Raw genomic sequence first — 53,535 nt, 5'->3', positions numbered from 1 at the left:
TTGCGGGCCTTGACGCTGCGCCCCTCGCAGCCGATCCACCAGACGCCGTCCGCGTAGACGAACCACACCGGCGTGACGTGCGGGGAGCCGTCACGGCGCAGCGTGCAGAGCCAGACGTTGCGCTCGCGGGCGAGCCGGTCCTCGACGGCCGGCGGGAGCGGTGTGGCGGGAGATGAGGCCATGCGACAAGTGGATCAGGTGTCACGCGGCGGCACGCGACCGGCTCACTCGCAGATCCGCCACTCGCCGTCTTCCTTGACCATCGGGAACGACTGGGTCACGTTCGTGCCGACCGAAGGCGTGAAGCGGATGGTCGTCGACCCGCTCACCCGCCCGTTGTTGTTCGACACGTTCAGCCCGGTGATCTCGTAGCCGGTGAACTCCGGCTGGGAGGACTGCTGCCGGGTGAAGTCCGCCTCGCTGACCCGGTCGCGCACCGAGGAGCAGAACTGCCGGTACGCGGCGGGATAGTCGCGGTCGACGATCGCCTCGGCATAGGTCTCCGCTGTGGACCGGGCCGGGCCGGTGGCTTCCTGCACGGCCCGGAAGAGGAAGAAGCCGGCGAGCACACCGCCGGAGCAACAGATCGCCAGCACCACGCCGAGCACGATGAACAAGGTTCGCTTGGACTTCTTCGGCGGCACCATGGCCGGCTGGTATGCCATACCCCGCAGGGTAGGAAACACCGGCAACCGTAAACCGGATGCCGCGGCTCCGCTTCTCGGCGACCATCGATCGATGCCCGCACACCGCCCGGCCGAACCGGACATCAGTCGCTACTACACCGAGGTCTACGCCGAGGCCGACCGGCTGGAAGGGTCACCGCAGGGCCGGCTGGAGGCACGGCGTACCCGCGATCTGCTCGCCCGGCTGCTGCCCGCCGCACCCGCGGACGTGCTGGACGTCGGCGGCGGTCCCGGTGCCTACGCGGGTCCGCTCGCCGCGGCCGGTTACCGGGTGCACCTGGTCGACCTGGTGCCCGCGCACGTGGCGGCCGCGCGGTCCGCGTACCCGCTGGTGACCGCGTCGGTGGGGGACGCCCGCGCGTTGCCGTCGCCCGACGCGGCGGCGGACGCGACGCTGCTGCTCGGCCCGCTCTACCACCTGCCGCGGCAGGCCGACCGGGTGGCGGCGCTGCGCGAGGCGGCGCGGGTGACCCGGCCGGGCGGGACGGTCGTGGCGGCGGCGATCAGCCGCCACGCCGCGCTGATCGACCTGAGCGCGCAGGGCCGCGTCGACGAGCACAACCGTCGGTTGCTGCGCGCCGAGTACGAGACCGGCGTGAACGATCCCCGCACGGGCTTCACCACCGCGTTCTTCCACCGGCCGGAGGAACTGGCCGCCGACTTCGTCGCGGCCGGGCTGCCCGACCCCCAGGTGTACGGGGTGGAGGGTCCGCTGTGGCCGCTGCTGAACGCGCTCGGCACCGGGTCGCACGAGCGGTTGTTCGCCGACGCGCTGGCCTGCGCCGAGACGTTCGAGCGGGACGCGGCGATCCTCGGCGCCAGCGCCCACCTGCTCGCCGCCGCGCGCCGCTGACCGCCGGGCCGGAGTGCGGTCTGCTTTACGCCGGAGCGAAACTCGTCAAGCACCAAGGGTGACCAGTTGCGACAAACCATGTTATTCTCCAGCGTCAATCTATGCCGCGCGGACCCGGCCGGGTCGCTGCCGGAAGGACATCCCCCCGATGCCGGTCGCTGCCGCCATGCCCCTGTCACGGGCCCCGCTGGCACGTCCGGCGGGTGACGCGTTCAGCCGGATCTTCACCACCCTGCCGGCGCTGCTGCGGCTCACCTGCGGCCTGGTCGGCGCGGTGGTCGCGCTGTCGGTGCGTACGCCACCGGTGCGGGTGGCGCTGCTGGTCCCCGCGGTAGTCGTGCTGACCGCCTGGTCGGTCTGGTACGCGTTCCGCGCGTTCCGGCACGGCATCGGCGGCGCGCTGATCGCCGGGGACGTGGCGCTGACCACCGCCGCCGCGCTCGCCGTCCCGTGGCTCGTCGCGCCGGAGGTGCTGCCGGGCGAGGCCAGCTGGGTCGCGGTGCTGGCCAGCTCGACAGTCATCAACGCGCAGGCCACCGCCCCGGCCCGCTGGTCCGTGCCGGCCGGCCTGCTGGTCACCGCCGCGTACGTCACCGGCACCACGCTGGCCGGCAACCCGGTCGAGGCGCGGGCGCACGCCGGGACGCTGCTGGTGCAGACCGGCAGCGCGGCGGTGATGACAGCGGTGATGCGCCGCCGGATCGCCCGCGCCGACGCCGCGTTCGCCGACTACCAGCGGCTGTCCCACGAGGCGGTGGTGGCACGCGCCGCCCGCGAGGACGAACGGCGGCAGAACCGCGACCTGCACGACACCGTCCTGGGCACGCTCACCATGGTCGGCCTCGGCGCCGTACCCGACTCGGCGACGTTGCGCGAGCGGTGCGCGGACGATCTGCGTACCCTCACCGCCCTGGCGGGCGCGCGGACCGCGACCGCGCCCGGCGAGACCGACCTGGACGAACGGCTGCGCGAGGTGCTGGCCGGGACGCCCGGGCTCGCGGTGACCGCGACGCTCGCGCCGTGCCGGCTGCCGGCGGAGGTCGCCACGGCGCTCGCCGACAGCGCCGCCGCCGCGCTGGCGAACGTGGCACGCCACGCGCCGGGCGCGGCCACGTCGCTGCGCCTGGCCCGCGAGGGCGGCACCGTCGTGGTCGAGGTGGTCGACGACGGTCCCGGTTTCGACCCGTCCACGGTCCCGGCCCACCGGTACGGGCTGCGCGAGTCGATCCACGGGAGGATGAGCACTGTGGGCGGTCAGGCGGTGGTGACTTCCGCCCCTGGCACCGGCACCCGGATTCGGCTGGAGTGGTCCGATGGCGAGTGAGTCGGGTACGGCCGTGACGGCCGGCTCCGCGCTGCGCCCGCTGCCCCGGCCGCGGACGGCGACGCGCTCCGCGGCGGCCACGACCCCGCCGGAGGCGCACGCGGTGGCCGACGCGTCCGACGGCGGCGCGCGGATCGCCGTGATCGTCATCGCGGCGGCCTGGCACCTGGCGGTGGCGCTGCCGGCCGTGTTGCGGGCCGGGCCGGGGATGGCCTTCCCGGCCGTGGTGGCGACGGGCTGGCTGGTGACCGCGCTGGTCGGGGTCGGGGCCGGCGTACGGCTGCTGCGCGGCGGGCTGCCGGCGGCCGGGCCGCTGGCCGCGGTGCTGCTGGTGGTCGACGCGGCGGTGGTCGCCGGGGCCGGCGACCGGTTCCTGTTCAGCACCGCCAACTGGGTGTGGGGCGGCCTGGCCTGGTTCTTCCTGCTGGTGCTCTGGCAGCGGCCGGTGCGCCGGCTGCTGGTCATGCTCGCCGCGCACGGCACGATCGCGCTGGCGGCGGTGATGCTGTACGGGGCGACCGCGCCGGCCGACCTGAGCCGGGCCGCGATGTACGTCTACGGCACCTCCACCCTGCCGGTGGCGGTCTTCGTCGGCGCGGCCGCGCTCACCGCGCAGGCCCGGAACCGGGCGGCCACCGCCGCGGCGACGCTCGCCGTGGCGGCGGAGCAGGAGGCGGCCGAGCGGGCCCGCACCGAACGGCAGGCACGGCTGGCGCTGGTCAGCGGCACCGCCGAGGAGGTGCTGGCCGAGCTGGCGGCGGGCGACGCCGACCCGGCCGACCCGGCGGTACGGCGGCGCGCGGTGCTGGCGGCGGCCCGGCTGCGCCGGCTCATCGCCGAGTCGGACGACGTGCCGGACGCGCTGCTGCACGAACTGCGCGCGGCGGCCGACCTGGCCGAACGCAACGGACTGCCGATCGACCTGGTGTCGGTCGGCACGCCGCCGGAGTTGCCGGTGGAGATCCGGCGCGGGCTGGCCGACCCGCTCACCGCGGCGCTCGCCGCCGCCGAGGGTTGGGCCCGGCTCACAGTGGTAGCAGGCCAGGACGAGGTGGTGGTCAGCCTGGTGACACCGGATCACGACGGCCCGGACGAGCCGGCGACCGGCGGGGACGGGCCGGTGGAACACCTGCACGAGCGGGACGGGGAGATCAGATGGACGCAGACCCGCTGGCGGCGGACGTGAACGCCGGAACCCCGATCGGGGTGGCAATCGTGGACGACCATCCGGTGGTGATCGACGGGGTGCGCGCCTGGCTGGCCCGCGAGCCCCGGTTGCGGGTGCTGGCCACCGGCGACGACCCGGACGAGGTGCTGCGGGCCGCGCCGGACGCCGAGGTGGTGCTGCTCGACCTGCGCCTGCACGGCCGGATGGTGCTGGACAAGCTGGCCGAGCTGAGCGCGGCCGGGCGCCGGGTGGTGGTCTACTCCGAGCACAGCGACCCGCAGACCATGCTCGCCGCGCTCGACGCCGGGGCGGTCGCGTTCCTGGCCAAGCACGAGGGGCGCGAGCACTGCGTGGCCACCGTGCTGGCGGCGGCGAGCGACCGGCCGTACGTGCCGCCGGCGCTGGCCGGGGCGATGGTCGGTGACGCCCGTCCGGATCGTCCGTCCCTGTCGGACAAGGAGCGCGAGGCGCTGCTGCTGTGGTTCCAGTCGATGTCGAAGGCGTCGGTGGCGCGCCGGATGCAGATCAGTGAGCACACGGTGAAGCAGTACGTCGACCGTGCGCGGATCAAGTACACCCGAGCGGGCCGTCCGGCCGCCACGAAGGCGGCGCTGCTCGCCCGGGCGATCGAGGACGGACTCGTCCGACCGGAAGATATCGGCATCTACCGGTCGCAGGCTTCGGCCGACCGGCCGACCCCCTAACAGGTGTCATGACAGTCACCCCAGGAATCGGGCAGGCTCACCGGTACCGCCAACCGTCATCGGGAGGTCGTACCGTGCCGGAGGACGCCACACCCTTCTTCGTCGGACCGCATCGGTTCGACGCCGACGACGACCCCACCCGTCCCGTGCTCGACCGGCGTTACGAGCTGGTGCCCGAGCCGGGCGAACGCCTGCTCGGTCAGCACGTCCTGCGCGTCGCCGGTCACCTGCTCGGCCCGACCGAGGACGTCCGCTGCTGGTCGCTGCCCGCCCCGGCGACGATCACCGTGACCGAGCGCCGGCTGGCGTACGTCTGCACCGGCTCGGACCTGTCGGTGGTCTCCGGGCGGGACAGCCGGGCGGCCGCCCGGCACCGGCGTCCGGTCCGGCTGTCCCGCCTGGTCAGCGGGCAGATCCGCTGGCAGTGGCCGTCCCGGCTGGAGCTGGCCGAGGTGGGCGACGGCATCGGCGAGCTGCGCATCGTGTGCGACGCGCTGCGCACCATCCGGCAGCCGGCGCTGGCGCTGACCGGCCCGGTCGGTCAGGTGGCCGCGCTGGCCCGGCAGGTACGCCGCTCGGTGGCCGGTTTCCGGCTCGCCAACGCCGAACTGGTGGACCTGTCCCCGCCGGAACGGGACGTCCTCGCCGTCCGGGCGGCCGCCTCCCCCGGCCCGACGCTGGGCACCGTGACGCTGCCGGGCTCGCTGCCGGTGGAGTTCCTGTCCCGCGACGACTACTACCGTCCGCCGGAGGACGAGGCGTCGCCGTGGGCGTGGTCCGGCTTCCCGGCCCACGGCCAGCCCGGCTCCGCCTGCTGACGGTCCCCCGTCACGAGCGGCCGGCCGGGCGCGCGGGCGCGGTCAGGAGGCGCTGCGGGTGCGGCGCTCGGACCGGTCCAGCTCGACCGCCTCCTCCGGGGTCGGCGCGCTGCCGCCCAGGTGGGCCGGCTGCCACCAGGCGTCGTCCGGGCCGGACGGCTTGTCCGGGTACTCCCGCTGGGCCCGGTCGACCAGCGCCGACAGGCGGGTACGCAGGTCGGCGGTCATGGCCGTGGCGTCCGGGTAGGCGGACGGGTCCATCGGCTCGCCGACGATGATGGTGATCGGCGTGTGCCGGCGGGTCAGCGTGCGCGGGCGGCCCTTGGTCCACAGCCGCTGGGTGCCCCAGAGCGCGACCGGCAGCAGCGGCACGCCCGCCTCCTGTGACATCCGGGCCGCGCCGTTCTTCAGGTCCTTGACGGTGAAGGAGCGGCTGATCGTCGCCTCCGGGAAGACGCCGACCACCTCGCCCCGGCGCAGCGCGCCGACAGCGGCGGCGTACGACCCGGCGCCGGCGGCCCGGTTGACCGGGATGTGCTTCATGCCGCGCATCAGCGGACCGGAGACGCGGTGCCGGAAGACGCTGTCCTTGGCCATGAACCGGACCAGCCGCTTGGCCGGGTGCGCGCCGTAGCCGCAGAAGATGAAGTCGAGGTAGCTCACGTGGTTGGACGCGAGCACGGCGCCGCCGGTGTGCGGCACGTGCTCGCTGCCGGACACGTCCAGGCGCAGGTCGAGGAGCCGGAACATCGTCTTCGCGGCGGTGATCACAGGGGGGTACACGAGTTCCGACATGTCGAAACTTTACCCCGAGTAGGTTACGCGACCGTAGGGCCGATCTGCCCTCGGCAGACCCGGGTCGCGCACCGGCCCGGGCCCGGCGACGATGGCGACATGACCGAACGCGCGGTGCTGCTCTGGATCCACGGCGGAGGATGGCGGGCCCGCGCCGAGGAGGACGGGACGGCGCTCGCGTCGCTCGGGCTGCGCGTGGTCCCGGCCACGTACCGGTTCTCGCACCAGGCGCGCTGGCCGGCGCAGCTCGACGACGTCCGCGTCGCGGCCCGGGCCGCCCGGGCCGCGGCGGGCGGCCTGCCGCTGCTGGTGGGCGGCGACTCGGCCGGCGGGATGCTGGCGCTTCAACTCGGCCTGCGCGGGGTGGACCGGCCCGGCGACGTGGCGGGGGTGCTCGCGTACTGGGCACCCGTCGACCCGCTCGACCCGGAGCAGCGGCGCCGGCGCGCTCCCGGCGACGACCCGTGGACGGACCTGCTGGGCCGTCCGCCGACCGCGGGCGATCCGGCCACCGTCGACGCGACTGTCGCCACCCACCTCGGCTCCGGCGTACCGGTGCTGCTGGTGCAGGGGCGCGACGACGAAGCGGTGCCGGCCGCCCAGCCGGTCGAGCTGGCCGGCCGGCTGCTCGCCGCCGGGCACCCGACGCATCTCTGGCTCACGCACGGCGGTCACGCGCTCGACCTAGCCCGGCCCGACCTGCGCGCGGCCGCCGCCGCGTTCCTGGACAGCGTCCTGCCCGCCGCCGCGGGCGACTAGGTTCGAAGAATGCCCGACCTCGCCGCGATCGTCATCCACTGCCGCGACCCCTACCTGCTCGCACCGTTCTGGAGTGCGGTCACCGGGCTGCCGGTGGTCGAGGCGGACCGGGTGAAGCTCGCCGAGGGCACGCTCGCGCCGACCGAGGCGGTGCTGCTGCGCGACCCGCACGGACGGCGTCCGGACCTGTGGATCAGCCCCGCCGACGTGCTGCCGGAGCCCGGCCGGATCCACCTCGACCTGGTCGGTGACGCCGAGGAGCGGGCCGCGGTGCTGGAGGCGGGCGCGACAGTCGTGCGCGAGCTGCCGCGCTGGACCGTGCTGGCCGACCCGGAGGGCAACGAGTTCTGCCTGCTCCCCCCGAACGAGGCACACACCGCGCCGCCGCCCGGGCACTGACCCGCCGCCCGGGCGCCGGCACCCGCCGCCCGGACGCCGGCACTTGCCCCGGGCGCCGGCCCGCTCAGTCGGCCAGCTCGTCGAGGTCGAGCCGGCCCCGGGCGAACGCGTCCACCCGGCCCCAGCGACCCGGGATGTCCAGCACCTCGATCCGTCCCATGCCCACCGGCAGCCGCGGGTCGACAGCCAGGTGCTGCTCGTGCGGCTCCAGACCGAGCATGGTGCGCAACAGCAGCAGCGGCGCCCCTGTGGACCAGGCCTGCGGGCTGCACGCGGTCGGGTACTCCACCGGGAACTTGGTCAGCTCGCGCGGGTAGCCGCCGAACGCCTCCGGCAGCCGGCCGTCGAAGTAGGTGGCCGCGTCGAGGATGCCGTTGGCCACCGTGGCGGCCTCCTCGGCGAAGCCGTACCGGCGCAGACCCCAGGCGACGAACGAGTTGTCGAACGGCCAGATCGTGCCGTTGTGGTAGCCGATCGGGTTGTAGCGGACCTCGCCCTCGGCCAGCGTCCGCACCCCCCAGCCCGACCAGAGCCGGGGACCGACCAGATGCTCGGCGACCTTCGCCGCCCGCTCGTCGTCCACGATCCCGCTCCACAGCAGGTGGCCCATGTTGGAGCTGAGCACGTCGCACTGACGCCCGTCCGGGTCCAGCGCGAGCGCGTAGAAGCCTCGGTCGGCGACCCACCAGTCGTTGTTGAAGCGCCGCTTCAGCTCCGCCGCCTCGCGTTCCAGCTGATCGGCGTACGCGGGGTCGTCCCAGAACAACCGGGCCATCCGGGCGGCCCGCATCTTCGCGTCGTACGCGTACCCCTGCACCTCGCAGGTGGCCCGGGGGAACGGCGGCAACGTGCCGTCGGCGTACGAGATGGAGTCCCACGAGTCCTTCCAGCACTGGTTCTCCAGGCCGGTGTCGGTGTTGCGCCGCTCGTACCAGATGTAGCCGTTGCCGAGCAGGTCGGCGTAGTCGTCGACCCACTTCAACGCCGCCCGGCACTCCCGTTCCAGCTCCTTGACCAGCGCGCCGTCGCCGCTCCACCGCTCGTACTCGTCGAGCAGCACCACGAACAGCGGCGTCGCGTCCACCGAGCCGTAGTACGGCGAGTGCGGCTGCTCCTCGAACGCGGCGGTCTCGCCGTACCGCATCTCGTGCAGGATCCGGCCCGGATCCTCGTCCCGGAAGTCGTCGAACCGGGTGCCCTGGAGCGCGCCGAGGATCCGCAGCGTGGTCTTCGACATCTCCGGCGCGAACGGCAGCACCTGGAGGCAGGTGAGAATGCTGTCCCGGCCGAACATGGTCATGAACCAGGGCAGGCCGGCCGCGGGGAGCGTCTGCCCGCCGAGTGACAGCGGCGAGAAGCGCAGCGCCGCGAGGTCGACGAGGCTCCGCCGGTACGTCGCGGCGAGTTCCTCGTGCTCGCTGTTCAGCTTCGGTGCCCGGCTGATCCACTCCTCCAGGTCGTGCTGGAGCGCGAGCCGCTCGGTGCCGTGCGCGCGCAGCCCCATCCGCAGGTCCCGGCCGCCGGGGCCGATCGCGAACGTCTGCACGTCGATGACCGCTTCCCACTGCTCGTTGGGTTCCAGCCGGATGCTCCAGGCGAAACCGCGCTGGTCGTAGCGGGCCGGCTGGTTGGCGGAGACGAGCGTCTCGCGCCGGAAGTTGCCCCGCCGGTAGCCCAGGCGCAGCCGGTCCGACTCGGCCTCGGCGTAGTGTTCGCCCTTCTTGTTCAGGATCTCGTCCTTGACCTGGAACAGGTCGGCGAAGTCCGATCCGGCGTCCATCCGGATCTCCAGGTCGACCGGCTTCTCGTCGTGGTTGAGGATGGTCAGCGTCTCGCGGAAGCTGCCGCCGACCGCCCGCTCCCGGATGACCGACAGCTTCGCGTCGATGTAGTGCGTGGCCATGCCGGGCACCAGGAAGAACCGGGCCTCGTAGTACTGGAGGTCGTCGTAGGACAGCGCGTTGAGCCGCTCGCCGTTGATCGTGAGCACCCATTTCGACAGGTACCGCGTGTCGAGCGAGAACAATCCGGTCGGCTCGCTCGGTGTGGCCTCGATGTCGCCGGTGTCCTCGCACACCACGAACGTGTTGCCGTCCAGGATCCGGACGGAGTTGCTGCCGGGCATCAGGCACCCCTCCCGCCGAACGTGTGGTGCGGTCCCCGGGAGTCCGGCGGACCGGGGAAGACCCGCTCGACCTGCAACACGAGCCGCAGGTCGCCGACGACTGTCATGTCGCCGCGCAGCAGCGCCGCGATGGCGTTCTCCTCACCGCCGACCAGCTCGGCGAACAGGCGCGGCTCGGTGCCGACCACCGTGTCCGCCTCGCCGTCCTCCTGCCGGACCCGCAGGTTGCCGTGATCGATCTCCAGCAGCCAGTGCGTGGTGTGCGGGCCCTCGTGCAGGTCGAAGCGGAGCGTTCCGGATGTCTTGACCAGCAGCGGCTCGAACCCCCGCCGGTCCAGGTCCTCGAAGAATCTCGTGGTCATGTCCACCATCCGGGCGACTCCTCCCGCGATCCGCGGTCTACCTGTCGAGGCTCGTGTCCCCACCCGATCCGGGGTCAACCTCGCCCGAACCGGGTGAGCGCGGCGCCACGGCACGGACGCGCGACGCCGGCCCCCGAACCGGGAGCCGGCGTCACCGCGGCAGGCAGGTCTAGTTGTTGGGCTCGTCGGCGCTGATGTCCGCGAGCACCGACTGGGGTTCCCGCTCCACCGCCAGGTCACCCATGGAGATCAGGCCGACCAGCCGGCCGTCGTCGATCACCGGGAGGCGACGGACCGCGTACGTGCGCATCAGGTCCGCGGCGGCCACGGCGTCGTCGTACTGGCTGACGGTCACCACGTCCTTGCTGGTGACCTGGTTGAGCCGGGTGGCGGTGGGATCCATGTTCTCGGCCACGCCCCGCACCGTGATGTCCCGGTCCGTCACGATGCCGACCACGTTGTCGCCGTCGGTCACCACCACGTCGCCGATGGCGCTGTCGCGCATCTCCTGCGCCGCGGCGATCAGCGTGTCGTTGCCGTCCATCGTCACCAACCGGGTCGTCATGAACTCTCCGACCGTTGTCATGGTGCTCCCCTCTCGGTGTCGGCACCGCCGTCTACCCGCCGCCACAGGCGGGGTAACGCGGGCGTCACCGCCGGTGACGCAGGCGCCGGCGCAGGTCGTAGAAGCCGTTGCTGGACAACCCGTAGAAGAGCGGCAGCAGCAGGAGCACCACCAGCGCCGCCGGCACGCTCAGCAGCACGCCCACCAGACCGGCGATCGCGTACGCGAGGACGCCGAGCAGCGCCCGGACGCGTTCGGCCTCGAAGAACCGGGCGGGGACGTGCGGCTCCAGCAGCTCCCGGTGTCGGCTCAGGTAGTGGTAGAGCCACAACCAGGTGATCGACAGGATCACGCCGACCAGCGCGTACGCGGACACCGCGACCCGCTCGTCGAAGACGTCGCCCTCCTCCACGGCCCGGGAGACGAGCGCGGTGACGAACGGCAGCAGCGCCACGCTGAACAGCACGCCGAGGTTCGCCCAGTGCAGTCCCCGGTCGGCGCAGCGGACCCGGTGGAACGTCCCCTTGTGGTTCAGCCAGTTGACCGCCACGTACAGGTAGGACGTGACGTAGGCGAGGTAGACCGGCCACTGGTCGAGCAGCGCGCGCAGCATCCCGCCCGGCGCCGTCTCGGGCACCCGCAGGTCCAGCACCAGCAGCGTGATGACGATGGCGAAGACCGCGTCGCTGAACCCGATCGCCCGGCCGGTGTCCGGGAGGATCCCGGCGTCACCGGTGTCTCCTTCGGCCGTCATCGGCACCCCCGCCCTGCCGGCGCGGGGCGGCCGGCGACGCGGGTGCATACCCGCTGCGGGGGCGTCCGTGCCGGATGGTCCGGCACGGACGCCCGCGGGGTCAGCGCTCGGCGGCGACCAGCTCGGCGAGCTGCACGGCGTTCAGCGCCGCGCCCTTGCGCAGGTTGTCGTTGGCGCAGAACAGCGCGAGCCCGTGCTCGACTGTCTCGTCGGCCCGGATCCGGCCGACGTACGTCGGGTCCTGGCCGGCCGCCTCCAGCGGCGTCGGCACGTCGCGCAGCGCCACGCCGGGCGCGCCGTCGAGCAGCTCACGGGCCCGGGCCGGGTCGATCGGCCGGGCGAACCGGGCGTTGATCTGCAGCGAGTGGCCGGTGAAGACCGGCACCCGCACGCACGTGCCGGAGACCTTCAGCCCGGGGATCTCCAGGATCTTGCGGCTCTCGTTGCGCAGCTTCTGCTCCTCGTCCGTCTCGAAGGAGCCGTCGTCGACGATCGAGCCGGCCAGCGGGAGCACGTTGAAGGCGATCGGACGGGCGAACGAGCGCGGCGCCGGGAACTCCACCGCCCGGCCGTCGAAGGCGAGCCCGGCGGCGTCCTCGGCCACCTTGCGGACCTGCTCGTCCAGTTCCGCCACACCGGCCAGGCCGGCGCCGGAGACCGCCTGGTAGGTGGCGACGACGAGGCTGACCAGTCCGGCCTCGTCGTGCAGCGGGCGCAGCACCGGCATGGCGGCCATCGTGGTGCAGTTCGGGTTGGCCACGATGCCCTTCGGGCGGTCCGCGATCGCGTGCGGGTTGACCTCGGCCACCACCAGCGGCACCTGCGGGTCCATCCGGAACGCCGAGGAGTTGTCGATCACCACGGCGCCCGCCTCGGCGACCCGGGGAGCCAGCTCCTTCGCGGTCCCCTTGCCCGCCGAGAAGAGCACGATGTCCAGGCCGCGGTAGTCCGCGGCGGCCGCGTCCTCCACGGTGACCTCGCCGTCGCGCCAGGGCAGCGTGCGCCCGGCCGACCGGGCCGAGGCGAACAGGCGCACCTGCTCCGCCGGGAACTCGCGCTCCGCCAGCACCTGCCGCATGACGCCACCGACCTGACCGGTGGCTCCCACAATGCCGATCCTCATGCCCGCGAGGCTACCCAGCCGGGCGGTGCGGGTGGGAAACGTTTCCCACCGCGCGGATGCGGGGCGACGGGAATCACAGGCCCGCCGCCCCGCCCGGTCACGTGTGGTCGACCACCTCGCCGAGACCGCTGGCGACCAGCTCGTCCCGGATGACCGCCGCGTCCCCCTCGATCACCATCGTCAGCGACTCCGGGTGCAGATAGGTGGCGGCCGCCGCGGAGACGTCCTCGACCGTCGCCGCGAGCAGTTGCTCCCGCAGCCGCGCGTGGTAGTCGTCCGGCAGGTCGTGCACGACCAGCGTGGTCAGGGCCGCGGCGATGGCCCGGGGGCTCTGCAACTCGACCGAGAGCTGCCCGGCCCGCCAGGAACGCGCCACCTCCAGCTCGTCCTCGCTGACACCGGTGAGCTGGGTACGCGAGATCTCGCCCACCGACTCGACGAGCGCCGGGGCGGTCACCGCGGTCTGCACACCGGAGCTGACCGCGAACCGGCCGAACCGCCGGGACGAGGCGAAGTCGCCGCGGATCCCGTACGTGTAGCCGCGTACCTCCCGGATCAGGTGGTTGAGCCGGGACGTGAACGCGCCGCCGAGCACGGTGCCGGCGAGCGTCATCGGCACGTGGTCGGGGTGGGCGCGATGCGGGGACGGGTGGCCGAGCCGCAGCGTGGACTGCACCGAGCCGGGCCGGTCGACCAGGATGACCCGGCGCTGCCCGGCCAGCGGCACGTCGATCGGGCCGCCGCGTTCCACCGGGCCGCCGCCGGCGCCGGCGAACGCCGTCGCGGCGAGCGCGTCCAGGTCGATCCGCTCCAGGTCGCCGGCGACGACGAGCGTGCCGGGGCGGATGAACCACTCCGAGTGGAAGACGGTGACGTCGTCCACCTCCAGCGCGGCCACGCTGTCCGGGTCGCCGTAGAGCGGGCGGCCCCACCGGTGCTCCGCGCCGAACAGCTCGGCCCGCAGCACCGCGTCGGCACGCGGGCCGGGGTTGGCCCAGTCCATCCGCAGCGCGGTCGCCTCGTCGTCGCGTACGCGCAGTACGTCGGCCGGGTCGAGCCGGGGCGTACGGACCGCCTCGGCCAGCAGCTCCACCGCGGCGGTCAGCCGGTCCACCGGCACCTGCACGCTCACCTGGAACGAGTCCCAGTCGAGCCCGGTCGCCAGCTCGGTGCCGAGCGCCTCGATGGCCAGCGCGTACGCGGTGGCGTCCCGCTGCGCGGTGCCCTCCTCCAGCGCCTTGGCCAGCACCGCGCCGAGGCCCTCCTTGCCGACCGGCTCCCGGCCCGCGCCGCCGTCGAGCAGCAGCAACGCGACGGCGAGGTTCTGCCCGGGCAGGTGCGCGGCGACCACCTGACCGCCGGCCACCGTCCGCCGGACCACCTGCGGGAACCGGTAGGCGCGGGCGGCGCCGGGGCCGGGACGGGTGGCGATCAGCGACATCAGTTCTCCTCGGGCAGGTAGGTCAGGATCACCCGGTCGGCGGCGCCGAGCAGCTCGGCGGCCTGCTCGGCGATCTGCTCCGCGGTCACCGCGAGCCAGGCCGGCAGCCGGTCGGCCGCGCGGGCCGGGTCGCCGAACTGGGTGGCGTAGCGGCCGAGCGTGTCCGCCCGACCGTCGACGGTGGACATCTGCCGCCACCACATGGTGCTCAGCAGCGCCTTGGCGCGGTCCAGCTCGGCGGCGGTCACCGGCACGGTGGCCAGCTCGTCGACCACCTCGGCGAGCCCGTCGCGCAGCCGCTCGGCGCTCACCCCGGGACGGGCCGTGGCGGTGGCGATCAGCGGGGCGGGCGCGTGCGCGAGGTCCACCCCGTACGCGCCGACGAGGTCCGGCTGGGCGATCCGCTCACCGTCGGCGAGCCGCTGGTAGAGGCGGCTGCCCCGGCCGCTGCCGAGCACGGTGCCCAGCACCGTGGTCACGTCGTACCCCTGGGTGCCGAACGGGTGGGTGCGGTGCGCGACGTAGACGCGGGGGGCGGGCACTTCGGCGGTGACTGTCTCCACCGCCGGGCGGCCGGTGGCCGGCACGGTGCGGCCGTCCGGCGCGGCCGGGATGTCGGCGCGCGCGGTGAGACCGCCGAAGTACTTGTCGGCGAGCGCGAACACCTCCGCCGCCTCTGTGTCGCCGACCACTGTGAGGACCGCGTTGTTCGGCGCGTAGTACGTGCTGTGGAACTCCTGGAAGGTGGCCAGGTCGGCGGCGTTCAGGTCGGCCATCGACCCGATCGTCGCGTGGTGGTACGGGTGGCCCGGCGGGTAGAGCAGCGGCAGCAGCCGCAGCCACGCGTCGCCGTACGGCACGTTCTCGTAGCGCTGACGGCGCTCGTTCTTCACCACGTCACGCTGGTTGTCCAGCGTCTCCTGGGTCAGCGCCGGCACCAGCCCGCCCATCCGGTCGGCCTCCAGCCAGAGCGCCAGTTCCAGGTGCTCGGCCGGGACCGTCTCGAAGTAGTTGGTCCGGTCCGGGTTGGTGGTCGCGTTGAGCGAGCCGCCCGCGCCCTGGATCAGCTTCATGTGCTCGGTCTTCGCCACGTTCACCGAGCCCTCGAACATGAGGTGCTCGAAGAGGTGGGCGAAGCCGGTCTGTCCCGCCGGTTCGTGGCGTGAGCCCACGTCGTACCAGAGGTTGACCGCCACGGCCGGGGCGGTGCGGTCCTCGCTCACCACCACACGCAGGCCGTTGTCCAGTCGGGTCGTCTCGATCGGCCAGGGGAAACCGCTGTCGGGCATGAGACGACGCTATCCGATCTCGGAGGCGGAAAGGTGACACGCGCGCCGGAGCATCGTCGGTGCGCGCCGGGGTACCCGTGCGGGCATGGCCGCCACCACACCCTCCGCCGTCGAGCGCGCCGCCGCCGCGCTGGCCCGGCTCCGGCACGCCCGGCTGCTGCACCCGGCCGGGCGCACGTTCGCCGGCGAGACCCGGATCTGGGGTACGCCGGGACCGCCGACCGGGGTGCCGCTGCTCGACCTGCCGGGCCGGTGGCCGGCCACGATCCGCCTGTCCAAGGGCGTGCCGACGCCGGGTGACTGGCCGGACGTGCTGGGCGTGGCGGTACGGCTGCACCGCGATCCGGAGCCGCCGGTGGACCTGCTGTGGAGTTCCAGCGCCGCCGCGCCGGTGCTGCGGAACCTGCCGCTGCCCCGGCGGCGCTTCACCGGGACGTACACGTCGATCATGCCGTTCCGGGCCGGCGGGCGGCGGCTGTTCCTGGCCGTGCTGGCCGACCCGGAGTCACCCGACCTGGGTCGCGGCCTGGCCGAGGCCGGCGCGGCGGTGGCCGGCGACGAGCCACGGCTGGTGCTGGCGGTCGCCTCGGCGGTGGGCCGGTGGCGGCCGTTCGGCGAGGTACGCCTCGACGACGAGCGCGGCGCCGCCGAGGACGCCGCGCTCGCGTTCGACCCGATCGGCAACGTGCCGCCGGGGTTGCGTCTGGCCGGCCCGCTGGCCCGGCTGCGGGACGACAGCTACCGGGGTTCCCGCCGGGCCCGGGGAGCCGGGCTCAGTCGGGCGGCTCGACGGGGGTGACGGTCTGCTCGGAGGTGCGGTGCTCCAGCACCGTGTCGGGGGCGGCGTTCTGGTCCGCCTCGCGGATGTCGGACTCGGTGAGGATCGCGTCGGCCTGCGCCTCCGCGTCGTCGCTGCCGGCCGCCGCCTCCTCCGGCAGCAGGTGCGCTCGGGACTCGATCCGTTCCTGGTCACTCGGGTCGTGGCTCGTGGTCATGCCGATCACATACCCCGCGTTCCGCACTTCGGAACGACAGCGGGCTTTCCGCCGCGCGTCGGGTACGCTGGCCGACGTGACGCGGTCGTATCGATGGTTTAGGCAGCCGGCTGGAGGAGCCGGTGACTCGACCATGAGCTGACGTCACCACCTCTTCGAGCCGGCGGGCAGGGATCGATTTCCCTGCCCTTTCGTATGCGAGCAGCCGGCTCGATCCCCCGGACCCGGCACGGGGGCACGGTCGGCGGAAGGAATCCCCACCGTGACCACGTCCCAGGACGCCCATCGGGTCATCGACCAGCGCATCGACCGTGTGGTGCCGCTGACCACCCCGGCCCTGCTGCACCACCACCTGCCGCTTGAGACCCCGCTGGCCGAGGCCGTCGTGGCGGGCCGCCGTGCCGTCGGCCGGGTGCTGGACCGCGACGACGACCGGCTGCTCGTCGTCGTCGGCCCCTGCTCCGTGCACGACCCGGCCGCCGCCCTGGAGTACGCGGGCCGGCTGCGCGAGGCCGCCGCCCGGGTCGCCGACGACCTGCTCGTGGTGATGCGTGTCTACTTCGAGAAGCCGCGCTCGACGGTGGGCTGGAAGGGCCTGATCAACGACCCGGCGCTGGACGGCTCCGGCGACGTGAACACGGGCCTGCGTACCGCGCGGGCGCTCCTGCTCGACGTGCTGCGGCTGGGCCTGCCGGTGGGCTGCGAGTTCCTCGACCCGATCACCCCGCAGTACATCGCGGACACGGTGGCCTGGGGCGCGATCGGCGCGCGGACGGTGGAGAGCCAGGTGCACCGGCAGCTCGCCTCCGGGCTGTCCATGCCGATCGGCATGAAGAACCGCCCGGACGGCAGCATCGCCACCGCCGTGGACGCGATCCGGGCCGCCGGGGTGCCGCACGTCTTCCCCGGCATCGACGTCTCCGGCACCCCGGCGATCATGCACACCCGGGGCAACGCGGACGGGCACCTCGTGCTGCGTGGCGGGGGCGGCCGGCCGAACTACGACGCGGAGTCGGTGGCCGGGGCGCTGGAACTGCTGCGGGCCGCGGGCCTGCCGGAGCGGGTGGTGGTCGACGCCAGCCACGCCAACAGCGGCAAGGACCACCGCAACCAGCCGCTCGTCGCCGCCGACGTGGCCGCCCAGCTCGCCGCCGGCCAGCGCGGGATCGCCGGCATCATGCTGGAGAGCTTCCTGGTGCCGGGCCGGCAGGACCTGGACCCGACCCGGGAGCTGGCGTACGGCCAGTCGGTCACCGACGCCTGCATCGGCTGGGACGCCACCGCCGAGGTCCTCGACCACCTCGCCCAGGCCGTGCGGGCCCGCCGGGCCACGCTCCCGGCACCGGCCTGAGCGGGGTTGGGGCGAGTTTGACCGGTTCGGTGCCGGGTAGGTGGTCGGCGTGACCGATGACGCGCCCGTGACCGAGCAGCCCGACACCAGGCCGCTCGACGACCTGCTCGACGACATCTACCACGGCCAGGAGCGGATCACCCAGGCGGACATCTACCGCCGGGCGGTGGCCGCCGAACTCCCCGCGGAGCTGCTCACCCGGATCGCCGCACTCCCCCAGGGCGAGTACGCGGCGGACGAGGCGGCGGATCTGCTGGGCGGCACGGTCGCCTGAGCCCCCGGAAGACCGAGAGGACGCGAGATGACCGATCGCAACCCCGACCACGAGCACCTGGCGGCGCTCGGCCAGCCCCCGGAGGGCGTCGACACGCTGCCGGAGCCGGACTTCGCCAACGAGCACGAGCGCACCGCCGTGGACCGGGACGTCGTCACCGGGGAGGACGAGGACGAGCGGGAGCCGGAGGCGTCGCGCGGCTGGGCCGGCGAGGACCACGGCACCACCCCCACCTGACCGTGGGAGACACGGAAAAGGGGGCCGGCGCTCGCCGGCCCCCTTTCGTGTCCTCGGGTCACGCCTCGTGGCGACCGCCCTCGGCCGCCTGCTGGGCGACCGCGTACCCCATCTGGAGGAAGTCGGAGGCGGCCACCGCGGTCAGCGCGGTGGCGACCAGCCGGGTCAGCCGGGGCGCCAGCACCAGGCCGCCGGTGAGCCCGGTGGCCACCCAGACCGCCAGGCAGAACGGGCAGCTCACCAGCTCGCCGAGCGCGTGCCGGGTCGGGCTGCCCTCGTCGCGGACCTGCTCCATCACCTCGCCGCTGCCGATCGGGTGGTCGTAGCGGGTGAACGGCGCCCGCAGCGGGCTGGTGATCGCGTCCTTGGACAGCAGCCGGCTGAGCTTGTGCGTGGCGATCGAGAGCAGCACCACGTCCGCGGGCGTGGGCCGCTCGGGCACCGGCCGGCCGGTCGCGCGGACCAGGCCGACGAGCGCGGCTGTGACACCGGCGTACGTGCCCATCGCCTTCAGGTAGCCCTCCAGCGGCCGGTGCTCGTGCGGTGCGTACGCCTGGCGCAGGCGCGCCACCTTCTGCTTCAGGCCACTCCCGGTCAACCCGGCCTCCTCGTGCTCGTCGTGCGGGCCGGGCTCAACCGGCGGTCAGGTTGTCGGCCACCTCGCGGTCGAGGTTGGCCAGGATCTCGTCGGCCAGGTCGTGGTCCGGCCCGGCCAGGTCCAGCCGCACCCGGGCGCCGCCCGCGCCGGCCGGCTCCACGTCGATCTCGGCGGACCAGTCCGCGGCACTCCACCGGGCCCGCATGTCGTCGGCGTCGACGACCTCGACCCGGCATGTGCCGGAGCTGCGCAGCCGCTCGGGCAGCCAGGCCGAGGAGCGGTCGGGATCGGTGGCCGTGTTGAACACCACCTCCGGCGGCGCGGACATGCCGCGCTCGGCGTGGCTGGCCATCAGGCGTCCCGCAGCCGGCTCGGGTCGACCTCCCGGCCGGGGTGCCGGGCCAGGTACTCCGTCTCCAGTTCGGCGGTGCGCCGCAGGTGGTTGGCGAGCGCCGAGTCGGTGGCGTGCCGCAGCGTGTCCAGCCGGGTGCGGTGCAGGCTCTGCATCTCCCGGATCAGGTCCTCGTCGCCCAGCTCCGTGGGGTCCACCCCGAGCTGCTCGCCGTCGGCGTCGACGGTACGGGCGTGGTCGCCGTCCCACTCCGCGACCCGCTGTTCCGGGCTCGCGTCCCGGCGTACCGATTCGGTCATCGTCGCCCCCTCGTCTCGTTCGGGTTGGCACCTGTTCGGATGCCCAGCGGGCGTGTCACCAAACCCCGCCCGGACTACGACGCCGTGTCGGAGACGACCGGCGGCCCCGGTACTCTCGTTGGCATGAATCGGCTCTGGACACCGGCGTGGATCGTCCGCCACGTGGCCATGGTCGTGCTCGTGGCGGGTTGCCTCGGCATGGGCTGGTGGCAGGTCACCCGCGCCGCCGGGGGGAACGCGATCAGCTTCGGTTACGCGATCGAGTGGCCGGTCTTCGCCGGTTTCGTGATCTTCGTCTGGTGGCGTGAGGTCCGCCAGACGCTGCGCGCCGCCGACCCGGCGCCGGCGGAGGACACCGCGCCGTCGGCCGGTCCCGCGCCGCCGGTGACCGCCGGCACCCCGGCGGTACGCCGGCCGGTGCGCGTCGTGCGGGCGCCTGCCGCCCCGGCCGACGGGGCGGACGACGCCGAGTTGGCCGCGTACAACAGCTACCTATCCTGGTTGAACGCCAATCCGGGCGCCCGGCCCGGCGACTATCCCGGCTGAGGCCGGTGCGGAAGGACGGACGACGGTGGGCGGAGCCTTTACCCGGTACCGCGTGATCGCCTGGATCGTGGGCGTGGCGCTCGTGGTGCTGGTCCTGATCGGCATGCCGCTGAAGTACGGCTTCGACAACCCGAGCGTGGTGGCCGTGGTCGGCGTGGCGCACGGCTGGCTGTACATGCTCTATCTGGCGCTCACGTTCGATCTGTCGCGCCGGGCGAACTGGCCGCTGAAGCGGATGCTGCTGGTGATGCTCGCCGGCACCGTGCCGTTCGTCTCGTTCTACGCCGAGCGGCGGGTGAGCCACTGGGTGGCCGCCGAGACGCGGTCGCGTACGCCGGAGCCGGTCGCGGGCTGACCGCGTCTCACCGGGCCGGCCGCCACGGCTCGGCCGCCGGCGGGTCGGCCCAGCCGCCCAGCCGCGCCGCCTCCCGGGCCCGCCCCAGCGCGCGGGCGACCTGGCCGAACTGCCGCTCGTCGTCGCTGCTGAACAGCAGCACCTCGGTGCCGCGCACCCGTCCCCACAGCTCGTGCGAAGGGGGCCGCACGCGGTCGCCGATCAGCACGAGCAGCAGCGGCACCAGCCCGACGGCGCCGAGCATGAGGTACGCCCCGGCGGTGAGCCGGTGCAGGCCGCCGGTGAAGCCGAGCAGCAGGCCGACCGCGGCGATCATCGCGGCGGACACGGCGACCGCCCGGATCGCGAGCCGGTCGTGCGGCCCGCGGTCGGTCCGGAGCTGGGTGATCTCGGCCACCGGCCAGCTGTTGCGGCCGACGGTGAAACGCTCGGCGGTGACGACGATGCCGGGCCGGGCGTAGAGCAGCCTGGGCGCGGCCGGTCGCGGCGAGCGGGGCGGCTGGGCGGCGGAGCGGTCGGTCTGCACGGCGGCCTCCCGGGAGCAGGGATCCCGTGGTGGGATTTCCCGTCCGGGCTTCATTGTGTTGGCCTCGCGCCACCTGACCTCGGGGTTTCGGCGGTCGCGGGGGGCATCGGCCCGGCCCTGCCCGCCGGAAACAGAGAGCGATTTCCGTCTTTGTCGTGACTTTGCCTGGCGTTGCCTGGCGACATCCGCCCAGAACGACGAATCGGGCGAGTCGCCTCATCCACCCACCGGTTCCCCCTCATCACTTTCCGCCACTTTGCCAACTTTCGCCCCTGCTTGAACTCCCGACTACTGCGATCACGGGTTAGGTTGTCCAGGTCGGCCCGGTCGACAGCCGTCCACCCGGACGGCCCCGGGCCGGTGTCGCCGGGTCGCGAACGCGCCCGGCGACCGGTGGGAGAGGAGCTTTCCGCTCTTGTCGTCCTTACGGATGCTGCTCCGCTCGCTGGCGGTGGCCGGCCTCTCGGCCGCGTTGCTCGCCCCGGCGCAGGTGGCCCGGGCCGAGCCGACCCCCGCCGAGCTGACGAAGCAGATCGAGAAGTCCTCGACTGAGCTGGAGCGAATCGTCGAGTCCTACAACAAGCTCAACGAGGACATCAAGACCAACAAGGCCACCGCGGCCAAGTTGGAGGCCCGGATCGGGCCGCTGCAGGAACAGGCCGAACGCAGCCGCGCCGACGTGGGCGTGCTGGCCGCGACGGCGTACAAGACCGGCGGCATGCGCACCGCGGCGGCCCTGCTGGACCCGGGCGGCCAGGCCACCCTGCCGGAGCGGCTGGGCACGCTCGACCAGCTCACCCGCCAGCGGCAGCGCACCATCAACAGCTTCACCGCCGACCAGAAGCGGCTGATCGACCAGAAGACCGCGCTGGACGTCACGCTCGCCCGGGAGGCGGCGCAGGCCAAGCAGCTCAAGTCCGCGAAGACGCGGATCGAGGCGGACCTGTCCGACCTCTACGAGATGCGGCGCAAGGCGTACGGGCGGGCCACGGAGGCACCCGGCAACCCCAGCTCGGCGGGCAAGCCGCCGGCCGTCTCCGGCGACGCCGGCACGGCGGTGCGGTACGCCTACGGCGCGGTCGGCAAGCCCTACGGCTACGCCCAGGACGGCCCCGGCAGCTACGACTGCTCCGGTCTGACGCTCGCCGCCTGGCGGGCGGCCGGGAAGTCGCTGCCGCACAGCGCTGCGCAGCAGTGGGGGGCCACCACGCGGATCAGCCGCAGCCAACTGCAACCGGGTGACCTGGTGTTCTACTCCGGGCTCGGGCACGTGGCGCTCTACGTCGGCAACGGCCAGATCATCGACGCGCCCAGCGCCGGACGCAACGTCAGCAAGCGCGGCATGAACATCATGACGATTGCCGGCTACGGCCGGGTCTGAGCACCGCGAAGACGGCGAACGGCCGGCGTCCCCCTGTCGGACGCCGGCCGTTCGCCGTTCATTGTTACCAGGTCAGGCCGCCTGGAGCCCCTCCGCGCGAGCCAGCTCACGCAGCCGGCCGAGAGCCTGGATCTCCAGCTGGCGGATGCGCTCGCGGGACAGCGAGAACCGCGACGCGACCTCGGTCAGCGAGTGCTCCCGCCCGTCCTCAAGGCCGTACCGCGCCCGCATGATGCCGGCGGAACGGTCGTCGAGGTGGTTGAGCAGGCCCTCGATCCGCTGCCGCTCCAGGCCGGTCAGCACGATCTCCTCGGGCGACGGCGCGTCGCTGTCGGCGACCAGGTCACCGAGGTTGGTGTCACCGTCGTCACCCACAGGGGTGTCCAGCGAGACGGTGTCCTGCGACCAGCGGACCAGCTCGTTGACCCGCTCGACGGTCACGCCGAGCGCGGTCGCGATCTGCTCCGGCTCCGGGTCGCTGCCCAGCTCACGGGTGAGCTGCCGGGCCACGTTGCGCATCCGGTTGACGTCCTCGACCAGGTGCACGGGCAGCCGTACGGTCCGCTCCTGCTGGGCGATCGCCCGGCTGATGGCCTGACGGATCCACCAGGTCGCGTAGGTGGAGAACTTGAAGCCCCGCTCGTAGTCGAACTTCTCGACCGCCCGGACCAGGCCGGTGTTGCCCTCCTGGATCAGGTCCAGCATGGGCATCCCGGAGCGCACGTAGCGCCGGGCGATCGACACGACCAGTCGCAGGTTCGCGCGGATGAAGAGGTCCTTCGCGCGCTCACCCTCGGCGACCAGCCGCTCCAGGTCCTCCCGGTCGACGCCGTCGGGGATCCGATCCTCGTCGAGCAGGTGCTCGGCGTAGAGGCCCGCCTCGATCGCCTTGGAGAGGTCGACCTCCCGGGCGGCGTCGAGCAGCGGCGTCCGGGAGATCTCGTGCAGGTAGACGCCGACCAGGTCCCGCTCCTCGGCGACCTCGTCGGTACGCATGCCGATGTTCTTGTCCACGATTGCCACGGTCCCCTCGCTCGCGCCGGTTGCCCGGTTCCTTGCCATCCCCACGTTCATCAGCCCTCCCCGTAACCTCCGCTGTGCCCGTAGGTGCTGACACCTACACAACAGATGTGACGCGTCGGGGATTCCATGTCGTGAGTCGAAACTGTCACGAATGCCTGAGTAGTAGCTGAGAGCCCGGTCCATGTTTCCTGTTACCGGCCCGGTTCGGGCGGCTCGCGGGCGCCGTTTTCGGCGCACACCGGAGCTGCGAAATCGCCGTTCGCCCATGGAATGGCACCATTGCCTGTTCCATGAACACAGCGAGCCGCGTCACCGAGTCGTTGCGATCCTGGTCACTGCGAGATACGCGCCTGCGGACCGGTCGGTTCAGCCATGCTCAAGGATTACCCTCCGCCTCGTTGAACAATCCGTGCGGGAGGAGTCGTCCCCTCCCCGCACGTGATACGCGTCGCACCCGCCGGGCGGATGCGCCGGGCGGGTGGATCGGGCGGGACGGGCCTGCCCGCGGCGGGGGCCGGAACGCTCAGGAGGCGAGCAGTTCGAGCGCGCCGCGTACCTGATGGGCGGAGCGGGCCAGCGCGGCCCGGGCGGCCGGCACCTCGGCGCCGGAGACGAGCGCGACGAGCGCGGTCTTGAGGTCGCCGTCGGCCTCCCGCAGGGCGACCCGGCACACCTCCTCGGCACAGCCGGTGGCCTCCATGAGGATCGAGATCATGCGGCCGCGCAGTTTGGCGTTGGTGGCCACCATGTCGATCATCAGGTTCGAGTAGACCCGGCCCAGACGCACCATCACGGCCGTGGAGAACGTGTTGAGCACCAGCTTCTGCGCCGTGCCGGCCTTCATCCGGGTCGACCCGGTGACCACCTCCGGTCCGGTGTCCACCCCGATGAAGACGTCCACCGACGCGGCGGCCTCGGCCTCCGGATTCGCGCAGAGCAGCACCGTACCGGCCCCCTGCGCCCGGGACGCGGCGAGCGCCCCGAGGACGTACGGGGTGCGCCCGCTGGCCGCCAGGCCCACCACGAGGTCGCCGTGGCGTACGCACTCGGCGGCGTCGGCGGCGCCACCGCGTTCGTCGTCCTCGGCGTCCTCGACGGCCCGCCACATCGCGTCCGGGCCGCCGGCGAGGTGCGAGCAGAACCAGTGCCGCGGCGAGTTGAACGTCGGCGCCAGTTCGGCCGCGTCCAGCACGCCGAGGCGACCGGAGGTGCCGGCCCCGAAGTAGTGCACACGGTGCCCGTCGCGCAGCGCGGCCACGGCCAGGTCGACCGTCTCGGCGATCTCGTCCAGCACCGCGGCGACCGCGGCCGGCACTCGCCGGTCCGCCTCGTTGATCACGGTGAGCACGTCCCGGGTGGACATCAGGTCGAGGTCGACGCTGTGCGGGTTGCGCCGCTCGGTCGGCGCGCCGACGCGCACCACCGGTCGCACCGCCGCCACGCCGTCCCGCTCCACCCGACCCGCCGTCATCCCCGCCTCCGCCCGGGGCCGACCCGGTGCGACTGGACCGCCTCGGCGGTGGCCTCCAGGGCCTTCTTCGTCCGGGCCCGGCTGCGGGCGGCCACACCGACGAAGAGGCAGTCGACCACTGTGAGCTGGGCCAGCCGGCTGGCGGTCGCGCCGGAGCGGTATGTCGTCTCCCGGGCGGCAGTGGTGAGCACGTGGTCCGCGACCTCGGTGATCGGCGAGCGCGGGAAGTTGGTCAGCGCCACTGTCGTGGCACCGCGCGCCCGGGCCTGCTCCAGCACCTCGATGACGTCGGACGTGGTGCCGGTGTGCGAGATGCCGACCGCCACGTCGCCGCGGCCCAGCAGGGCGGCGGAGGTGAGCGCGGTGTGCACGTCCGGGAAGTAGAACGCGATGCGGCCGATGCGGTGCAGCTTCTGCTGGAAGTCGGAGGCGACGAAGCCGCTGGCACCCGCGCCGTAGACGTCGATCCGGCCGGCCGCGCCGATCGCCTCGACCACTCGCTCGCAGACCGCCGGGTCGAGCTGCTCGGCGGTCTCCTCCACGGCCCGGGCGTCGTTGAACGCGATCGTGGCGATGATCTGGGCGAGGTCGGCACCCGGCGGGATGTCGCCGCCGACCACCCGCGCGTCCGGCGGCTCGATCCGGCGGGCGGCCTCGGCGGCGAGCCGGATCCGCAGCTGGGGGTAGCCGTCCATGCCGACCGAGCGGCAGAAGCGGATCACTGTCGCCTCGGACGTCTCGGCGGCGGTGGCGAGGTCGGTGATCGTACGCCGGGCCGCGTCCGCCGGATCGGCGACGACCAGCCGGGCCACCCGCTGTTCAGCCGGGGACAGCGAGGGCAGCAGGCCGCTGATGTGGACGATCAGTCCACCGGTCTCGTGACTCGCAGAAATCTTCGGACTCTTCGCCACGGATGAAACTTACTTTCACGAGGCGTGAGCGTCAACCATGACACCGCGTATCGGGAAATTTACCGTCTTCCGTGCCCGCCCCCGGGCCAAGGATCCCATTGTCGCAGCCCCACTGCCTCATCCGGTCCGGTCGAGTCACTCCTGCCGCCCGACGTGCCGGTCCGCCGTCGCGCGGCACGGCCTGCCTGGTCGGCCTCGGCCGGGCGGACCGGACGGCGCGCGCGGGTCACCGGTCGGTCGGCGCGGCCGTTGGCTAGCGTGTGTGTCCATGACGGAACGCACGGTGCTGGTGACCGGAGGCACGGGCGGGCTCGGCGGCGCGGTCACCGCCGCCTTCCTCGACGCGGGCTGGCGGGTGGTCGTACCCCAGCGGGAGCCCGGGACGGACGACGGCCCGGTCCGGGTCGTGGCCGACCTGCTGACGCCCGAGGGGGCCGCGCGGGCGGTCGAGGCCGCGACCGCCGAACCGGCCGCGCCGCTGCGCGCGGTGGTCAACCTCGTCGGCGGGTACGCCGCCGGCGCCCTGGTCCACGAGACCCCGGTCGAGGACTTCGAGCGGATGCTGCGGCTCAACCTGCGCCCGACGTACCTGGTCACCCACGCGGCGTTGCCGCACCTCATGGCGTCCGGCGACGGCGCGGTGGTCTGCGTCTCGGCCCGGGCGGCGGTCACGCCGTTCCCCGGCGCCTCCGGCTACGCCACCGCGAAGGCCGCGGTGCGGGCGTTCGCCGAGACGGTCGCGGTCGAGTACCGGCAGCGCGGCGTGCGGTGCAACACCGTGCTGCCGAGCGTCATCGACACCCCGGCCAACCGCGCCGCCCAGCCCGACGCCGACCACGGGCGCTGGGTGCCGCCGGCCGAGATCGCCGAGGTGATCCGCTTCCTGGCCTCCCCCGAGTCCGCGCCCACCAGCGGCGCGAGCATCCCGGTCTACGGGCGGGCCTGAACCGGCACCGGCCCGTCCCGCCCGGCGCCACCGACCGGGCGGCGCGGGCCGGCCGGAGCCGGGCCGGGACCGGCTGACGGGTCGTCGGGCAGCCACTCGCTCAGGTGCGCCCGGATCCGGCGGGCCACCTCCTCCGGCGGGCCGTTGCCGTCCACCACCACGAAGCTGCCGTACTCCGGCAGGTCCCGGTACGCGGCGGCCGCGGCGGTCAGCCACTCCATGGTCTCGTGGTCGGTGCCGCGCCGCTCGATCCGCCGGTACGCCTCGGCGGGGTCGACGGTGAGCAGGAACGTCACCCGGGGCGCCGGGAAGATCCGGTACCCGGCCCGGGCCAGCCGCTCCCACCGCTGCCCGCCGTGTGCCCGGATGCTGGCGTACTGGCAGGCGGACCACCTGTCCATCACCGCGGTACGCCCGGTCACCAGACAGCTGAGCAGCGCGAGCGCGATGGCCAACCATCGCAGCACCGACTCGACCACGAGCAGGCCGTCGCGCCCGACGAGCCGCTGCGCGTCCGGACGGCCGACCCGCTGGGCGATACGGCCGAGCCAGCGGCGGCCACCGGCGTTGCGGTGGTACGTGGCGGGACGGCCGGCCGCGGTGAGCGCCTGGGCGAGCCGGTGGGCCTGGGTGGTCTTACCTGAGCCGTCGGTGCCGATCAGGGCGACGGTGCGCAGTCGGGCCCTGCCCCGCCGCGTCCGCAGTGAGCTGGCCACCCTCCCGAGGTTATCCGACCGATGCTCACACCGGCCCGTATGTCGCTTTCCTGCCCTGGCGGGCCGATCGCGCCGCAACAGGTGTGACCGGAGCGTCCGCCGGGTACGCATCGTGGTCCCACCGCCCACATGACGACGAGGGAGCCGCAGATGGCCGAGCGCGGGGACGAGACCCTGGTGCACACGCTGAAGAAGGTCGCCGCCGTGCTCAAACAGTCCGAGATCCCGTTCGCGCTCGGTGGCAGCTTCGCGGTGTACGCGCACGGCGGTCACTCCAGCGACCACGACGTGGACTTCCTGCTCCGCGAGGTGGACGTCGACCGGGCGCTGGAGGCGCTGGTCGAGGCCGGCTTCACCGCCGAGCGCCCGCCGGAGGACTGGCTGGTCAAGGTCTACGACGAGGACCGGATGGTGGACCTGATCCACCGGCCGGTGGAGACGCCGGTGACCGAGGAGACGTTCGCCGACACGATCGTGCGCCCGGTCGACGCGATCCACATGCCGGTGCTCTCGGCCAGCCAGCTCATGGTGCACAAGCTGCTCAGCTTCTCCCAGCACTACTGCGACTTCGCCCGCGCCCTGCCGCTGGCCCGCTCGCTGCGGGAACAGATCGACTGGGAACGGGTACGGAAGGAGACGCAGCACTCGCCGTACGCGGAGGCGTTCCTGGTGCTGCTCGACCGGCTGGACGTGCTGCCCGGCGGCGCGCCCGGAGGAAGGGAGACCCTGTGACCGGACTGTCCGGCGACGTTCCCCCCGACGAGTACGTCGAGGCGGAGATCCAGAGCATGCTGGCCGAGGACCCGACCGTGGCCGAGCAGGGCATCACGGTGGTGCGGCGGGAGAACGGGCTGGTGCTCTACGGCGAGGTGGAGAGCCCGCACCGGCGGGAGGAGATCCTGCGGCGGGTGGCCGAGCGCTTCCCGGACACCCACGTGACGAGCGACATCGGGGTGATCCGCACGCAGGCGCCCACCCAGGTCGAGGAGTTGCCGTGAGGGAGGTTCGATGGTGATCCGGATCGCCGCCGTGGGCGACGTGCATCTGGACGAGGACGTGGTGGGCCGGTTCCGCCCGGCGCTGGAGGAGTTGCCCGGCTGCGCCGACGTGCTCCTGCTCGCCGGTGACCTGACCCGGCACGGCACCGAGGCCGAGGCGCGGTGCGTGGCCCGGGAGTTCGGCGACCTCGGCGTACCGGTGATCACCGTGCTCGGCAACCACGACCACCAGTGCGACGAGGTGCCGCAGGTGGTGAAGGTGCTGGAGGACGCCGGGATCACGGTGCTGGAGGGCACCGGCGTCGTGGTGGACACCCCCGGCGGACGGCTCGGGGTCGCAGGCGTGAAGGGGTTCGGCGGCGGGTTCGCCGGGCGGTGCGCCAGCGACTTCGGCGAGCCGGAGATGAAGGCGTTCGTGCGGACCACCAGGGAGAGCGCCGACGCGCTGACCGACGCGCTGCTCTCGCTGGACTGCGACGCGCTCGTCGCGCTCACCCACTACTCCCCCGTACCGGACACGCTCGCCGGCGAGCCGCTGGAGATCTACCCGTTCCTCGGCTGCTACCAGCTCGGTCAGGCGATCGACTCCGCACCTACCGCGCTGGCGCTGCACGGGCACGCCCACCACGGCACCGAGCGCGGCACCACACCGGGCGGGGTCCGGGTCCGCAACGTGGCCCACCCGGTGATCAAACAGGCGTACAGCGTCTTCCACCTGGGCGGTGATCAGCTCGACTGAGCGGGAGGTTTCCGGTATCGGGCGCACGGGTATCCAGCCGACATGGAGCTGATTCTCTGGATTCTCGCAGTCGTACTGGTGGTCGCCGGAATTCTCGCCCTGTTCCGCCGGCAGATCCTCTGGGGCATCGTCCTCATCGTCGTCGGCCTGCTGGTCGGCCCGGGTGGCGTCAGCATCTTCAACACGTAACAGCGGTTCTCGTACCCGCCGGGGTCGCCGGGCCCGGGTGTTCCGTCCTGCCGGACCGGAACGTCCGGGCCGGGTGACTCCGGCTTTTCCGCGTCCGGGTCCGGCGGCGCCCGGGCGTTTGCCGGGCCGGTCGAGCGGAAACATCTCGGCCATGGAGATGTCGCAGAGTGTCACCCGGCGCACCGCCGGAGCCCGCCAGTGGTTGGCGTTGCTCGGCTTCGGCGCCGCCACCTTCGCCGCCGCCGCGATCGGCGGGCTGGGTGTCCAGGGCACCTCCGCCGAGTACCAGGGCCTGGAGCAGCCCGCCTGGGCGCCGCCGTCGTGGCTGTTCGGCCCGGTCTGGACCGTGCTCTACGTGCTCATCGCGATCGCCGGCTGGCTGGTCTGGCGGCGGGTCGGTTTCGGCCCCGCGCTCTGGGCCTGGGTCGTGCAGCTCGTGCTGAACGCGATCTGGACCCCGCTGTTCTTCGGCGCCGGGGCGTACGGGCTGGCGTTCGCCGAGATCGTGCTGATGTGGCTGGCGATCGGGGTGACGGTGGCCCTGTTCCGGCGCGTCTCCCGGCCGGCCACGCTGCTGATGCTGCCGTACTGGGCCTGGGTGACGTTCGCGTCCGCGCTGAACTTCGCGGTATGGCGGCTGAACTCCTGACCGGTACGGGCGCGGGAGCCGCTCGCCCCCGCGCCCGCCGGGTTCAGCAGCGGGGTACGCCCGGGATGTAGCCGTCGTACCCGGTGTAGACGTACGCGTCGGAGATGAACCGGCCGGAGCCGATCCGGTCCCAGATCGAGCTGGTGCCGTACGTGCCGGTGACGCTGGTGCCGCTGGTCTGGCACTGGATGGTCACCTTCGCCCCGTCGGCCACCGTGCCGACCGAGCTGTAGCCGGTGCCGGGGCCGGAGCGGACCGTCAGCGGGGAGCCGGCCGTGTTGACGGTGCCCTCGCCGGTGTTCGTCCCGCCGCAGCCGTTGTCACTGGTGTAGGTCTTGGTGCCCCAGTAGAGCGCCTGGACGCCGTTGAACTTGATCTTCACAGAGCTGCCGTTGAGACGCTGCTCGTAGTGCAGGTGCGGGCCGGTGGAGCCGCCGGTCGTGCCGACGTACCCGATCACCCGGCCGTAGCCGACGGTCTGCCCGACGGAGACGTTGAAGGCGTTCAGGTGGGCGTAGTAGGTGGTGTGACCGCCGCCGTGGTTGATCCGGACGTACTTGCCGTAGCTGGTGTCGCCGAGGTTGGTCACCACGTCGACAGTGCCGGGTGCGCTGGCGACCACCGGGTCGCCCAGGTCGTCGGTGCGGTTGAAGTCGATCGCGTTGGCCGGGCTGTGGTTGGTCCGGGTCTGACCGGACCAGGACTGGTTGCACGGGAACGGGACCTTGAACGTCGGGGCGGCCATCGCCGGCGCGGCCGGTACGAGGGTCGCCGCCAGGACCGCGGCGCTCGCCCCGAGGGCGAGCCATCGCTTACGCATCCACTGCCTCCAATGTTGAAAGTCTTCAATGTGATGCGGACATCCTGACAGAAAGTTCCGTTCCCGGGAAGATTCGTGGGAGCGCACCCATCACCGGTGGTCAGGGTTTCGGGATTGTTACCGGGCCGTGTCCGGCCAGGGGTGGACCCGGCACGATGCAAGCGCTTACATGTGAGGACGACCATCGGACCGGCGCGGGTTCGATCCCCCCACGCGCCGGCAAGGAAGGAGATCGGCATGGCGTTTGCCAGATCGCGCCAGGCGCTCGCGGTCGCCGGCGTCCTGGGGCTGGCGCTCGGCGTCGCCGCCTGCGGCACCGGCAACGACAAGAAGAGCAGCAACGCGGGCTCGGCCGAGTGCGGCGCATATGAGAAGTACGACGGTCACGACGGCAAGAAGGTGACCATCTACTCCTCGATCCGTGACATCGAGGACGAGCGCCTCCAGCAGTCCTGGAAGGAGTTCGAGGACTGCACCGGCATCGAGATCGACCACGAGGGCTCCGGCGAGTTCGAGGCGCAGCTGCCGGTGCGGGTGGACGGCGGCAACGCCCCCGACCTCGCCTTCATCCCGCAGCCGGGTCTGCTGAAGCGGTTCGTCGACTCGGGCAAGCTCAAGCCGGTCGGCGCCGACACCAAGGCGATGGCCGAGCAGAACTACTCCGCCGACTGGCTGAAGTACAGCACCGTCAACGGCCAGCTCTACGGCGCCCCGCTCGGCTCGAACGTGAAGTCCTTCGTGTGGTACTCGCCGAAGACCTTCAAGGAGAAGGGCTGGACGGTCCCCACCACGTGGGACGACATGATCAAGCTCTCCGACCAGATCGCGGCCAGCGGCACCAAGCCGTGGTGCGCCGGCATCGAGTCCGGTGACGCCACCGGCTGGCCGGCCACCGACTGGATCGAGGACGTGCTGCTGCGTACCGGCGGCCCGGACGTCTACGACAAGTGGACCACCCACGAGATCCCGTTCAACGACCCGCAGGTGGCTGACGCCCTCAACCGGGCCGGCAGCATCCTGAAGAACGAGAAGTACGTCAACGGCGGCTTCGGCGGCGTGAAGAGCATCGCCACCACCTCCTTCCAGGAGGGCGGCACGCCCATCACCGCCGGCAAGTGCGCGCTGCACCGCCAGGCGTCCTTCTACGCCAACCAGTGGCCCGAGGGCACCAAGGTGGCCGAGGACGGCGACGTCTTCGCGTTCTACTTCCCGGCCATCGACCCGTCGAAGGGCAAGCCGGTGCTGGGCGGCGGCGAGTTCGTCGCGGCCTTCGCCGACCGTCCCGAGGTCCAGGCGGTGCAGACCTACCTGGCCTCCGGCGAGTACGCCAACAGCCGCGCCAAGATCGGTGACTGGGTCTCCGCGAACAAGAAGCTGGACCTGAACAACGTCCCGAACCCGGTGGACAAGCTCTCCGTGGGCATCCTCCAGGACGAGAAGACGGTCTTCCGCTTCGACGGCTCGGACCTGATGCCGGCCGCGGTCGGCGCCGGCACCTTCTGGAAGGGCATGGTGGCCTGGATCAACGGCAAGGACACCACCGCCGTCCTGAACGACATCGAGGGCAGCTGGAAGTGATCTAGCAGGTGGCCCGGTCCGCGGACGCGGACCGGGCCACCTCTGCTAGCCGAACCCTTGAGGGAGGGTCGATGGAGTTCGACTTCGCGGCGGAGCAGCCGAAGTTCCTCATGCTCATGTACGGGCTGATCGCCTTCGTCGCGGTGGTGGGCGGGCTGCTCCTGCTTCTCGACGTGGTGCCGTCGTTCTTCGCCCGGCGCCGGGAGGCGCAGCTGGTCGCGGCCTCCGCGAGCGGCGCGCCGCTGCCCCGCCGGCGCAAGCAGCGCGAGGGCACGTTCGCGTTCTTCTTCCTGTTGCCGACGCTGCTGCTGCTCGCCGTCGGGCTGGTGGTCCCCGCCATCCGCACCACGCTGCTCTCCTTCATGGACTCCGGCAGCAACAACTGGGTGGGCCTGGACAACTACCGCTGGATGTTCGCCGAGGACTCGATCGTCCGGGTCCTGATCAACACGCTGATCTGGGTGCTCCTGGTGCCGCTGGTGGCCACCGGGTTCGGCCTGATCTACGCGGTCCTGGTGGACAAGGCCCGGTTCGAGGCCGTGGCCAAGTCCCTGATCTTCCTGCCGATGGCGATCTCGTTCGTCGGCGCCTCCATCATCTGGAAGTTCGTCTACGCCTACCGGGGCGAGGGCGACCAGATCGGCCTGCTCAACCAGATCGTGGTGAGCCTGGGCGGCGAGCCGAAGCAGTGGCTGCTGGACTCGCCGCTGAACACGTTCCTGCTCATCGTGATCATGGTGTGGATCCAGGCCGGTTTCGCGATGGTGGTGCTCTCCGCCGCGATCAAGGCCATCCCGGCCGACATCGTCGAGGCGGCCCGGCTGGACGGCACCACCCCGTGGCAGATGTTCTGGCGGATCACCATGCCGAGCATCCGGCCGGCGCTGATCGTCGTGGTGGTGACGCTGTCCATCGCGACGCTCAAGGTCTTCGACATCGTCCGGACCGCCACGAACGGCAACTACGACACGAACGTGATCGCGACCGAGATGTACAACCAGGCGTTCCGCTACCAGGAGAACGGTCAGGGCTCGGCGCTGGCGGTGTTCCTGTTCGTCCTGGTGATCCCGATCGTGATCTACCAGATCCGCAACCTGCGCAAGCAGCGGGAGGGCTGAGATGACCACCGCCACGCCCACCGTCGGAGTCGGCGCCCAGGCCACCGAGCCGACCACCCGGGGCGCCCGGGTGCGCAAGCGCCTGAACAGCCGTACCGCCACGCTCGTGTCGATCGTGATCGCGGTGCTCTGGACGATCCCGACCTTCGGCCTGTTCATCTCCTCGATCCGGCCGGAGAACGAGATCAAGACCACCGGGTGGTGGACGTTCTTCAGCAACCCGCAGATCACGCTGGAGAACTACCAGGAGGTGCTGTTCAGCCGCGGCTCGTCCGGGCAGCTGGCCAGCTACTTCATCAACTCGCTGGCGATCACCATCCCCTCGGTGCTCTTCCCGCTGGCCTTCGCGTCGCTCGCCGCGTACGCGCTGGCGTGGATGAACTTCAAGGGGCGGGACTGGGTCTACATCGGGATCTTCGCGCTGCAGATCGTGCCGTTGCAGATGGCCCTTGTGCCGCTGCTGCGGTTCTTCTCCACCGGCGTCACCATCGCCGGGGTGCAGATCCTCCCCGCGTGGGACCTGGTCGACGAGCAGAAGTTCGCCCAGGTGTGGTTCGCGCACACCTGCTTCGCGCTTCCGTTCGCCGTGTTCCTGCTGCACAACTTCATCTCGCAGCTCCCCGGCGACCTGATGGAGGCGGCCCGGGTCGACGGGGCCACCCACCCGAAGATCTTCCGCACCATCGTGCTGCCGCTGATCACGCCCGCGCTGGCGGCGTTCGGCATCTTCCAGTTCCTCTGGGTCTGGAACGACCTGCTGGTCGCGCTGATCTTCGCCGGCGGCGGCGACGAGACCGCCCCGATGACAGTCCGGCTGGCAGAGCTGGCCGGCACCCGCGGCAACGAGTGGCAGCGGCTGACGGCCGGCGCGTTCGTGTCGATCGTCGTACCGCTGATCGTGTTCCTGTCCCTCCAGCGCTTCTTCGTGCGAGGTCTGCTCGCCGGCAGCGTCAAGGGTTGATCCGGCGCCCCGCCGCCGGCACGGCCGGCGGCGGGGTCCGGGTCACAGCGGGGAGCTCACGATGACCAGGATTGACGACGTCGCCCGTCTGGCCGGGGTCTCCACGGCCACCGTCTCCCGGGCGCTGCGGGGCCTGCCGACGGTCTCGGCCGCGACCCGCCGCCGGGTGCTCGCCGCCGCCGAACAGCTCCAGTACGCGGTGTCGCCCAGCGCGAGCCGCCTGGCCGGCGGCCGGACCGGCACCGTGGCGGTCGTGGTGCCCCGGATCACCAGATGGTTCTTCGGCACCGTGGTGGAGGCGGTCGAGGAATTCCTCCAGGACAGCGGCTACGACCTGCTGCTCTACAACCTCGGCGGCCGGGAGCAGACCCGGCAGCGGGTGCTGCGCACGGCGAGCCTGCACAAGCGGGTGGACGCGATCATCCTGGTCGCGACCCCGCTGCGCGCGGCCGACGTGCACGCGCTGACGAAGCTGGACCTGCCGGGCGTGACGATCAGCTCCGGCAGCGAGGTGCCCGGGTGGCCCTGCGTCCGGATCGACGACGTGGCCGCTGCCCGGACCGCCACCCGCCACCTGCTCGACCTCGGCCACACCCGGATCGCGCACATCTCCGGCGACCCGGACGACGAACTGGCCTTCACCACCCACCTGGACCGGCGACGCGGCTACCAGGAGGCGTTGCGGGCCGCCGGGCTGCGGCCCGACCCGAGCCTCGACGTCGAGTCGCGCTTCACCATCGACGGGGGCACCCGGGCCACCACCGAGCTGCTGGCCCGGGGCGAGCCGCCGACGGCCATCTTCGCCGCCTGCGACGAGATGGCGATGGGCGCGATCACCGCGCTGCGCGACGCCGGGCTGCGGGTGCCGGAGGACGTGAGCGTGATGGGCATCGACGACCACGACCTGGCCGGCGTGCTCGGGCTCTCGACGATCGCCCAGCCGGCCGCCGAGCAGGGGCTGCTCGCCGCCCGCATCCTGCTCGACCCGCTCGGCGTACGGGCCGCCGAGCCGTACCCGGGCCTGGTGCCCGCGCCGCGCGGCCCCGACACCGACGACGGGACACCGCCCCCGGTGATCCTGCCCACTCGCCTGGTGGTGCGCGAATCGACAGCGCCGCCCCGGGCACACTGAAGAACTCGCTCGTCCCGCACCACCCAGACAGGAGTAAGGCGCTGAACACCGACGCGACGCAGCAGGCCCCGGGCACCGGCTGGTGGACCGAGGCGGTCATCTACCAGGTCTACCCGCGCTCGTTCGCCGACTCCGACGGCGACGGGATCGGCGACCTGCCGGGCATCACGTCCCGGCTCGACCACCTCGCCGAGCTGGGAGTCGACGCGCTCTGGCTGTCCCCGTTCTACCCGTCCCCGCAGGCCGACGCCGGGTACGACGTGTCCGACTACCGCGACGTCGACCCGCTGTTCGGCACGCTCGCCGACGCCGACAAGCTGATCGCCGAGGCGAAGGCCCGCGGGCTGCGGGTGATCGTCGACCTGGTGCCCAACCACACCTCCTCCGCGCACCGCTGGTTCGAAGCGGCAGTCGCCGCCGCGCCGGGCAGCCCGGAACGGCAGCGCTACGTCATCCGCGACGGCAGGGGCCCGGACGGCGCCGAGGCACCGAACGACTGGGTGAGCGTGTTCGGCGGCCCCGCCTGGACCCGGCTGCCGGACGGGCAGTGGTACCTGCACCTGTTCGACTCCGGCCAGCCCGACCTCAACTGGGACAACCCGGAGGTGCGCGAGGAGTTCCTCGACGTGCTGCGCTTCTGGCTGGACCGGGGCGTGGACGGCTTCCGGGTGGACGTGGCGCACGGCCTGATCAAGCAGGCCGACCTGGCCGACTGGCAGGAGCCGCAGGAGATCCTCTCCGGCAGCGAGGTGGACAAGCCGCGCCCGCCGATGTGGGACCAGGACGGCGTGCACGAGATCTACCGGGAGTGGCGGCGGGTGCTCGACTCGTACCCCGGTGAGCGGATCCTGGTCGCCGAGGCGTGGGTGGAGCCGGCCGAGCGCCTGGCCCGGTACGTGCGCCCGGACGAGATGCACCAGGCCTTCAACTTCGAGTACCTGCTGGCCGCGTGGACCGCGCCGGCCCAGTACGCGGTGATCACCCGCTCGCTGGAGGCCACCGACTCCGTCGGTGCGCCCACCACCTGGGTGCTGTCCAACCACGACGTGGTGCGGCACGCCTCCCGGCTCGGGCTCGGCACCGCCGGCGGCCGGGCCAACGGCGTCGGCGTGGACGACCCGCAGCCGGACGCCGCGCTGGGCCTGCGCCGGGCCCGGGCGGCCAGCCTGCTGATGCTCGCGCTGCCCGGCTCCGCCTACCTCTACCAGGGTGAGGAACTGGGGCTGCCGGAGCACACCACGCTGCCCGACGAGGCCCGCCAGGACCCGACCTGGAAGCGCAGCGGGCACACCGAGCGCGGCCGGGACGGCTGCCGGGTGCCGATCCCGTGGGAGGCCGACGCCCCGTCGTACGGCTTCGGGCCGACCGACGCGAGCTGGCTTCCCCAGCCGCCGGTGTGGGCCGAGTACGCGCTGGACCGGCAGCGCGGCGTGCCCGGCTCGACGTACGAGCTGTACCGGACCGCGCTGCGGCTGCGCCGCGAGCACGCGCTGGCCCGGGGCCCGCTGCGGTTCCTGACCTCCGGCGACGAGGTGCTCACGTTCACCAACGGCGACCTCACCGTGCTGACCAACTTCGGTGCCGACCCGGCGCCGTTGCCGGCCGGCGCGCAGGTGCTGGTGTCGAGCGCGCCGCTGGACACCGCCGCGGTGCCGACCGACGTCACGGTCTGGTTCCGGGTGTAAGGAAGGGCCCCTTCTTAACGCCTCCGGTAGAGCAGGGGCCCCTTCTTAACACGCACCGTTAAGAAGGGGCCCTTCCTTCCTCCAGGCGGTCGGCGCGGGCGTGCAGCAGGTCGTGCACCTGCGCGATGTCCCGCGGCGACGTACGCGCGGCCAGCCAGTACATGATCCCGGTCGGGATGAAGAAGAGCTGGAACGCGGCCAGCCCGACCGCGTAGTTCAGCGGCGGCGGGAAGGCCGCCCGCAGCCCTGCGAACGCCACGCCGACCAGCCCGTTGCCCGCCGCCCGGCCCACGCCGTTGACCAGGTTGCCCAGGCTGTAGACGGTGCCCCGGTGCTCGGGCGGGTTGACGTCGGCGATCAGGGCGAACCAGTTCGGCGAGTTCGCCGACGTCAGCGCCAGCGCCACCACGGCGGTGAGCAGGCTCAGCCCCACCGACGGCTCGGTCAGCACGCTGGACAGCACGGCTGTCACCACCGCGCCGGAACCGGCGCCGTCGGGCACGTCGATGCGGATCGGCACGAAGAACAGGACCAGGTAGAACGGCAGCGCCGCGAGGATGCCGACGGCCGCGACCATGGCCCGGCCGCTGGGCGTACGCCGTTGCAGCGCGTCACCCACCAGACCGCCCACGATGGACAGCACGCCGCCGAGCTGGAACAGGGTGGCGAAGACGCTGCCCACCACCACGGCCGTGGCGGGTGAGTAGCCCTGCGCCTCGGCCCGCTGGCTGAACAGCACCGGCAGCCATACCAGCGAGCCGAACGCGGCCTGGGCGGTCAGCCCCTGCATGATCAGCCAGCGGTTGGTCCGGCGGGCCAGGATCCGGGGCAGGTCGGCACGGCTGATCCGGTAGTCGTACTCGTTCCCGGCGTCGATCGCCCCGGCCAGCTCCGGTTCGCTCTGCCCGCGCCGGATGTCGTAGGTGAACAGGTACGCCACTGTGGCGGCCAGGCCCACGCCGGTCAGCAGCAGGAACGGCCGCCGCCAGTCGATCGCGCCGAGCACGCCGCCGAGCAGCGTCCCGGCCAGCGTGCCGACGCCCTGGGACAGCCCCCAGAAGCTCATCACCAGGCCCCGGCGGCGCGGTGAGATCAGGTCGGTGACCACCGAGAAGCCGACCGAGCCCACCGCGCCGAGCCCGACCGCGCCGACGAACTGCGCGACCAGGAACGTCGCGTACCCCCCGGCGAGCGCGCTGCCCCCGGTGCCGGCCGCCCAGAGCAGCGTGCCGACCATGAGCAGCGGCTTGCGGTTGGTGCGGTCCCCCACGTACGCCCAGCCCACCGCCGCCACCGCGCTGACCAGGAAGCTGACGGCGGTGACCAGGCCGAGCATCCGCTGGGGTACGTCGAGGGCGGTGGAGATCGGCCCGTACAGCGGGGGCACCAGGCCGATCGCCACGTTGTCCAGCGAGGCGAGCACCACGAAGACCACGACGCTGTAGAACCGGTGTGCCGTGTTCCCGCGCCGGGAGATCCTCGTGCCCTTCATGCAGGGCAGCCAATCAGGTGCAGGCCGGATCCGGGACACCGCCCCCGGCCGGCGCGCGTGTTAAGAAGGGGCCCCTCCTCTACCGCAGGCGTTAAGAAGGGGCCCTTCCTTACCCCCGGGCGTGGGCGTAGCGCTCGCGGATGGCGGGGACCGCCTCGCCGGTGTACTCCTCGGTGTCGCCGATCGACCAGGCGGGCGGGGTGTCGCCGCCGAGCGCCACCCAGGCGGCCTGCCGGGCCGCGCCGTCGGCCACGTACTCGCCCGGCGGCGGCACCACCACCGGGCGGCCGAAGACCTGCGGCGCGATCCGGCGCACCGCCGCGGACCGGGCGCCGCCGCCGACCAGGATGATCCGGTCGGCGCGGGCACCCTGTGCGATGAGCGCGTCCAGGCCGTCGGCCAGCCCGCAGAGCATGCCCTCCACCGCGGCCCGGGCCAGGTGCGCCGGGGTCGAGGTGTGCAGCGTCAGGCCCTTCAGCTCGCCGGTGGCGTGCGGCCGGTCCGGCGTCCGCTCCCCTTCCAGGTACGGCACCAGCACCAGCCCGTCCGCGCCGGGCGGGGCGGACAGGGCCAGCTCGCCGAGCCGGTCGAGGTCGACGCCGAGCAGCGTCGCGGCGGCGTCCAGCACCCGGGCGGCGTTGAGCGTGCACACGAGCGGCAGGTACCGGCCGGTGGCGTCGGCGAACCCGGCCACCGCGCCGGTGGAGTCGGCGGCCGGCGTGTCCGCCACCGCGAAGACGGTGCCGGAGGTGCCGATCGAGACGACCACGTCGCCCGGACCGGCCCCGGCGCCGAGCGCCGCGGCGGCGTTGTCCCCGGTCCCCGGCCCGAGGAGCACCGGGCCTCCGGACGGACCGGCCGCGCCGGACGCCGAACCACCGCCGAGCACCGCCGGGTCGAGATGCCCGGCCGCCTCGGCGGGGCCGAGCACGACCGGCACCTTCGGGCGCCGGCCGAAGGCCCGCTCCAGCAGGTCCAGCCGGTACTCGCCGGTGCGCGGCGACCAGTAGCCGGTGCCGCTGGCGTCGCCCCGGTCGGTACGCAGCGCGTCCAGCCCGGGCGCGCCTGCGAGCCGCCAGGTGAGCCAGTCGTGCGGCAGGCAGACGGCGGCGACCCGGTCGGCGTTGTCCGGCTCGTGCCGGGCCAGCCAGCGCAGCTTCGTCGCGGTGAAGCTGGCCACCGGCACCGCGCCGGTCGCCTCGGCCCAGAACCGGCGGCCGGTCTCCCCGCCGCCGGCCTCCTCGACCAGTTCCCGGGCCGCGTCGGCGGAGCGGGTGTCGTTCCACAGCAGCGCCGGGCGGACCACCTCACCGGAGGTGTCCAGGCAGACCATGCCGTGCTGCTGGCCGCCGACCGAGACGGCGGCCACGTCGCCCAGGCCACCGGCCTCGGCGACCGCCGCCCGCAGGGCCTCCCACCAGGCGTACGGGTCGACCTCGGTGCCGGGCGGGTGCGGCGCGCGGCCCTGCCGGACCAGCGCGCCGGTCTCCGCGTCCCGGACGACCACCTTGCAGGACTGGGTCGACGAGTCGACCCCCGCGACGAGCGGCATGGCGGGCCGCCTCAGCGCGCGCCGAGCACGTGCTCGACGGCGAGCTGGTTGAGCCGGACGAAGCCGAAGCCCTTCGCCCCGGCGGCCTCCGGGTCGAACTCCTCGAACGCGGTCCGGTCGGCCAGCAGCTCGCGGTAGCCCTCACCGGGGTTGAGCGTCGGGGTGGCCAGCTCGGCCACCCGGGCGGCGGCGAGCGCCTCGACCACCTCCGGGTCGGCGCGGAACGCCGCGGCCCGCTCCTTGAGCAGCAGGTACGTGCGCATGTTCGCCTCGGCGGAGGCCCATACGCCGGTCATGTCCTCGGTGCGGGACGGCTTGTAGTCGAAGTGGCGCGGGCCGTCGTAGGCCGGGCCGCCGTTCGGGCCGCCGTGCTCCAGCAGGTCGACCAGGGCGAACGCGTTGAGCAGGTCGCCGTGGCCGAAGACCAGGTCCTGGTCGTACTTGATGCCGCGCTGGCCGTTGAGGTCGATGTGGAACAGCTTGCCCTGCCAGAGCGCCTGGGCGATGCCGTGGGCGAAGTTCAGCCCGGCCATCTGCTCGTGCCCGACCTCCGGGTTGAGCCCGACCATCTCGGGGCGGGCCAGCGTGGAGATGAAGCCGAGCGCGTGGCCGACGGTGGGGAGCAGGATGTCGCCGCGGGGCTCGTTCGGCTTGGGCTCCAAGGCGAAGCGCAGGTCGTAGCCGTTGTCGACGACGTACTCGCAGAGCAGGTCGACGGCTTCGCGGTAGCGGTCCAGCGCGGCCTGGACGTCCTTGGCGACGTCGTACTCGGCGCCCTCCCGGCCGCCCCACATGACGAACGTCTTCGCGCCCAGCTCGGCGGCCAGGTCGATGTTGCGCAGCACCTTACGCAGCGCGTAGCGGCGCACGTCGCGGTCGTTGCTGGTGAAGCCGCCGTCCTTGAACACCGGGTGGGTGAACAGGTTGGTGGTGACCATCGGCACGACCAGGCCGGTCTCGTCGAGCGCCTTGCGGAAGCGGCTCAGCCGGGCGTCGCGGGTGGCGGCGTCCGCGCCGAACGGGACCAGGTCGTCGTCGTGGAAGGTGATGCCGTACGCGCCCAGCTCGGCGAGCCGGTGCACCGCCTCGACGGCGTCCATCTCGGGCCGGGTGGCGTCGCCGAACGGGTCACGGGCCGGCCAGCCCACCGTCCAGAGACCGAAGGAGAACTTGTCCGCGGGGGTGGGGCGGGGTGCCATGGCAGACCTCCAGGTGGTGGTGTCGTCCGCGATTTGTTCAGCGGTTGAATTAAATGGCGGCGATGTGGCAGTGTCAAGAGGTGACAAGCGCCAGCACCGCCGGGGCGGTCCGGCAGGGCAGCCTGCGCGAGTTGAACCTCGCGGTGGTGCTGCGGCGGATCGCCGCCGCCGACCGGCCGCCCTCGCGCGCCGGGATCGCCGCCGACACCGGCCTGACCCGGGCAACCGTCTCCGCCGTGGTGGACGACCTGATCGCCGGCCGGCTGGTCGCCGAGGCGGAGCCGGAGCCGCGTACCGGGGCGGGCCGCCCGGCCCGGGGCCTGGTGCTCGCCTCCGACGGCCCGGCCGGGCTCGGCCTGGAGGTCAACGTCGACTACCTGGCGGCCTGCGTGGTCGACCTGACCGGCACGGTCCGGCACCACCTGGTCCGCCGCGCCGACCTGCGCCCGGTCTCCCCCGCCGACGCGCTCGCCCGGCTCGCCGCGCTCGCAGCCGAGGCGCGTGCTGCCGCCGTACGCGACGGGCTGACCCTGGCCGGCGCGGCGCTCGCCGTGCCCGGCCTGGTGGGCGACGGCGGCCTGGTCCGGCTCGCACCGAACCTCGGCTGGCGGGACGTGGACGTGCCGGCGCTGCTGGCCGGGCACCCGCTGGCCGAGCCGGTCGACGGGGTGCCGCCGCTGGTGGTCGACAACGAGGCCAACCTGGCCGCCCTCGGCGAGCTGTACGCCGGCCCGGCCGGCCCGCGCAGCTTCCTGCACGTCACCGGCGAGATCGGCATCGGCGCCGGGATCGTGCTCGACGGCGCGCTCTACCGGGGCGCGCGCGGCTGGAGCGGAGAGATCGGTCACTTCCCGGTGCAGCCGCAGGGGCGGCCGTGCCGCTGCGGCGGCCAGGGCTGCCTGGAGCGGTACGCGGGCCAGGAGGCGATCCTCGCCGCCGCCGGGCTGCCCGGCGCGGAACTGCCTGCTGACACCGCCGCCACCCGGCTCGCCGACCTCGCCGAGGCCGGTGACCCGGCCACGCTGACCGCCCTGACCGATGCCGGCACCGCCCTCGGGGTCGCGGTGGCGGGCGTGGTGAACCTGCTGGATCTGGACACCGTGGTGCTCGGTGGCGGATACGCCCGGCTCGCGCCCTGGCTGCGGCCGACTGTGGAGGCGGAGGTCTCCCGCCGGGTGCTCACCGCCGGGTGGGCGCCGGTCACTGTGCGGCCGGCCGTGCTCGGCGCACAGTCCGCGGCGGTCGGCGGCGCCGGGTCGGTGGTCCGCCGGATCGTCGACCGGCCGGTGGGCTGGCTGGCCCGGACCACCTGACCCGGGATGATCCTCGACGGGCATTCCGTGCCTGCGCTCGGTACGCTTGCCGCCGGGCAACAAGTCCGCCGAGCGAGGGGTGCACCGACAGCATGCGCAGGGGTCGACCGACCGAAGCGCCCGGCCACCGGAGGTGACCGCCGCGCGCCGGGGCGGTGTCGCGGGGCCGGTCAGCGGCGGTGGACACGCCTCGCGGAGACGGCCCCGGCGGGTTGCCGAGGCCGCGCTACCGGCTGACGACCGTCTGGCCCGGGAGCTGCTGGACGGGCTCGCCGAGGCCGTCGTGACGGTCGACCACGCAGGCGTGGTGACGCTCGTCAACGCGATGGCCGCCGACCTGCTCCCCGAGGTGGCGCCCGGCGTCGACCTGGCCGCGTGCCGGGTACCGGCGCTGGCCGGCGCGGCCGCCGCCGGATCGGACGCGTTCGAGACCGAACACCACGGCCGGCGGCTGCGCGGCCTGCGGCGTCCCCTGGCCGACGACCGCAGCGCCTGGTACGTGCGGGACGTCACCGAGGAACACGCGCGCACCGACGCGCTGCTGGCCGAACGGTCGCGCACCGCGTTCCTCGCCGAGGCGGGCAGCCGGCTCGGGCTGTCCCTGCACCGCGAGCAGACGCTGCGTACCGCCGTGACGCTGCCGGTGCCCTACCTGGCCGACGCGGCAGTCGTGGTGCACCTCCCGCCTCCGCCCGCCGAGGACCAGCCGCACTGGATCCGGTACGCCACCGGCGATCCCGGCCCGGTCACCGGCCAGGCCGGCTGGCACACGGTGGAGTCCGTCCCCGGCCTGGTCGAGGCGCTCGAAGGCGACCTCACCGAACCGAGTCCCTGGCTGGACGCCGAGCTGGCCGACCTGGCCGAGGTGCTGCCCGCCGGGTTCGGCCGCCCGGGCACCGTGTTGATCAGCCCGATGCCCAGCGCGGGCGGCCCGGCCGGCGCGCTGGTGCTGGCCCGCCGCCGGGAGCGGCCCGGTTTCGACAAACGGGAGATCGGCCTGGCCCGGGAGTTCGCCGGCCGGGCCGGCGCCGCGCTGGCCGCAGCCGAGCTGTACGGCGAGCAGGCGCACCTGGCCCGGGTGCTCCAGAACAGCCTGCTCCCGCCGGCGCTGCCCCGCCTGCCCGGGATGACGCTCGCCGGCGGTTACCGCGCCGCCGGGGACAGCCTGCGCATCGGCGGCGACTTCTACGACCTGTTCCCCACCGGCGACGGCGGCCTGTTCGCGCTCGGCGACGTCTGCGGCAAGGGCGTCGGTGCGGCCGTGCTGACCGGCCGGGTCCGCCAGTCGCTGCAGACCCTGCGCCTGGTCGAGCAGCGTCCCCGGGAACTGCTGGAGCTGCTCAACCGGGCGCTGCTGGACGCTCCCGACGCGGCCCGCCGGGCCCAGTTCACCACGCTACTGCTCGGCGCGCTGCGCCGTGAGCCGGACGGCGGGCTGCTGATCCGGGTGGCGGGTGGCGGGCACCCCGCTCCGCTCGTCGTCCGTGCCGGCGGCGGCGTCGAGACGATCCGGGTGGGCGGCATGCCGGTGGGCGCGCTCACCGACGCCCGGTTCGCCGACGCCGAGGTCCGGCTGGCCCCGGGTGACCTGCTGCTGGCGTACACCGACGGGGTGACCGAGGCCCGGGGCGGCCCGACCGAGCCGGCCATGTTCGGCGACGCCCGGTTGCGTCAGGCGCTCGCCACCGGCACCGGGCTTCCGCCCGCCGCGCTCGTGGACCGGGTGCTCCAGCTCGTCGACGAGTGGCTGGACGGGCAACCCCACGACGACATCGCCATGCTCGCCGTGGCGGCCGGGTGACACCACCGCCGCCTGACCGCCCCACCCCCGCGGCCGGACGCCGGATCGGGCCGGAGACGCTCGCCGCGTACCTCGACCACCTGGACGCCGCCGACCGGTCCGGCGCTGTGGCGCTGGCGCGCGGCCTGCTGGCGGACGGCTTCTCGGTCGCGGACGTCCTGGTCGACCTGGTCGCGGTGGCGCAGCGGGAGGTCGGCCGGCGCTGGCTCACCGGCTCGTGGAGCGTCGCCCAGGAGCACGCCGCCACTCACGTCAGCGAGCAGGTGGTGGACGCGCTGGGCGCGACGGTCGGCCCACCGCGACGCGGGCACGTGGTGATGGCCTGCGTGGAGGGCGAGTGGCACGCGCTGGCCGCCCGCATCGTCACCGAGGTGGTCCGGGCCGCCGGCTGGCGGGTGACGTTCCTCGGCGCCAGCGTGCCGGCCCGGCATCTGGTCTCCTACCTGCACCAGACCGGCCCGGACGCGGTGCTGCTGAGCTGCGTGCAGCCGAACCGGCTGGTCCGGGCGGCGCGGATGGTGGAGGCCAGCCGCGCGGCCGGTGTGCCGGTGCTCGCCGGTGGTCCCGGCTTCGGCCCGGACGGCCGGTGGGCCACCGCGATCGGCGCGGCGGGCTGGGGCGCCAGCGCCCGGGACGCGGTGGCGCTGCTGGAACGGCCGTTGTCGGCCGCGCACACCGGTGCGCCGCCGCCCCCGTCCGACGACGCGTACGTGGCGGTACTGCACCGGCGGCGTGAGCTGGTCGGGCTCGCGCTCGCCGCGGTGGACCCGCCGCAGGAGAGCGCCGAGGAGGTCGCCGCCGGCATCGCGCACCTGGTGGACGCGCTGATCGCGGCCGTGCGGGTGGACGACGACCGGCTGCTGCGCGACTTCGTCGGGTGGCAGGAGGAGGCGCTGACCTCCCGGGGCGGCCGGGCGCTGCTGGACGAGGTGCTCGGCACGCTGGAACGGGCGCTCACCGAGCATCCCCGGGTGGTGGCCCGGCTGCGGGCCGCCCGCGAAGCCGCGCCGGACGGCCGTTCAGGCTGAGTCAGGCGGTACGGGCCACCGGCGGCTCACCGGACGGCCGGGCGGGGTCGCCGATCCGTTCCCCGGACGGTTGCAGCATCGGCCAGCCCTCCGCCACCGGGGCCTCGCCTCGCCGGCCCACCTCGTCGAACTCGCGCATGCCGCGTACCAGCGCGGCCCGGCCCTCCGGGCTCATCCCGGCCAGGATCCGCTCCAGCCGGTGCCGCCGGTCGGCACGCAGCTCGCCGAGGAGCCGGAGGGCGGCGGGCGTGAGGTGCAGCGAGATCTCCCGCCGGTCGTAGCGGCCCGGCTCGCGTTCCAGCATCCCGGCCGCGACGAGCCGGTCGCACAGCCGGCTGGCGGAGGAGAGCAACATGTCGGTGAGGGTGGCGAGCCGGCGGAGGTTGATGCCGTCATACTGCTCGACGACCATGATCGCGCGTAGCTGGGCACTCGACAGCCGGCTGGTGGTGCGCTCCCGGGCCGCCTCCCAGACGGCGAGCAAGGTGCCTGCCGCCTCGTCCAGTGCGGCGGACATACTCGTTTCAGGTTCCCGGGGACTGCGCTCTTCGGTCATGGTGGCCCGAGACTACTCCCCGGATCTGCCCGGCGACCTGTGCAAAGGAGCAAAGATGAGCGGAGCGGAGGGCCGCGCGCGCCGGGTCCTGACCGAGGCGCCGACGGATCTCATCGTGGACCGGCTCGCCGCCGAGCTGGCGCGCACGTACGGCGTCGCCCGCACCGAGCTGTACCAGGTCGACTACCGGCTCGCCGAGCTGCTGCCGCTGGATGACGGCCCGTCGGTCACCGGCCCCGGCCACCCGGCCTGGCGCGCCTTCGATCACCAGGAGCCGGTGATCGCCGACGGCGTCGGCTGGTTCCCGGTGGGCATGCGCGGCGAACGCCGGGGCGTGCTGAAGGTCTCGCCGGTACCCGCCGACCCGCACGCCCGCCGGGAGCTGGACACCATCGCCACTGTGCTCGGGCACGAGCTGAGCGCGGTCACGGCGACCACCGACATCTACCGCACCGCCCGGCGCAGCCGGCGGCTCACGCTGGCCGCCGAGATGCAGTGGGAGCTGCTGCCCGGGCGCAGCCGGATCCGGCCGTCGTTCAGCCTGGCCGGGCAGTTGGAGCCGGCGTACGCGGTGCGCGGGGACAGCTTCGACTGGTCCGACGACGGTCACCGGCTCTGGCTGGCGGTGCTGAACGGCTACGGCGAGGGGGTTGCGGCGGCGCTGCTCGCCTCGCTGGCCACGTACGCGCTGCGCAACGCGCGCCGGGCCGGGCTCGACCTGGCCGACCAGGCGGCGCTGGCCGACCAGGCGATCTACGCCCAGCACCGGGGCGAACAGCACGTCTCCGTGCTCCTGATCGAGCTGGACCTGGCCACCGGCGAGATGACTGTGGTCGACGCCGGTTCACCGCGGCTGCTGCGGCTGCGGGCCGGTGAGGTGACCGAGCAGGAGCTGGACAAGCAGTTCCCGCTCGGCATGTTCGAGGGCACCGACTACCGCCCGCAGCGGTTCCGGCTGGAGCGCGAGGACCGGCTCTTCGTGGTCAGCGACGGCGTGATCGACGCCACCACCGAGCAGGTGCGCTACGGCGAGGTGGCGCTGGACCGGTTCCTGCGCCGGACCGGCCCGATGGAGCCGCTGGACGCGGTCCGGTCGCTGATCGGCGACCTGCGGGCCTTCGTCGCCGGTGACCTTGTGGACGACGCGGTGGTGGTCTGCCTGGACTGGCTCGGGCCGCAGCCCTGACCCGCCCCCCTCAGTACGCGCCGCGGCTGTTGAGCACCGCGCCGAACGTCTTCCAGAGGATGGTCAGGTCCGCGGCCAGCGACCAGTTCTCCACGTAGTAGAGGTCCAGCCGGATGCCGTCCTCCCAGCTCAGGTCCGACCGGCCGCTGACCTGCCAGAGGCCGGTCATGCCGGGCTTGACCAGCAGCCGGCGTGCCACGTCGCCGTCGTAGCGGGCCACCTCGGACGGCAGCGGCGGGCGCGGACCGACCAGGCTCATCTGGCCGAGCAGCACGTTGGCGAGCTGGGGCAGCTCGTCCAGCGACCACTTGCGCAGCAGCCGGCCGACCCGGGTGACGCGCGGGTCGTCGCGCATCTTGAACATCAGGCCGTCGGTCTCGTTGCGCGCGGCCAGCTCGGCGAGCAGGGCGTCGGCGTTGACCACCATGGTGCGGAACTTGAAGACGCCGAACTCCTCGCCGCCCTGGCCGACCCGGGTCTGCCGGAACAGCACCGGGCCACGGCTGTCGATCTTGATGGCCAGCGCGATCACGATCAGCAGCGGCGCCAGGACGAGCAGGGCGATCAGCGAGAGGGACCGGTCGACGAAGCCCTTGACCAGCTTGCGGGCGCCGCGGAACTCGGGCGCCTCGACGTGGATCAGCGGCAGGCCGGCGACCGGACGGGTGTGGATGCGGGGGCCGGCCACGTCGGTGAGCGCCGGCGCCACCACCAGGTCGACGCCGGTGCCCTCCAGCTGCCAGCCGAGGCGGCGCAACCGGGTCGCGGTCAGCTCGCCCGAGGCGGTGACCGCCACCGTGTCGGCGCCGATCGCGGTGGCGGCCTCCGGGATGCCCCGGAAGCTGCCGACCACCGGCACGTCGCCCAGCCGCTGCGGCACCGGGGCGAGCAGCGCGTCCGGGATGCACGCGCCGACCACCTGGTAGCCGGCGTACGGCTCCCGGCGCAGCGTGTGCACCAGCTCCAGCACGTGCGCGGTGTCGCCCACCACGAGCACCTTGCGGGACCAGCCGGCGCCCCGGTCGCGGGCCCGGTGCAGCCGCTTGCGGGCCGCGAACCGCGCCACCTCCAGGCCGATCGTGCCGACGGCGAAGGAGATGGCCAGGAAGCCCCGGGAGACGCCGACGTCGGCGATGTACCCGGCGATGGCGATGCCGCCGGCGAGCCGCATGCTGGCCGCGCTGACCCGGCGGTACTCGTCGGCGCCGTAGCCGAGCACCTGGTCGTCGTAGCACCGCATCGCCTTGAGCGAGACGAGCCAGACCAGCAGGAGCGCCGGGGCGACCACCACGTACGGGATCTCGGAACCGGTCGGCTCCTCGTCGCCGAACCGGGCCAGGTAACCGACCAGGATGGCCACCGCGAGCACGGCGGTGTCCAGCACCACCAGGATCCGGATGTAGGCCCGCTCCGCGGCTCGTGTCGTCTTGCCGGGGCGTTCACCACCGGGTCGCGACGACGTGGCAGGAGTCAACAGCGTCGCCGAGGTCACCGGCCCTCCCCACTTCGCTCAGGACCGCCCCGTCGCCGCCCGGCTCCGGTGTGGAGCCCGCGGTCGAGGCACCCGGTCATCATGCCTGGACAATTATGGTTACCGATTGATTCGGACGCATTACCGTCAGTTCTCATCCCGCGCCTTGACCCGGGAAGCCTTCCGCCGTACCGGATTTCCGGTACGGCGGAAGACTAGCGCTGAGCTTCAGGTCAGCGGGGGGCGGGCGGCCGGAGCGCGATCGCCCGGAGGAAGATCTCGCCGATCTTGCTGGGGTCGGTGGTGACGAAGGCGCCACCGCCGGTGACCTTGGTGATCGACTCCAGCTCGGCCCGGTTCACCTCGGTGCCGATGCCGATGATGACGACCTGGACCGGCTGCTCGTCGTCCTTCAGCTTCTTCAGCTGGTCCAGCAGCGCCTTCTGCGAGATGCCGTCGTCGTCCTCGTTCTTGCCGTCGGTGAACAACACGATCGAGTTGACCTTGCCCGGCTCCCAGTCCTGCTGCACCTTCTTGTACGCCGCGAGCATGGTGTCGTACAGGCCGGTGTCGCCGCTGGAGGGCTTGATCGAGGCCAGGCCGCGCTGGAGCGCCCCCCGATTGCTCGACAACGGCTTTATTCCGACCAGCTCGCTCCAGTCCTGCGAGCCCTGGAGGTTGGTGGAGAACGTCCAGAGGCCGATCGACCAGGAGTCGTCGAACAGCCCGAGGCCCTGGCTCGCGGCGGCGACTGTGACCTGCTCCCGGCTCGCGCCGTTGGCGGTAGCGACCGGCTTCTTCATCGAGCCGGACACGTCGATGACGCAGAGCATCCGGCCCGACTGCGTGGCCACCGACCAGGTCGTGGTCGCGGTCGAGATGGCACCCGGGTCGAGGTCGGCCGCGCCGCCCTGACCCGACGGCGGCACCTGGCTCGCGCCGCCGTTGGCCGGGCTCGGCGCGCCGGTCGGCGCCTGGAAACCCCGCCCCCAGTTGCCGTCCGGCGCGCGCAGCGCCTGCGAGGCGAGCCGGTCCTTGAAGCCCGGCGTACGCAGGACCTCGAAGAGCACCTTGGCGGCGGACGCCTTGGCCGGCTCGATGCCGGGCAGCACCGCGAACGGGTAGTCCAGCGGGATCGGCGCCGGCTCCAGGTAGAGCGCGGCGAGCCGGATCGGCGGCTTGGTGCTGTTGTAGGCGATCACGTCCTCCTCGGACAGCGCCGCCGCCCCCAGCCCGTTGGCGATCGCCGTCGGGTCCGACGAGCGCGGGAACCGCGCGAGGAGGTCCTGCCGCAGCGAGGAACGGTTGGTCGCCAGCGCCCGCAGTGCGCCGACCATCGCCTCCTGCGCCTTCGGCGAGCCGGACTCGCCGGTGGAGCTGGCCGCGGCGGTCAGCGACAGCAGGCCGGACAGGCCAGCCGCGTCCTGGGTCGGCTCGACGATCCCGGCCCGCAGCGGCTTGCTGGCGGTGACCTGGGTCAGCAGGTCGGACCAGCGGAGCTTCTTGTCCGGCCACCCGATGCGCGAGGCCACCGGCTCGGGCAGCGCCACCACGACCGGGCTGCGGGCGATCGAGGCGCCGTTCGTCGGCGCGAACGCGCTGGCCCCGCCGCTCTTGAGCCGGACCAGCCAGGTCGACGAGTCCGGCACCCAGACGTCGGGGGTGACAGCGGTGCCGCTGGCCTGCCCGACGCCGGCGAGCGTGGCGCCGTGCTTGCTCGCCACCGCGGCGGCCACCTCGACCGACTCGGACGAGGAGACGTTCACCGCGATGCAGGTCCCGCCCACCGCCGCACCGTCGGCGACCCACTGGTCGGCGGCGGCGCGCACCGCGGGGGCGATCTCCGGGGCGGTCGCCACCGACAGCTCGATCCGGCCCGAACAGTTCGGGCCGGCCAGCTGCTGGTAGCCGAACCAGGAGCCGGCTACGACGGCGACCAGGGCGGCCGCCACGGCGGCGGCACCTGCTCCGCGGAGGTGAGAACGCATGCGATGGCGGCCAGACACGGTGACCATCTTGCGTACCTCGTGGGGTTACCACCACAACCGTTCGGACGAAAGTTACGCAGCAGAAACAGTTGATCAGCTAACTCATACGCTAAGTTACTGGTCAGTCATCTATGGTGATGTCAATCCACTTCGGACCGCCAATTGGTAACCGTCCGGTCACGGTAGGACGCACGTCGGGCTCGCCACCGGCACCGGCTCCCCCACCGGCTCGGGCACCCCGCCGTCCGGATCGACCCGGAAGATCCTGATCATGTCGGCCCGCTCGTCGGCCACGTACAGGTGCTCACCGGCGAACGCGAAGTGCCGCGGCCACTCACCGCCGGTGTCGACCTCGGCCACCAGCTCCGGCGCGGCGCCGTCCAGCGCGAAGACAGCGATCGTGCCCACGCCGCGGTTGCCCACGTAGAGGAAACGCCCGCCCGGCCCGACGGCCACCTCGGAGGGCTGGACGTGGCCGGTCCGGCCGCTGGCGTCGACACGCGTCGACTGACGCGGCCCGTCCGGCGTCAGCTCGTACGCGGTGACAGTGGCGTCCAGCTCACCGACGAGCCAGCAGCGCCGCCCGTCCGGGTGCCGGGCCAGGTGCCGGGGACCGGTCCCGGGCGCCGTCCGCAGCCGGGGCTCCCGCTCGGCCAGCCGGCCGTTGGACGCGTTGACGTCGTACCGGTAGACGGAGTCGGTGCCCAGGTCGACCGCGAGCAGCCCACCTCCGGCCGGGTCGGGCGAGACCATGTGGCAGTGCGCGTGCTCCTGCCGCTGCGGGTCGGCGCCGTGGCCGGAGTGCCGGACCAGGTCGGTGCGCTCCCCCGGCGCGCCGTCGGCGTCCAGGCCGAACACCGCCACGCTGCCGCCGCCGTAGTTCGCCACGAACAGGTGCCGCCCGTCCGGGGCGACCGCCAGGTGGCACGGCTCCGCGCCACCTGTCTCGCGGACGCCCAGCGGCGTGAGATCGCCGTCCGGGGCGAGCCGGAACGCGCTCACCAGCCCGTCGGGCAGCTCGTTGCACCCGTACAGCACCGGCAGCGCCGGATGCCGCACCAGGAACGACGGCGACGGGGCGACCGCCACGACGCCCAGCGGGGTCAGTTCCCCGGTCGCCCGGTCCCGCCGGGCCGCCACGACGCCCTCGGCCCGCCCACCCGTCTCCGCCGTGTAGCCGCCGATGTGGACGATCTCGTCCTGCCCGGTCACCGCTCCCACCTCTCGTCGGTCCTGCCTGCGATCCAACCAGAGGCTTCCCGGTGGCGCGCCCGGTCAGTCCCGCCGGGCCCGACGGATCGGGCGCGGGGTGCTCAGCCCACCGGCACCGGCTCGCCGCGCTGCCGCGCCACGTGCTCGACGAGCGAGATCAGCACCAGCTTGCCGGACTGCCGCTCCCGCGCGTCGCAGAGCACGAGCGGGACGTCCGGATCCAGGTCCAGGGCGTCGCGGACCGCCTCCAGGCCGAACCGGCGGGAGCCCTCGAAGCAGTTGACGCCCACCACGAACGGGATGCCCCGCTGCTCGAAGTAGTCGATCGAGGGGAAGCAGTCGGCCAGCCGCCGGGTGTCGGCGAGCACCACCGCGCCGAGCGCGCCGAACGCCAGCTCGTCCCAGAGGAACCAGAACCGGTCCTGGCCCGGGGTGCCGAACAGGTAGACCTGGAGGTCGTCGTTGATGGTGATCCGGCCGAAGTCCATCGCCACCGTCGTCGTCGACTTCTGCTCGACCCCGGAGACGTCGTCGGTGCCGAGCCCGGCCCCGGTCAGGACCTCCTCGGTCTGCAACGGCCGGACCTCACTCAACGCGCTGACCAGCGTCGTCTTTCCGGCGCCGAAGCCACCGGCGATGAGGATCTTCAGAGCCAGCGGCACCCGGGGCGCCCCCGGCTCCCGGTCATAACGCACGGAGTCCACTGACCACCGCCTTGAGGATGTTGTCGTCGGGCAGGTACGCGGTGGCCGGTGGCCGGTGCACCGCGACGAGCCCATGGGCGAGAAGGTCGCCGAGCAGCACCCGGACCACGCCCACGGCGAGGTCCAGGTCGGCGGCGAGGTCGGCCACGGCCTTCGGCCGCCGGGCCAGCTCGATCAGGCGGCGGTGCTCCGGCTGCAGACCGGGCGTGCCGGCCGGGTCCGCGTCAGAAGTGGCGAGCACGAACGCCAGCAGGTCGAAGCCGTCGACGGGTGGGCGCACCCGGCCGCCGGTGAGCGTGTACGGACGCACCACCGGCCCGGCGTCGGCGTCCAGCCACTCGTGCTGCGGCCCCGGCGACTCAGCGCGCATCGGTCCGCTCCCCCGCCACCCGGCTCGGCGCGGCCAGGTTCTCCCCGACCCGGATGACGAGCATCGCCATCTCGTACGCCACCAGGCCGATGTCGGCGTCGGCGTCGCTGGCCACCGCCAGGCAGGCGCCCTGCCCGGCGGCGGTCACGAACAGGTAGGCCGACTCCATCTCCACCACCGTCTGGCGGACCGCGCCGCCGCCCAGGTGCCGGGTGGCGCCCTTGGCCAGCCCGGAGAAGCCGGACGCCAGCGCGCAGAGGTGTTCCGCGTCGGTGCGGTCCTGGTCGGTGGAGGCGCCGAGCAGGAGCCCGTCCGCCGAGAGCACCACCGCCTGGCGGGCGGCGGGGACACGCTCCACCAGGTCGTCGAGCAGCCAGTCGAGATCGGCGTTCTGCCGCGTCGTGTGCACCACTAGGCGTCCCTCTCAGTCGCGGTTCGTTGGTCCGGCGCCGGCGGGGCGGGCTGAACGGCCGGCCCCGCGGTGGTGGACGGCGTACCGGTGTCGCGCGGTTCGGTGGTGGGGGTGGTCGGATCGGTTCCGGCGGCGCGCGAGCCGTCCCGGCGTCCCCGCGCGGTGCCGGCCTGCAACGCGGACATGGCCCGGCGGGCCTCCTCCGGGGTGCGGTGGGCCGGGGTGTCGGCGACCGC

At 73.3% G+C, this 53,535-nt stretch carries 59 protein-coding genes and 1 pseudogene (2 of these 60 running past the window's edge); 29 read left to right on the top strand and 31 right to left on the bottom strand.

The window, feature by feature from the left end:
* Together ABD52_RS02230 and ABD52_RS02225 are read right to left on the bottom strand one after the other, a co-directional pair.
* On the bottom strand, positions 1-182 hold the beginning of the coding sequence (locus tag ABD52_RS02230; protein ID WP_047890586.1) for a TIGR03618 family F420-dependent PPOX class oxidoreductase. The gene continues 229 nt to the left of window position 1, outside the view; 182 of the gene's 411 nt are visible here — the first part of the coding sequence; it begins with the start codon at positions 180-182; its stop codon lies off the left edge, out of view.
* 42 nt (positions 183-224) lie between these two features.
* Positions 225-665 (bottom strand): hypothetical protein, encoded by a 441-nt coding sequence (locus ABD52_RS02225; protein WP_013475439.1) that lies wholly within the window; start codon positions 663-665, stop codon positions 225-227.
* Between the two features lie 73 nt (positions 666-738).
* Here ABD52_RS02225 and ABD52_RS02220 point away from each other — a divergent pair, with 73 nt between their 5' ends.
* The 5 genes from ABD52_RS02220 to ABD52_RS02200 all read left to right on the top strand — a co-directional run bounded on the left by ABD52_RS02220 (position 739) and on the right by ABD52_RS02200 (position 5,553).
* Entirely contained in the window at positions 739-1,539 is an 801-nt protein-coding gene (locus tag ABD52_RS02220; protein WP_047890585.1) for a class I SAM-dependent methyltransferase, read from the top strand.
* A gap of 148 nt (positions 1,540-1,687) precedes the next feature.
* The gene (locus ABD52_RS02215) at positions 1,688-2,863 is read left to right on the top strand and encodes an ATP-binding protein (protein WP_047890584.1); all 1,176 of its coding nucleotides are present in this window, start codon (positions 1,688-1,690) and stop codon (positions 2,861-2,863) included.
* Positions 2,853-4,049 carry a hypothetical protein gene (locus tag ABD52_RS02210; protein ID WP_047890583.1) on the top strand — a complete coding sequence of 399 codons (1,197 nt, stop codon included), beginning with the start codon at positions 2,853-2,855 and terminating at the stop codon, positions 4,047-4,049. Before ABD52_RS02215 ends, ABD52_RS02210 begins: the two co-directional genes overlap by 11 nt.
* Positions 4,019-4,735 carry a response regulator transcription factor gene (locus tag ABD52_RS02205; RefSeq protein ID WP_013475435.1) on the top strand — a complete coding sequence of 239 codons (717 nt, stop codon included), beginning with the start codon at positions 4,019-4,021 and terminating at the stop codon, positions 4,733-4,735. Before ABD52_RS02210 ends, ABD52_RS02205 begins: the two co-directional genes overlap by 31 nt.
* Positions 4,736-4,809: 74 nt before the next feature.
* Entirely contained in the window at positions 4,810-5,553 is a 744-nt protein-coding gene (locus ABD52_RS02200; RefSeq protein ID WP_030271290.1) for a hypothetical protein, read from the top strand.
* 42 nt (positions 5,554-5,595) lie between these two features.
* On the opposite strand, the gene ABD52_RS02195 is transcribed toward ABD52_RS02200, so the two are convergent.
* Positions 5,596-6,348, bottom strand: coding sequence for a 1-acyl-sn-glycerol-3-phosphate acyltransferase (locus ABD52_RS02195; protein WP_047890582.1), 753 nt, complete (start codon positions 6,346-6,348; stop codon positions 5,596-5,598).
* A gap of 99 nt (positions 6,349-6,447) precedes the next feature.
* Here ABD52_RS02195 and ABD52_RS02190 point away from each other — a divergent pair, with 99 nt between their 5' ends.
* Both ABD52_RS02190 and ABD52_RS02185 read left to right on the top strand, forming a co-directional pair.
* On the top strand, positions 6,448-7,107 hold the full coding sequence (locus tag ABD52_RS02190; RefSeq protein WP_047890581.1) for an alpha/beta hydrolase: 660 nt from the start codon (positions 6,448-6,450) through the stop codon (positions 7,105-7,107).
* A 9-nt stretch (positions 7,108-7,116) separates the two neighbouring features.
* The gene (locus tag ABD52_RS02185; RefSeq protein ID WP_047890580.1) at positions 7,117-7,506 is read left to right on the top strand and encodes a VOC family protein; all 390 of its coding nucleotides are present in this window, start codon (positions 7,117-7,119) and stop codon (positions 7,504-7,506) included.
* A gap of 64 nt (positions 7,507-7,570) precedes the next feature.
* Here ABD52_RS02185 and ABD52_RS02180 read toward each other — a convergent pair whose 3' ends face one another.
* From ABD52_RS02180 to ABD52_RS02150, 7 genes are all read right to left on the bottom strand, one after another.
* Positions 7,571-9,631 (bottom strand): glycogen debranching N-terminal domain-containing protein, encoded by a 2,061-nt coding sequence (locus ABD52_RS02180; protein ID WP_047890579.1) that lies wholly within the window; start codon positions 9,629-9,631, stop codon positions 7,571-7,573.
* Entirely contained in the window at positions 9,631-10,002 is a 372-nt protein-coding gene (locus ABD52_RS02175; protein ID WP_030502239.1) for an SCP2 sterol-binding domain-containing protein, read from the bottom strand. Before ABD52_RS02175 ends, ABD52_RS02180 begins: the two co-directional genes overlap by 1 nt.
* A gap of 160 nt (positions 10,003-10,162) precedes the next feature.
* Positions 10,163-10,579, bottom strand: a complete 417-nt coding sequence (locus tag ABD52_RS02170; RefSeq protein ID WP_047890578.1) for a CBS domain-containing protein — start codon at positions 10,577-10,579, stop codon at positions 10,163-10,165.
* 64 nt (positions 10,580-10,643) lie between these two features.
* Positions 10,644-11,312 carry a TMEM175 family protein gene (locus ABD52_RS02165; RefSeq protein ID WP_047890577.1) on the bottom strand — a complete coding sequence of 223 codons (669 nt, stop codon included), beginning with the start codon at positions 11,310-11,312 and terminating at the stop codon, positions 10,644-10,646.
* Positions 11,313-11,412: 100 nt separating this feature from the next.
* Positions 11,413-12,435: an aspartate-semialdehyde dehydrogenase gene (locus ABD52_RS02160; protein ID WP_030271300.1), complete on the bottom strand. Its 1,023-nt coding sequence runs from the start codon at positions 12,433-12,435 to the stop codon at positions 11,413-11,415.
* A gap of 97 nt (positions 12,436-12,532) precedes the next feature.
* Positions 12,533-13,876: a pitrilysin family protein gene (locus tag ABD52_RS02155; RefSeq protein WP_030271303.1), complete on the bottom strand. Its 1,344-nt coding sequence runs from the start codon at positions 13,874-13,876 to the stop codon at positions 12,533-12,535.
* Positions 13,876-15,165 carry a pitrilysin family protein gene (locus tag ABD52_RS02150; RefSeq protein ID WP_047890576.1) on the bottom strand — a complete coding sequence of 430 codons (1,290 nt, stop codon included), beginning with the start codon at positions 15,163-15,165 and terminating at the stop codon, positions 13,876-13,878. Before ABD52_RS02150 ends, ABD52_RS02155 begins: the two co-directional genes overlap by 1 nt.
* Positions 15,166-15,250: 85 nt before the next feature.
* On the opposite strand from ABD52_RS02150, the gene ABD52_RS02145 reads away from it, so the two are divergent.
* Entirely contained in the window at positions 15,251-15,964 is a 714-nt protein-coding gene (locus ABD52_RS02145; RefSeq protein ID WP_047890575.1) for a hypothetical protein, read from the top strand.
* On the opposite strand, the gene ABD52_RS02140 is transcribed toward ABD52_RS02145, so the two are convergent.
* Entirely contained in the window at positions 15,939-16,160 is a 222-nt protein-coding gene (locus ABD52_RS02140; protein ID WP_013288141.1) for a hypothetical protein, read from the bottom strand. The two genes, ABD52_RS02145 and ABD52_RS02140, sit on opposite strands and share 26 nt — an antisense overlap.
* A 253-nt stretch (positions 16,161-16,413) precedes the next feature.
* On the opposite strand from ABD52_RS02140, the gene ABD52_RS02135 reads away from it, so the two are divergent.
* From ABD52_RS02135 to ABD52_RS02125, 3 genes are read left to right on the top strand one after another with little or no spacing between them, the layout of a single operon-like run.
* A complete protein-coding gene (locus ABD52_RS02135) occupies positions 16,414-17,511 on the top strand; it encodes a 3-deoxy-7-phosphoheptulonate synthase (protein WP_030271308.1) in 1,098 nt (365 codons plus the stop codon).
* 49 nt (positions 17,512-17,560) lie between these two features.
* Positions 17,561-17,785, top strand: a complete 225-nt coding sequence (locus ABD52_RS02130) for a hypothetical protein (RefSeq protein ID WP_013288143.1) — start codon at positions 17,561-17,563, stop codon at positions 17,783-17,785.
* Between the two features lie 27 nt (positions 17,786-17,812).
* Entirely contained in the window at positions 17,813-18,022 is a 210-nt protein-coding gene (locus tag ABD52_RS02125; protein ID WP_013288144.1) for a hypothetical protein, read from the top strand.
* A 58-nt stretch (positions 18,023-18,080) separates the two neighbouring features.
* Here ABD52_RS02125 and ABD52_RS02120 read toward each other — a convergent pair whose 3' ends face one another.
* The 3 genes from ABD52_RS02120 to ABD52_RS02110 are packed head-to-tail and all read right to left on the bottom strand — an operon-like array spanning position 18,081 to position 19,271.
* Positions 18,081-18,620, bottom strand: a complete 540-nt coding sequence (locus ABD52_RS02120; protein WP_013288145.1) for a DUF1360 domain-containing protein — start codon at positions 18,618-18,620, stop codon at positions 18,081-18,083.
* Positions 18,621-18,654: 34 nt separating this feature from the next.
* A complete protein-coding gene (locus ABD52_RS02115) occupies positions 18,655-18,972 on the bottom strand; it encodes a hypothetical protein (protein WP_013288146.1) in 318 nt (105 codons plus the stop codon).
* Positions 18,972-19,271 carry a DUF6158 family protein gene (locus ABD52_RS02110; protein ID WP_047890574.1) on the bottom strand — a complete coding sequence of 100 codons (300 nt, stop codon included), beginning with the start codon at positions 19,269-19,271 and terminating at the stop codon, positions 18,972-18,974. The genes ABD52_RS02115 and ABD52_RS02110 overlap by 1 nt, the downstream gene beginning before the upstream one ends.
* A 123-nt stretch (positions 19,272-19,394) precedes the next feature.
* On the opposite strand from ABD52_RS02110, the gene ABD52_RS02105 reads away from it, so the two are divergent.
* Together ABD52_RS02105 and ABD52_RS02100 are read left to right on the top strand one after the other, a co-directional pair.
* Positions 19,395-19,817, top strand: a complete 423-nt coding sequence (locus tag ABD52_RS02105; protein ID WP_047890573.1) for a hypothetical protein — start codon at positions 19,395-19,397, stop codon at positions 19,815-19,817.
* 25 nt (positions 19,818-19,842) lie between these two features.
* Positions 19,843-20,172, top strand: a complete 330-nt coding sequence (locus tag ABD52_RS02100; RefSeq protein ID WP_030271312.1) for a DUF3817 domain-containing protein — start codon at positions 19,843-19,845, stop codon at positions 20,170-20,172.
* A 7-nt stretch (positions 20,173-20,179) separates the two neighbouring features.
* Here ABD52_RS02100 and ABD52_RS02095 read toward each other — a convergent pair whose 3' ends face one another.
* Complete coding sequence (locus tag ABD52_RS02095; RefSeq protein ID WP_013288150.1) at positions 20,180-20,698, bottom strand: DUF6232 family protein; 519 nt, start codon at positions 20,696-20,698, stop codon at positions 20,180-20,182.
* 415 nt (positions 20,699-21,113) lie between these two features.
* Between ABD52_RS02095 and ABD52_RS02090 the strand changes: the two genes are divergently transcribed.
* Positions 21,114-22,079, top strand: coding sequence for a C40 family peptidase (locus tag ABD52_RS02090; RefSeq protein WP_013288151.1), 966 nt, complete (start codon positions 21,114-21,116; stop codon positions 22,077-22,079).
* Positions 22,080-22,151: 72 nt separating this feature from the next.
* On the opposite strand, the gene ABD52_RS02085 is transcribed toward ABD52_RS02090, so the two are convergent.
* From ABD52_RS02085 to ABD52_RS02075, 3 genes are all read right to left on the bottom strand, one after another.
* Positions 22,152-23,141 carry an RNA polymerase sigma factor RpoD/SigA gene (locus ABD52_RS02085; RefSeq protein WP_041784543.1) on the bottom strand — a complete coding sequence of 330 codons (990 nt, stop codon included), beginning with the start codon at positions 23,139-23,141 and terminating at the stop codon, positions 22,152-22,154.
* Between the two features lie 484 nt (positions 23,142-23,625).
* Positions 23,626-24,573 (bottom strand): N-acetylmuramic acid 6-phosphate etherase, encoded by a 948-nt coding sequence (gene murQ, locus ABD52_RS02080; protein ID WP_013288153.1) that lies wholly within the window; start codon positions 24,571-24,573, stop codon positions 23,626-23,628.
* Positions 24,570-25,484 (bottom strand): MurR/RpiR family transcriptional regulator, encoded by a 915-nt coding sequence (locus ABD52_RS02075; RefSeq protein WP_047890572.1) that lies wholly within the window; start codon positions 25,482-25,484, stop codon positions 24,570-24,572. Before ABD52_RS02075 ends, murQ begins: the two co-directional genes overlap by 4 nt.
* 268 nt (positions 25,485-25,752) lie before the next feature.
* Between ABD52_RS02075 and ABD52_RS02070 the strand changes: the two genes are divergently transcribed.
* Positions 25,753-26,430, top strand: coding sequence for an SDR family NAD(P)-dependent oxidoreductase (locus ABD52_RS02070; protein WP_013288155.1), 678 nt, complete (start codon positions 25,753-25,755; stop codon positions 26,428-26,430).
* Here the strand turns inward: ABD52_RS02070 and ABD52_RS02065 are convergent.
* Positions 26,415-27,146 (bottom strand): dTMP kinase, encoded by a 732-nt coding sequence (locus ABD52_RS02065; protein ID WP_047890571.1) that lies wholly within the window; start codon positions 27,144-27,146, stop codon positions 26,415-26,417. The genes ABD52_RS02070 and ABD52_RS02065 overlap by 16 nt on opposite strands.
* A gap of 150 nt (positions 27,147-27,296) precedes the next feature.
* Between ABD52_RS02065 and ABD52_RS02060 the strand changes: the two genes are divergently transcribed.
* From ABD52_RS02060 to ABD52_RS02045, 5 genes and pseudogenes are all read left to right on the top strand, one after another.
* The gene (locus ABD52_RS02060; protein ID WP_013288157.1) at positions 27,297-27,878 is read left to right on the top strand and encodes a nucleotidyltransferase; all 582 of its coding nucleotides are present in this window, start codon (positions 27,297-27,299) and stop codon (positions 27,876-27,878) included.
* 56 nt (positions 27,879-27,934) lie between these two features.
* Positions 27,935-28,144: a hypothetical protein gene (locus tag ABD52_RS02055; RefSeq protein WP_225319459.1), complete on the top strand. Its 210-nt coding sequence runs from the start codon at positions 27,935-27,937 to the stop codon at positions 28,142-28,144.
* 10 nt (positions 28,145-28,154) lie between these two features.
* Positions 28,155-28,935 (top strand): annotated as a pseudogene (locus ABD52_RS02050) (metallophosphoesterase).
* Positions 28,926-29,072, top strand: a complete 147-nt coding sequence (locus ABD52_RS40040) for a GPGG-motif small membrane protein (RefSeq protein WP_013288160.1) — start codon at positions 28,926-28,928, stop codon at positions 29,070-29,072. Before ABD52_RS02050 ends, ABD52_RS40040 begins: the two are co-directional and overlap by 10 nt.
* Before the next feature lie 151 nt (positions 29,073-29,223).
* A complete protein-coding gene (locus ABD52_RS02045) occupies positions 29,224-29,721 on the top strand; it encodes a TspO/MBR family protein (RefSeq protein WP_047890570.1) in 498 nt (165 codons plus the stop codon).
* Between the two features lie 43 nt (positions 29,722-29,764).
* Here the strand turns inward: ABD52_RS02045 and ABD52_RS02040 are convergent, their stop codons facing one another.
* Positions 29,765-30,541, bottom strand: a complete 777-nt coding sequence (locus ABD52_RS02040; RefSeq protein ID WP_013288162.1) for a M23 family metallopeptidase — start codon at positions 30,539-30,541, stop codon at positions 29,765-29,767.
* A 237-nt stretch (positions 30,542-30,778) separates the two neighbouring features.
* Here ABD52_RS02040 and ABD52_RS02035 point away from each other — a divergent pair, with 237 nt between their 5' ends.
* The 5 genes from ABD52_RS02035 to ABD52_RS02015 all read left to right on the top strand — a co-directional run bounded on the left by ABD52_RS02035 (position 30,779) and on the right by ABD52_RS02015 (position 37,015).
* On the top strand, positions 30,779-32,119 hold the full coding sequence (locus tag ABD52_RS02035; RefSeq protein ID WP_013288163.1) for an ABC transporter substrate-binding protein: 1,341 nt from the start codon (positions 30,779-30,781) through the stop codon (positions 32,117-32,119).
* A gap of 71 nt (positions 32,120-32,190) precedes the next feature.
* A complete protein-coding gene (locus ABD52_RS02030; RefSeq protein WP_013288164.1) occupies positions 32,191-33,237 on the top strand; it encodes a carbohydrate ABC transporter permease in 1,047 nt (348 codons plus the stop codon).
* 1 nt (position 33,238) lies between these two features.
* Positions 33,239-34,198 (top strand): carbohydrate ABC transporter permease, encoded by a 960-nt coding sequence (locus tag ABD52_RS02025; protein WP_030271330.1) that lies wholly within the window; start codon positions 33,239-33,241, stop codon positions 34,196-34,198.
* A 61-nt stretch (positions 34,199-34,259) separates the two neighbouring features.
* Positions 34,260-35,330, top strand: coding sequence for a LacI family DNA-binding transcriptional regulator (locus ABD52_RS02020; protein ID WP_013288166.1), 1,071 nt, complete (start codon positions 34,260-34,262; stop codon positions 35,328-35,330).
* Positions 35,331-35,371: 41 nt separating this feature from the next.
* A complete protein-coding gene (locus ABD52_RS02015; protein WP_013475415.1) occupies positions 35,372-37,015 on the top strand; it encodes an alpha-amylase family glycosyl hydrolase in 1,644 nt (547 codons plus the stop codon).
* 58 nt (positions 37,016-37,073) lie between these two features.
* Here ABD52_RS02015 and ABD52_RS02010 read toward each other — a convergent pair whose 3' ends face one another.
* The 3 genes from ABD52_RS02010 to xylA form a co-directional block, all read right to left on the bottom strand.
* A complete protein-coding gene (locus tag ABD52_RS02010; protein WP_047890569.1) occupies positions 37,074-38,507 on the bottom strand; it encodes an MFS transporter in 1,434 nt (477 codons plus the stop codon).
* Between the two features lie 109 nt (positions 38,508-38,616).
* Complete coding sequence (gene xylB, locus ABD52_RS02005; RefSeq protein ID WP_047890568.1) at positions 38,617-40,059, bottom strand: xylulokinase; 1,443 nt, start codon at positions 40,057-40,059, stop codon at positions 38,617-38,619.
* Positions 40,060-40,070: 11 nt separating this feature from the next.
* Positions 40,071-41,258, bottom strand: coding sequence for a xylose isomerase (gene xylA / locus ABD52_RS02000; protein WP_047890567.1), 1,188 nt, complete (start codon positions 41,256-41,258; stop codon positions 40,071-40,073).
* A gap of 53 nt (positions 41,259-41,311) precedes the next feature.
* On the opposite strand from xylA, the gene ABD52_RS01995 reads away from it, so the two are divergent.
* From ABD52_RS01995 to ABD52_RS01985, 3 genes are all read left to right on the top strand, one after another.
* On the top strand, positions 41,312-42,571 hold the full coding sequence (locus ABD52_RS01995) for an ROK family protein (protein ID WP_047890566.1): 1,260 nt from the start codon (positions 41,312-41,314) through the stop codon (positions 42,569-42,571).
* 133 nt (positions 42,572-42,704) lie between these two features.
* Entirely contained in the window at positions 42,705-44,372 is a 1,668-nt protein-coding gene (locus ABD52_RS01990) for a PP2C family protein-serine/threonine phosphatase (RefSeq protein WP_235437305.1), read from the top strand.
* Positions 44,369-45,400 carry a B12-binding domain-containing protein gene (locus ABD52_RS01985; protein WP_047890565.1) on the top strand — a complete coding sequence of 344 codons (1,032 nt, stop codon included), beginning with the start codon at positions 44,369-44,371 and terminating at the stop codon, positions 45,398-45,400. Before ABD52_RS01990 ends, ABD52_RS01985 begins: the two co-directional genes overlap by 4 nt.
* A 1-nt stretch (position 45,401) precedes the next feature.
* Here ABD52_RS01985 and ABD52_RS01980 read toward each other — a convergent pair whose 3' ends face one another.
* Positions 45,402-45,917 carry a MarR family winged helix-turn-helix transcriptional regulator gene (locus tag ABD52_RS01980; RefSeq protein WP_047890564.1) on the bottom strand — a complete coding sequence of 172 codons (516 nt, stop codon included), beginning with the start codon at positions 45,915-45,917 and terminating at the stop codon, positions 45,402-45,404.
* A gap of 94 nt (positions 45,918-46,011) precedes the next feature.
* Between ABD52_RS01980 and ABD52_RS01975 the strand changes: the two genes are divergently transcribed.
* Positions 46,012-47,142 (top strand): PP2C family protein-serine/threonine phosphatase, encoded by a 1,131-nt coding sequence (locus tag ABD52_RS01975; RefSeq protein WP_013288175.1) that lies wholly within the window; start codon positions 46,012-46,014, stop codon positions 47,140-47,142.
* A 10-nt stretch (positions 47,143-47,152) separates the two neighbouring features.
* Here the strand turns inward: ABD52_RS01975 and ABD52_RS01970 are convergent, their stop codons facing one another.
* The 7 genes from ABD52_RS01970 to ABD52_RS01940 all read right to left on the bottom strand — a co-directional run.
* A complete protein-coding gene (locus ABD52_RS01970) occupies positions 47,153-48,634 on the bottom strand; it encodes a sugar transferase (protein ID WP_047890563.1) in 1,482 nt (493 codons plus the stop codon).
* 212 nt (positions 48,635-48,846) lie between these two features.
* Positions 48,847-50,601 (bottom strand): substrate-binding domain-containing protein, encoded by a 1,755-nt coding sequence (locus ABD52_RS01965; protein ID WP_047890562.1) that lies wholly within the window; start codon positions 50,599-50,601, stop codon positions 48,847-48,849.
* Positions 50,602-50,778: 177 nt separating this feature from the next.
* Positions 50,779-51,813, bottom strand: a complete 1,035-nt coding sequence (locus tag ABD52_RS01960) for a lactonase family protein (protein WP_200905150.1) — start codon at positions 51,811-51,813, stop codon at positions 50,779-50,781.
* A gap of 101 nt (positions 51,814-51,914) precedes the next feature.
* Positions 51,915-52,517: an ATP/GTP-binding protein gene (locus tag ABD52_RS01955; RefSeq protein WP_047890560.1), complete on the bottom strand. Its 603-nt coding sequence runs from the start codon at positions 52,515-52,517 to the stop codon at positions 51,915-51,917.
* Positions 52,498-52,887: a DUF742 domain-containing protein gene (locus ABD52_RS01950; RefSeq protein WP_013288180.1), complete on the bottom strand. Its 390-nt coding sequence runs from the start codon at positions 52,885-52,887 to the stop codon at positions 52,498-52,500. The genes ABD52_RS01955 and ABD52_RS01950 overlap by 20 nt, the downstream gene beginning before the upstream one ends.
* Entirely contained in the window at positions 52,877-53,299 is a 423-nt protein-coding gene (locus tag ABD52_RS01945) for a roadblock/LC7 domain-containing protein (RefSeq protein ID WP_013288181.1), read from the bottom strand. The genes ABD52_RS01950 and ABD52_RS01945 overlap by 11 nt, the downstream gene beginning before the upstream one ends.
* Positions 53,299-53,535, bottom strand: partial view of a nitrate- and nitrite sensing domain-containing protein gene (locus ABD52_RS01940; RefSeq protein ID WP_047890559.1) — the 3' portion only. The gene runs 2,112 nt beyond the window's last position; 237 of the gene's 2,349 nt are visible here — the last part of the coding sequence; its start codon lies off the right edge, out of view — the gene reads right to left on this strand; it ends in the stop codon at positions 53,299-53,301. The genes ABD52_RS01945 and ABD52_RS01940 overlap by 1 nt, the downstream gene beginning before the upstream one ends.

It is taken from the genome of Micromonospora sp. RV43 (assembly GCF_001029515.1).
Classification (GTDB): Bacteria; Actinomycetota; Actinomycetes; order Mycobacteriales; family Micromonosporaceae; genus Micromonospora; species Micromonospora aurantiaca.
The sequence above is the reverse complement of the archived record's forward strand: the minus strand, read 5'-3'. Positions and strand labels throughout refer to the sequence as shown.

What these genes read in the sequence shown, in the direction of transcription:
- ABD52_RS02225 (WP_013475439.1), bottom strand. Translation starts at nt 665, where the DNA reads ATGGCATACCAGCCGGCCATGGTGCCGCCGAAGAAGTCCAAGCGAACC.
- ABD52_RS02220 (WP_047890585.1), top strand. Translation starts at nt 739, where the DNA reads ATGCCCGCACACCGCCCGGCCGAACCGGACATCAGTCGCTACTACACC.
- ABD52_RS02215 (WP_047890584.1), top strand. Translation starts at nt 1,688, where the DNA reads ATGCCGGTCGCTGCCGCCATGCCCCTGTCACGGGCCCCGCTGGCACGT.
- ABD52_RS02210 (WP_047890583.1), top strand. Translation starts at nt 2,853, where the DNA reads ATGGCGAGTGAGTCGGGTACGGCCGTGACGGCCGGCTCCGCGCTGCGC.
- ABD52_RS02205 (WP_013475435.1), top strand. Translation starts at nt 4,019, where the DNA reads ATGGACGCAGACCCGCTGGCGGCGGACGTGAACGCCGGAACCCCGATC.
- ABD52_RS02195 (WP_047890582.1), bottom strand. Translation starts at nt 6,348, where the DNA reads ATGTCGGAACTCGTGTACCCCCCTGTGATCACCGCCGCGAAGACGATG.
- ABD52_RS02190 (WP_047890581.1), top strand. Translation starts at nt 6,448, where the DNA reads ATGACCGAACGCGCGGTGCTGCTCTGGATCCACGGCGGAGGATGGCGG.
- ABD52_RS02185 (WP_047890580.1), top strand. Translation starts at nt 7,117, where the DNA reads ATGCCCGACCTCGCCGCGATCGTCATCCACTGCCGCGACCCCTACCTG.
- ABD52_RS02180 (WP_047890579.1), bottom strand. Translation starts at nt 9,631, where the DNA reads ATGCCCGGCAGCAACTCCGTCCGGATCCTGGACGGCAACACGTTCGTG.
- ABD52_RS02175 (WP_030502239.1), bottom strand. Translation starts at nt 10,002, where the DNA reads ATGGTGGACATGACCACGAGATTCTTCGAGGACCTGGACCGGCGGGGG.
- ABD52_RS02170 (WP_047890578.1), bottom strand. Translation starts at nt 10,579, where the DNA reads ATGACAACGGTCGGAGAGTTCATGACGACCCGGTTGGTGACGATGGAC.
- ABD52_RS02165 (WP_047890577.1), bottom strand. Translation starts at nt 11,312, where the DNA reads ATGACGGCCGAAGGAGACACCGGTGACGCCGGGATCCTCCCGGACACC.
- ABD52_RS02160 (WP_030271300.1), bottom strand. Translation starts at nt 12,435, where the DNA reads ATGAGGATCGGCATTGTGGGAGCCACCGGTCAGGTCGGTGGCGTCATG.
- ABD52_RS02155 (WP_030271303.1), bottom strand. Translation starts at nt 13,876, where the DNA reads ATGTCGCTGATCGCCACCCGTCCCGGCCCCGGCGCCGCCCGCGCCTAC.
- ABD52_RS02150 (WP_047890576.1), bottom strand. Translation starts at nt 15,165, where the DNA reads ATGCCCGACAGCGGTTTCCCCTGGCCGATCGAGACGACCCGACTGGAC.
- ABD52_RS02145 (WP_047890575.1), top strand. Translation starts at nt 15,251, where the DNA reads ATGGCCGCCACCACACCCTCCGCCGTCGAGCGCGCCGCCGCCGCGCTG.
- ABD52_RS02140 (WP_013288141.1), bottom strand. Translation starts at nt 16,160, where the DNA reads ATGACCACGAGCCACGACCCGAGTGACCAGGAACGGATCGAGTCCCGA.
- ABD52_RS02125 (WP_013288144.1), top strand. Translation starts at nt 17,813, where the DNA reads ATGACCGATCGCAACCCCGACCACGAGCACCTGGCGGCGCTCGGCCAG.
- ABD52_RS02115 (WP_013288146.1), bottom strand. Translation starts at nt 18,972, where the DNA reads ATGGCCAGCCACGCCGAGCGCGGCATGTCCGCGCCGCCGGAGGTGGTG.
- ABD52_RS02110 (WP_047890574.1), bottom strand. Translation starts at nt 19,271, where the DNA reads ATGACCGAATCGGTACGCCGGGACGCGAGCCCGGAACAGCGGGTCGCG.
- ABD52_RS02105 (WP_047890573.1), top strand. Translation starts at nt 19,395, where the DNA reads ATGAATCGGCTCTGGACACCGGCGTGGATCGTCCGCCACGTGGCCATG.
- ABD52_RS02085 (WP_041784543.1), bottom strand. Translation starts at nt 23,141, where the DNA reads ATGGCAAGGAACCGGGCAACCGGCGCGAGCGAGGGGACCGTGGCAATC.
- murQ (WP_013288153.1), bottom strand. Translation starts at nt 24,573, where the DNA reads ATGACGGCGGGTCGGGTGGAGCGGGACGGCGTGGCGGCGGTGCGACCG.
- ABD52_RS02070 (WP_013288155.1), top strand. Translation starts at nt 25,753, where the DNA reads ATGACGGAACGCACGGTGCTGGTGACCGGAGGCACGGGCGGGCTCGGC.
- ABD52_RS02060 (WP_013288157.1), top strand. Translation starts at nt 27,297, where the DNA reads ATGGCCGAGCGCGGGGACGAGACCCTGGTGCACACGCTGAAGAAGGTC.
- ABD52_RS02055 (WP_225319459.1), top strand. Translation starts at nt 27,935, where the DNA reads ATGCTGGCCGAGGACCCGACCGTGGCCGAGCAGGGCATCACGGTGGTG.
- ABD52_RS40040 (WP_013288160.1), top strand. Translation starts at nt 28,926, where the DNA reads ATGGAGCTGATTCTCTGGATTCTCGCAGTCGTACTGGTGGTCGCCGGA.
- ABD52_RS02045 (WP_047890570.1), top strand. Translation starts at nt 29,224, where the DNA reads ATGGAGATGTCGCAGAGTGTCACCCGGCGCACCGCCGGAGCCCGCCAG.
- ABD52_RS02040 (WP_013288162.1), bottom strand. Translation starts at nt 30,541, where the DNA reads ATGCGTAAGCGATGGCTCGCCCTCGGGGCGAGCGCCGCGGTCCTGGCG.
- ABD52_RS02035 (WP_013288163.1), top strand. Translation starts at nt 30,779, where the DNA reads ATGGCGTTTGCCAGATCGCGCCAGGCGCTCGCGGTCGCCGGCGTCCTG.
- ABD52_RS02030 (WP_013288164.1), top strand. Translation starts at nt 32,191, where the DNA reads ATGGAGTTCGACTTCGCGGCGGAGCAGCCGAAGTTCCTCATGCTCATG.
- ABD52_RS02025 (WP_030271330.1), top strand. Translation starts at nt 33,239, where the DNA reads ATGACCACCGCCACGCCCACCGTCGGAGTCGGCGCCCAGGCCACCGAG.
- ABD52_RS02020 (WP_013288166.1), top strand. Translation starts at nt 34,260, where the DNA reads ATGACCAGGATTGACGACGTCGCCCGTCTGGCCGGGGTCTCCACGGCC.
- ABD52_RS02010 (WP_047890569.1), bottom strand. Translation starts at nt 38,507, where the DNA reads ATGAAGGGCACGAGGATCTCCCGGCGCGGGAACACGGCACACCGGTTC.
- xylB (WP_047890568.1), bottom strand. Translation starts at nt 40,059, where the DNA reads ATGCCGCTCGTCGCGGGGGTCGACTCGTCGACCCAGTCCTGCAAGGTG.
- xylA (WP_047890567.1), bottom strand. Translation starts at nt 41,258, where the DNA reads ATGGCACCCCGCCCCACCCCCGCGGACAAGTTCTCCTTCGGTCTCTGG.
- ABD52_RS01995 (WP_047890566.1), top strand. Translation starts at nt 41,312, where the DNA reads ATGGCGGCGATGTGGCAGTGTCAAGAGGTGACAAGCGCCAGCACCGCC.
- ABD52_RS01980 (WP_047890564.1), bottom strand. Translation starts at nt 45,917, where the DNA reads ATGTCCGCCGCACTGGACGAGGCGGCAGGCACCTTGCTCGCCGTCTGG.
- ABD52_RS01975 (WP_013288175.1), top strand. Translation starts at nt 46,012, where the DNA reads ATGAGCGGAGCGGAGGGCCGCGCGCGCCGGGTCCTGACCGAGGCGCCG.
- ABD52_RS01965 (WP_047890562.1), bottom strand. Translation starts at nt 50,601, where the DNA reads ATGCGTTCTCACCTCCGCGGAGCAGGTGCCGCCGCCGTGGCGGCCGCC.
- ABD52_RS01950 (WP_013288180.1), bottom strand. Translation starts at nt 52,887, where the DNA reads ATGCGCGCTGAGTCGCCGGGGCCGCAGCACGAGTGGCTGGACGCCGAC.